Source organism: Microbacterium sp. MYb72 (assembly GCF_002979415.1).
GTDB classification, from domain to species: domain Bacteria; phylum Actinomycetota; class Actinomycetes; order Actinomycetales; family Microbacteriaceae; genus Microbacterium; species Microbacterium natoriense.
In genome coordinates this window covers 1-56945 of the sequence record NZ_PCOT01000014.1, presented here as the reverse complement: position 1 = coordinate 56945, position 56945 = coordinate 1, and the positions used below count along the sequence as shown (strand labels likewise).

Genomic DNA, 56945 nt, shown 5'->3' with positions numbered 1-56945 from the left:
AACCTGATCCCGCTGCTTCCGCTCGACGGCGGTCACATCGTCGTCGCGCTGTGGGACGGTATCAAGCGGGCCTGGGCGAAGCTCTTCCGCCGGCCCCCGCCCGCGCCGGTCGACGCGACGAAGCTCGTGCCGCTCACCGTGGTCGTGGCGACACTGCTCATCGCGATGGGCGCGCTTCTCCTGGTGGCCGACCTGTTCAACCCGGTGAACCTGCTCGGAGGCTGAGCCGTCGACGATCCCCGGTGCCGCTGCTCGGTCGCGGGACTCGTCAGGCCAGGGCGTGCGTGACGAGCCGATCGAGCGTGCGGATGCCGTCTCGCGACAGGATCGATTCGAGGTGCCCCTGCACGGAGGAGAAGTGCTCTCCGCGCAGCGAGTAGACGTCGCCGGACGCGGCATCCGCCGACACCTCGGCCCCATCCACACTCGTCGTGCCGGGATCCACTCGCGCGGTGAAGGTGTTGTAGAAGCCGATCGAGGCGTTCTCGCCGAACACGGGCACCGACTTCTGCAGCCCCTGGTGCGGTGTCGCGAGGGGAGTGAGAGCGATGCCGAGCCGATCGGCGAGGATCTGGTGGCTCAGGCACACGGCGAGCAGCGGAGCCCCGGCGTCGAGACGGCGCGCCACGACCTCCCGCATCCGCGAGATGCGGGAGCTGGACAGGTCCCTCGGGTCCCCGGGTCCAGGGCCCGCCACCACGAGGTCCGCCGCGTCGACTGCGGCATCCTGCACCTCGTTCCACGGGGCGATCGTGACGTCGAGGCCGAGGTGGCGCAGCTGATGGGCGAGCATCGTGGTGAAGCGGTCCTCGGCATCCACCACGAGGGCCGTGCGTCCCGTGAACGGACCGGTGAACTCCTCGCCCTGCGGGTTCAGCCAGAACTCCGCCAGTCGCGCATTGCGGGAGGAGAGCAGCTCGGCGACGGTCGGGTCCTCGGCGAGAGGGCGCGGCTCGGTCGGGGCGTCGGCATCGCTGCGCGCCTCGGCGACCCGGTCGCGATCGATGGCGCCGATCGCCCCCAGTACACCGGCGGCCTTGCCGTGAGTCTCGCTCACCTCGCCGTACGGGTCGGAGTGGCGCACGAGGGTGGCGCCGACCGGAACGCTGAGCGCACCGTCCTCGAGGTACACCGTGCGGATGAGGATGGGCGCGTCGAGGTCGTGACCGCCCTCGGCGTTCGGCGTGAACAGGGCGGCGACCCCGGAGTAGTAGCCGCGGGGCTTGCGCTCGTGACGGCGGATGACCGCGCAGGCGTTCTGCATGGGGGAGCCGGTCACCGTGGGGGCGAACATCGTCTCGCGGAGGATCTCGCGCGGGTCGAGGCGGCTGCGGCCGCGGAGCATGTACTCCGTGTGCGTGAGGCGCGACATCTCCTTGAGGTGCGGCCCGGTGATGCGGCCGCCGTCGGAGCAGACGGCGCTCATCATCTTCAGCTCCTCGTCGACGACCATGAAGAGCTCCTCCGTCTCCTTCGTGGAGGAGAGGAAGTCCACCAGGGTCTCCTTCGTGGCTCCGCCCGCGGGGTGGCGGAAGGTGCCGGAGATCGGGTTCATCGTGACGATGCCGTCGCGGGCGACCACGTGCGCCTCGGGGCTCGCTCCGACGGCGATGTGGCCCGGTGTGAAGACGGCGAAGGTCCAGTAGGCGCCGCGCTCGTGCGTGAGCAGGGCGCGGAACCAGGTGAGGGCGGCGGTGCGGTCGTCGACGTCGATGTTCGCGGTGAAGTCGCGGCGGATCACGAAGTTCGCGCCTTCTCCGCGGCCGATCTCGTCGGCGATCACGCGCTCGACGATCGCGGCGTACTCCTCGTCGGCGATGTCGAAGCCGTCGTCGCGGAGCGGGACGGAGGCCGACGGCAGTGCGGAGAGCACCTCGGGGGTCGGCAGGTGTAGGTGCTCGTCGACGACGATGCACCGCAGCGGAGCGCCGTCATCCTGAGCGACGAAGCCGCGTTCCCGCACCTGGCGGTAGGGCACCATCGCGAAGACCTCCCGTGCGGCGCGGTCGACGGTCAGCGGGATGTCGGCGAGCAGGTCGACGTCGACGACGTCGCCGGTGAGCAGCTCGACCGTGTCCGCTCCGTCGCGCGCGATCAGCACGAAGGATGCCGCCGGGTCTGCGCTGAGCTCGGCGAGGCGTGAGAGGGTCATCGATGTCTCCTGTGCGAGGTATCGGGCGCGGCTCAAACGAAAAGACCGCCCCTGAAGGCGGTCTGGATTCGTGGGAACGCGAACACACCGCCTAGGAGGCGGGCCACCAGGTGAGGTTCGCGAGCATGTGGTGAAAACTATCACAGGTGATCGGACCAGGGCGGGCCGATGACGTGGGGCTGTCATCCAGCCCCGGTGCGTGCGGGCGGCGTAGGCTTGAGGGGTGCCAGCAGTGAACCTGGGGATGCCGAAGCTCCCCGAAGTCCTCGCCCCCCGCCGCAAGTCCCGCCAGATCAAGGTGGGCAAGGTGCTCGTGGGTGGTGACGCTCCGGTGACCGTGCAGTCCATGACGACCACGAAGACCACCGACATCAACGGCACTCTCCAGCAGATCGCCGAGCTCACGGCATCCGGGTGCGAGATCGTCCGCGTGGCCGTGCCGCACCAGGACGACGCCGACGCGCTCAAGATCATCGCGATGAAGAGCCAGATCCCGGTGATCGCCGACATCCACTTCCAGCCGCGCTACATCTACACCGCGATCGACGCGGGGTGCGGCGCCGTCCGGGTGAACCCGGGCAACATCCGCGAGTTCGACGGCAACGTCGGCAAGATCGCGGAGGCGGCCAAGGCCGCCGGCGTGTCTCTCCGCATCGGGGTGAACGCGGGCTCGCTCGACAAGCGGATCCTCGCGAAGTACGGCAAGGCCACCGCAGAGGCTCTCGTGGAGAGCGCCGTCTGGGAGGCGTCGCTCTTCGAGGAGCACGACTTCCACGACTTCAAGATCTCCGTCAAGCACAACGACCCCGTGGTGATGGTCAAGGCGTACCGTCAGCTCGCCGAGCGGGGCGACTGGCCCCTGCACCTCGGCGTGACCGAGGCCGGTCCCGCGTTCCAGGGCACGATCAAGAGCGCCACCGCGTTCGGCATCCTGCTCGGCGAGGGCATCGGCGACACCATCCGCGTCTCCCTGTCGGCCCCGCCCGCCGAAGAGGTGAAGGTCGGCCACCAGATCCTGCAGTCGCTGAACCTCCGCGAGCGCAAGCTCGAGATCGTCTCCTGCCCGTCGTGCGGACGTGCGCAGGTCGACGTCTACACGCTCGCCGAGAACGTCACCGAGGGCCTCAAGGACATGACGGTCCCGCTGCGGGTCGCCGTCATGGGCTGCGTCGTCAACGGTCCGGGTGAAGCCCGTGAAGCAGACCTCGGCGTCGCCTCGGGCAACGGCAAGGGCCAGATCTTCGTCAAGGGAGAGGTCATCAAGACCGTGCCGGAGGCCGAGATCGTCGCCACGCTCATCGAAGAGGCGAACCGCATCGCCGCGGAGATGGGGCCCGACGCGCCGCTCGGCGCCGCTCAGGTCGTCACGGTCTGACCGAGAACCGCAAGGAGACGAAGATGTCGCAGCTGCCCGCACCCGTCCAGGCGATGATCGACGCGATCAACGCGGCCGACACCGACGCCTTCGTCGCGGCCTTCACCCCCGCAGGCTTCGTGAGCGACTGGGGCACCGTCAAGGCGGGTCCCGACGGCGTCCGCGGGTGGGCCGACAGCGACGCCATCGGCGCAGGGGCGCGCATGACCGTGCTCTCGTCCGAGACCGAGGGCGACACCACGCGCATCCGCTTCGGCTGGGCGAGTCGCGTCTTCAACGGCGAGTCGGACGGCATCTTCGTGGTCGACGGCGACAGGCTCGCCAGCTTCACCATCCCGCCCGGGCACTGAGCGTCCGCTCGTCCCTCGGCTGAATCCCTAGGAGAACCATGTCCACTGTCGTGTCATTCGCCGCAGGTGCGCTCACGGGCGACGGCATCGTCACCCGCGTCGAGCGCGGCGGAGCCGACGGCGCTGTGGTCGTGGTGGACGCGACGCCGTTCCACCCGGTCGACCACACCTGGCCGGACCAGCCGGGAGACGCCGGCGCGATCTCTCACGGCGGAGACACCGCGAGTGTGGCCGAGGCCGTCATGGCGGCGGCATCCGATGACGGCGCTTTCGCGGTGGGCGGCGACATCCCGGTCAAGCGCGGCGCGGAAGGATGGACCTGGCTCGTCGCGCATCGGCTCGACGGGGCAGCTCCGGACTGGCTGGTCGAGGGGGCTGAGGTCACGCTGGCGGCGGATGCCGGTCGACGCGCGGGGCTGAGCCGCGGACACACGGCATGCCACCTCGCTTCGCTGGCGCTGGACCTCGCGGTCGCGGACCTGTGGCGCAAGGACCCAGGGGCGGACGCCCTCGGGACGCCCGACTTCGAGGGGCGAGCGAATCAGTCGAGCCGGATCCACGAGGATGGCGCCGTCGACGAGTACCGGCTCGGCAAGAGCCTGCGCAGGGCAGGCTTCGACACGGAGACGTTCTCGGCGACCCTCGCCGATCGTGAAGCGAGCATCAATGCGCAGCTGGCGGCGTGGGTGGCAGCATCCGCTCCGAGCCGCATCGTGACCGACGGCCCGACGATTGTCGACCGCCGCACCTGGGTGTGCGAGCTCCCGGAAGGCACGGCGGAGATCCTCTGCGGAGGCACCCACGTCTCATCGCTGGCGGAGTTCGCCTCGATCTCGGTGACGCTCGACCTGAGCGATCCGCAGCTCCTCGTGATGACGACGACCGCCGTTCCTGCATCCTGACGCCGTAGCCCGACGGGGCAGGCGCTCGGCCGCGTCACATGTTCAGGCGTCGGCGGTCTCCGGCCTGTGCGCGGCATCCTCGAGGATCCGATCGACCCAGGGGTCTCGGGGCAGCGTCGCGACCTCGTCTCGGGTGAACCAGCCGGTCTCGACGAGCTCGTCGTCGACGAAGGAGATGTTCGCGCCCGCAGGCAGCCGGCACTCGTAGGCGATGCTGACGTAGCTCACGCGGTCGCCGTTCGCGTACTCGAAGACGAAATCGCTTCCGCCGTACGCGCCGACGATGCCGCCGACGACGGGAACGATGCCCAGCTCCTCCCGCACCTCCCTGGCCACGGCCTCCTGCGGTTCTTCTCCTGGCTCGATGCTCCCGCCCACTGTTCCCCAGCTCGGCGATCCGTGCTGTCGCGCGAGGAGGAAGCGCGAGCCGTCGCGGATCACCGCGGTCACGCCGGGCAGGAGAAGGAGGTCGTGTCCGACTCGGCTGCGGAGATCGCGCACATACGGGGAGATGGCCATGACGCCGAGCCTACGTCGGCAGGCCTCGTCTCGCGTGAGCTCAGCGGACGAACCCCGCGCGCACACGCCCTCCCGCGCGCTCGAGCTCGGTGTCGACACGGTCGGCGAAGCTCCTGTGGTCTCCTGAGAGCAGTGGAGCGCTCAGCATCTCCGTCCTTTCCTCGCTCAGGGCACGGAGTCGCCGAGGCAGCCACTTCCCCGTGGCGATCCACCGGCCCTCCGAGAGGAGCATGAGCTCGGCGATCCGCTCGAAGAGGGCGGATGCCGTCACCTGGCGCTCCAACGGATCGACGGCGTCGCGCAGGTCATCGACGAGGTCCGTGATCATGTAGCGACGGAGGGCGGACTCCTGGGCCGTCAGCGTCGGACCTTCATCCAGGATCGCGGTCCATGCGCGACGGAGTCCGTCGAGACGTCCGTCGTCGCGGACAGGGCGCCCTTCCGTGAGCATGTGCACGATGACGGGGCGGTGCTGCGCGACGCCGCGATGGGCCCAGGCGTCGAAGCCGTCGAGGGTGTACGCGAAGACCTCGACCGTCTCTCCCTCGAACTCGTATGTCGCCGCCCGGCTCGTCTGACCGGAGTCGTCGAAGAGCCCGTCGCCGAGCAGGAGCAGATCGATGTCGCTCGACGCGGTGCGCTCGCCGCGGGCGGTGCTCCCTCCGACGACGGCGATCGTCGCGTCGGGATAGTTCCGGGTGATGAAGCGCTCAGCGAGAGCGAGAAGGTCTTCCATGTCCGTCACAACGCGAACTCGACCTCTCCGCGGGCGATGTCCGCGCGCACGACGGTGAGGCGCACCGTGGAACCGGGGGTGGCGTCCGCGGGGAGCGGCGCCGTCGCCGTGACGGCCGGCTCGGCGATCTGCACCCTGCCCTTGGTTCCGTGTACGGCGATCACGGTCGCCTCGATCGTCGCGCCGACGAGCGGCGTCAGGAGGGCGGCCTCGACGCAGTTGATCGTCGCGGCGTCGAGCTTCGACGCACGCTGTCCGGACTCCTGCATGAGCGCGGGAAGCTCGGCGAGCGAGTCGCGCGCCCAGGACGGCGCCTCGGCGCCCCGTGAGATCGCGAGGCAGATGACGAGAGACCAGCGGTCGACCAGGCGTCGCAGCGGAGCGGTCGTGTGGGCGTAGGGGGCCCCGATCGCCGCCTGGGCAACGTCGTCGGGAACGGCGCCGTCGAAGGTGACGTAGCCCGCCCCGCGGAACAGCGAGGCCGCGGCTTCGAGGATCGGCAGGGTCAGCGGATCCGCACGGTCGAGCCCGCGCAGATAGTCGCCGTAGCGCCCCGTCGTCCAGGGGCGACCCAGTGCGGCCGTCTGATGGCGGAACTCGTCGAAGGACCTCTCGTCGGGCTGGGGCATCGTGCGCAGCACCCCGACCCTGGCATCGAGCATCAGGGATGCCGCGGCCATGCCGGTCATGAGCGACAGCTGCGCGTTCCAGTCCTCGACGGGAAGCGGCCGACGTCTCTCGATCGCGTACGCGCCGTCGGGGGCGCGCACCACCTCCTCATCGGGAAGGTTGAGGCTGGCGCCACCGCGCAGCCTCTCCTGTTCGATGCGCAGGGCGCCGATCTCGGGGAGCAGCGACGCGGGGCCGTCGTCTCCACGGTCCAGGGACGCCTGGGCGCTCACATAGTCCAGCTGTGCTCGCGAGCGGATGAGGGCGCGCTCCAGGCGGAACGCGCCGACGACGCCCGCCTCGTCCAACGAGAACGTCCACACGAGGGCGGGGCGATCGACATCGGGGAGCAGGGATGCCCGGTCCTCGCTCAGCACGCGCGGATGCAGCGGGATCGTGCCGTCCGCGGCGTACAGCGTCTGCCCGCGACGTCGGGCTTCCGCGTCCACAGCCCCGCCGGGGGCGACGAACGACGGGACATCGGCGATCGCGTATCGGACCGTGTAGCCCGAGCCGTCGCGCTCCAGATGGAACGCCTGATCGAGATCGCGGGACCCGGCGGGATCGAGCGTCGCGAAGGGGACGTCCCTCAGATCCAGGTCCGGCTCGGACACCGAGACGCGCTCGGCCTCGGCGAGGGCTTCGGGGGAGAAGTCCTTCGGCGCATCCGACTCCTCCCTGAGGCGTGCCAGCGCTGCGGCCAGCTCGGTCTGCGCGGCGGACGGGGCGACATGCGATCGACGCTGGGGCATGCCCCCACACTATGCCGCGGCGATTCCGACGCTTTCAGCGACGCGTCATCCGGCGCGATCCACCGGCCCCTGTGTCCGTGCGCCGCACTAGCGTGGTCTCATGACCACTGCTGCGAAAGCCCAGACCCTCATCGGCCTCTATGAAGCCCCCGAGATCCTTCGCGTCGTGAACGTGTGGGATGTCGTCTCCGCGCGCGCGGTCGCCGCGCTGCCCGAGACGAGAGCCATCGCCACCGCCGGCCACGGCGTTGCCGCGTCCTTCGGCTACGACGACGGCGCGACTCCCCGCGAGATCATGATCGACATGGTCGGCCGCATCGCGGCGGCCGTCGACGTCCCGGTCACCGCCGACCTCGACGACGGGTACGGCGATGCGGGGGAGACCACGCGTCTCGCGATCGCCGCCGGCGTCGTCGGCGCGAATGTGGAGGATCGTCTCCGGCCTCTCGACGAGTCGGTCGCGGCCGTCGCTGCCATCGTGAAGGCAGCGGAGGCCGAGGGTGTGCCGTTCGCTCTCAACGCCCGCACCGACGCCTTCGTGCGCGGGGGAGGTCGTCCGGTGGAGGAGAGCATCGCCGACGCGATCCACCGCGGGCGCGCCTATCTCGACGCCGGCGCCACCGCCGTCTTCGTCCCCGGAATCCTCGACGAGGCGGTGACCCGTCAGCTCGTCGATGGCATCGGAGAGCGCAAGGTCAGCGTGATCGGCCTCCCCGGCGCGCTCACCGCGGCCCAGTACGAGTCGTTGGGCGTCGCCCGCATCTCCTACGGCCCGCTGCCGCAGCGCGTGGCGCTGACGGCCGCGCAGGAGCTCGCGGCGAGCCTGTACGCGGGCGGCGTCATCCCCTCGGGTCTCCCTGCGCTCAACTGAGCCCGTGAAGGCGGGCGACCACGGGTCACTAGACTGGGCCCGTGGTCACTCGTCTCTCCAATTTCTTCCTCCGCACACTCCGTGAAGACCCGGCTGGCGCCGAGATCGCCAGCCACAAGCTGCTTATCCGCGCCGGATACATCCGACCGCAGGCGGCCGGCATCTTCGCGTGGCTGCCGCTCGGTCTGCGCGTGAAGGCCAGGATCGAGACCGTCGTCCGAGAGGAGATGGCCGCAGCGGGCGCCCAGGAGGTGCACTTCCCGGCGCTCATGCCGCGTGAGGCGTACCAGGCCACCGGCCGCTGGGAGGAGTACGGCGATCTGCTGTTCCGGCTCCAGGACCGCAAGGGCGGCGACTACCTGCTCGCCCCGACGCACGAGGAGGCCTTCACCCTGCTCGTGAAGGACCTCTACTCGTCCTACAAGGACCTGCCCCTCACGATCTACCAGATCCAGGACAAGTACCGCGATGAGGCGCGTCCGCGCGCCGGCCTGCTCCGCGGACGCGAGTTCACGATGAAGGACGCCTACTCCTTCGACTCGTCCGACGCCGGTCTCGACGTGAGCTACCAGGCCCAGCGCGACGCCTACGAGCGGATCTTCCAGCGCCTCGGCCTGGAGTACGTGATCGTGCAGGCGGACGCCGGTGCCATGGGCGGTTCCCGCAGCGAGGAGTTCCTCCACCCGACTCCCGTCGGCGAGGACACCTTCGTCCGCAGCGCCGGCGGCTATGCGGCGAACGTCGAGGCGTTCACGACGGCGGTTCCCGCCGCCGTGCCGTTCGACGCGGATGCGTCCCCCGTGATCTTCGACTCTCCGAACACCCCGACGATCGAGACGCTCGTCGCGCACGCCAATGCGAACCTCGACGGCGAGTACTCCGCCGCCGACACGCTGAAGAACGTCGTGCTCGCTCTCACCCACCTCGACGGCACCCGCGAGCTCGTGATCGTCGGCATCCCCGGCGACCGCGAGGTCGACGAGAAGCGCGCGGAGGTCGCCTTCGCACCCGCCGAGGTCGAGACCGCCACTGCGGACGACTTCGAGAACAACCCGCTGTTGGTCAAGGGCTACATCGGCCCCTGGTCGGAGACCGGCGCGATCCTCGGTGAGGAGTCGGCCACCGGCATCCGCTACCTGGTCGACCCGCGCGTCAGCGAGGGCACCAGCTGGATCACGGGCGCGAACATCGATCAGAAGCACGCGCACTCGGTCGTCGCGGGACGCGACTTCACCGCGGACGGCGTCGTGGAGATCGCGAACGTGCGCGCGGGCGACCCCGCTCCCGATGGCTCCGGCCCCGTGGAACTCGCCCGGGGCATGGAGATCGGTCACGTCTTCCAGCTCGGTCGCAAGTACGCGGAGGCGCTGGGGCTCAAGGTCCTCGACGAGAACGGCAAGCTCGTGACCGTCACCATGGGTTCCTACGGCATCGGCGTGACCCGCATCCTCGCGATCATCGCCGAGCTGAACAACGACGACAAGGGCCTCATCTGGCCGGCATCCGTCGCTCCCTTCGACGTGCAGGTCGTGGCGGCGGGCCGCGATCAGGTCGCCTTCGACGTGGCCGCCGACATCTCGGCGCAGCTGGAGTCCGCAGGACTCGACGTGCTCTACGACGACCGGCCCAAGGTCTCTCCCGGCGTGAAGTTCGGAGACGCCGAGCTGGTCGGCGTGCCGAAGATCGTCATCGTCGGTCGGGGCGCCGCAGACGGCCAGGTCGAGCTGTGGGACCGTGCCACCGGCGACCGCGACACGGTCTCCGTCGACGACGCGCTCGAGCGGCTGTCGCGCCGCTGATCACGACGAGAGCCGCGTCCGTTCTTGAGGGCGGCGCGGCTCTCTTCGCGTCTAGAGCGTGAGCTCGCAGCCGAGCGCGGTCTGCGCGTACGACACGATGTTCGCCCGGTAGGTGGCGGCGCCGTGCTCCAGCCCGATCAGCGGGTAGAGGTCGTAGGCGTCCTCGAGAGCGACGATGTTGCGCGCGATCACGGTGAGATCGGCCGTGGGTCGGAACACCCCGATCGCGGCGCCGACCTCGATCGTCGAGCGGTACAGCGACACCTGCCGTTCGACGATGGAACGGTGCAGCGGGCGATACTCCGGCTGCTCGCGGAGCAGGGGGATGCTCTCGTACGCCATGCGCAGGTGATCGCTGATCTCATCGGGCACGCCCGCGGTGATCAGCGCGACGAGCCGCTTCGCCGGATCGGGCTGCCCCTCGGCGATCATCCGCCTCTGCTCGTACATCTCCTCGAGGACGCCTTCGACGGTGGCGTACATCAGCTCGTCGAAGCTGGGGAAGTAGTAGAGCACGCTCCCCGTGCTCACCGCGGCCTCCGCGGCGACGGCCCGCACGTTCGTGCCGCCGATGCCGCTCCGGCGGGCGACCCTCCTGGTGGCGGAGATCAGCTCCGCGCGACGGACGGCGCGTCCTCGCTGCTCGGCCACGTCCTTCTCCTTCTCGCCCGACGTCACTCGTCGTCGGGAACGAGCGTGGTCAGTTCAGCATAGTGCTGGGGGCGGCGGCTCCTGAGGATGAAGCCGGTCACGATCCCCGCCAGGAACAGCACCGGCGTCGGGGCCAGCAGGGCGAGGTTGATCGGCCCAGTGAGGCCGGTCACGAGGTCGAAGTTGATCGCGATGAGCACCCAGCCGACGATGAGCCCGAGGGCGCCGAGGGCAGGGGCAACGATCACGCGCCACGCGCTGTGGTCCCTCCTGTCCTTGAGGAAGAAGCCCACCACGGCGATCGCGGCCACCGCCTGCGCGAAGACGAGACCCGCGACGCCGATCGAGTACACCGGCAGCGCGAAACCCAGGAAGGGATCGGCCCCGGTGACGAGAGTGACGAGCACGGCGACGAGGGAGACGATCGACATGACGAGACTCGCGTGGTGGGGGGCCTGAGTGGTGGGCTGCGTCTGAGCGAGCCATGACGGCAGCAGCCGCTCGCGGCCGAGCGAGAACAGGTAGCGGGAGCTGGCGTTGTGGAAGGCGAGGAGGCAGGCGAAGAAGCTCGTCACGATGAGGATTCGCATCGTGATTCCGGCCCAGGCGCCGAGGTACTGGTCGCCGGCGTGGAACACCATGTCCTGGAAGTCGTCTTGCAGCGCGAGCTCGAGCACGCCGTCCACGCCGAAGGCGACGGTGAGGATCCAGAACGTGAAGGCGTAGAACACCGCGAGGAAGGCGATGGAGATGTAGGTGGCGGCGGGAACGGTCCGAGCCGGATCCTTCGCCTCCTCGGTGTAGATCGCCGTGCTCTCGAACCCGAGGTAGGCGCCGAAGCCGAAGACGAACAGGGCACCGCTGCCCGCGGCGAAGAAGACGTTCTCGGGAGCGAATGAGGCGAACGAGATCGGCTCGGGCCCTCCCTGCGCGAGGACGGCGATCGCGAGGATCAGCAGGATCGCGACCTCCGCGGTGAGCAGCACGGCGAGGACCTTCGCGCCGACGTCGATCTTGCGATAGCCGAGCACGCCGACGATCAGCAGAGCCACGATCGCGTAGACGGTCCACGGCAGCTCGATGCCGAAGAGCGCAGCGAACGTCATCTCGCCGAAGAAGCCGACGAATCCGTAGAAGCAGATGCACAGCGCCGCGTACGAGAAGATCGTCACGAACACGATGCCGATCCCGATCGGCTTGCCGAGACCGCGCGCGCCGTAGACGTAGAACGCACCGGTGTTGCGCACGTAGCGCGACATCGCCGTGAATCCGAAAGCGAAGAGGATGAGGACGACGCCGCTCGCGAGCATCGCTCCTGGCCCTCCGATGCCGGCGAGGCGGAAGTCGGTCGCCGCTGCGCTCGCGACGACGGTCAGGGGAGCGGCGGCGGAGACGACGAAGAACACGATCGCCCACACGCCGAGACGCCTCTGTGCGAGTGTGGTGGTGGTCGTTGTGGGCACGGACGGAGGATTCGGGTGAGACATCTGCGGCTCCGGAATCTGACGGGTCGGGTGTGAGGATCGTATGCGATCTTCTGAACAGTGATTCAAAAGGGTTAACCTGTGTGTGTCAAGCAAAACAGGGAAATCGGTGACTAGAATCTGAACAATCGTTCATAGTTGATCGGAGCAGTGATGGAGTCATCCGCGGAGACGGCGCGCACGGAGCGCCCCGTCAGGGCACGCGACCTCGGCATCGGATTCGCCGGGAGGAGCGGCCCGCTCAACACGATCACCGACGTACCGGGACTCGCCGTCGGTCAGCGGACGCTGATCGAGGGGGAGGGCGCAGGCGCGGTGCGGACCGGCGTGACGGCGATCCTGCCGCGAGGGCGTTCCGGAGTCGGCGTGCCCTGCGCCGCGGCCGTCCACTCCTTCAACGGCAACGGAGAGCTCACCGGGCGCGCGTGGATCGACGAGTCCGGCGCGCTGTCCATGCCGATCGGGATCACGAGCTCGCACTCCGTGGGTGCGGTGCACAGCGGCATCGACCAGTGGGTGGCCGAGGTGGCGCCGCACGTCGCCGCGCAGTGGATGCTGCCGGTCGTGGGGGAGACGTGGGACGGCTATCTCAACGACATCAACGGCGGCCATGTCACGGCGTCGACCGCGCGGGAGGCGCTGGATGCCGCGTCCGAGGGGCCAGTGGCCGAGGGCAGCGTCGGCGGCGGCACCGGGATGAACTGCTACGGATTCAAGGGCGGGACGGGCACCTCATCCAGGGTCGTCCGGCACGGCGATGACGAGTACACCGTCGGCGTGCTGATCCAGGCCAACTTCGGCTCGCGCGACGAGCTGCGCCTGGACGGCATCCCGCTGGGGTCGCGCTCTGCCGCGCCGAACCCGATGGAGCGCGACGACTGGTTCCATCGGGAGCGGGAACGACTGCGCGCCCCCGGTGGGGCAGGATCGGCGATCGTCGTGATCGCCACGGATGCGCCCCTGCTGCCCGGTCAGTGCGGCGCGCTGGCACGGCGGGGAGCGATCGGTCTCGGACGCAGCGGCACAGCAGGAGGGCACTTCTCCGGCGACATCATGCTCGCGCTGTCCACGGCGAACGAGGGCGCCCTCACCTCCTCGTTCCCCTCGGACGACCGCGCAGAGTACGAGACCCTGCGCTTCATCCCGTGGGGGCGCATCGACCCGTTCCTCACCGCGGTCGCCGAGGCGGTCGACGAGGCGGTGTGGAACGCTCTGGTCGCGGCGGAGGACATGGTCGGCCGTGACGGACACGTCAGCCACGCGCTCCCGCACGAGGAGGTCAGGGCGGCGGTCGCCGAGGTGAACGCTCGCTGACCGGCGGCGTTGCGTCGGCTGTGCGGCGGTTCGCGTGACACGCTGGACGCATGACTGAGGAACCACTCCCCGAAGCGCTCAGCGCCGAGATCAACAGAGTGCTCGACGACGCCGGAGTGCGGTCCGACCGGCGACTGGTGATGCGGATGCTGCGTACGGCCATCCTCCTCGGAGAGGACGGCGCCGACCGCCTCGACCTCAAGATCGCCTCGGCTGCGCTCGCCGAGATGCGGGATGCGTTCCGCCTGTTCGCCCCCTACGGCGGAGTGCCGAAGGTCACGGTGTTCGGATCGGCCCGCACGAGGCAGGACGATCCGCTCTATCGCCAGGCGCGGGACGTGGCGTCGGCGCTCGCCGCCGACGGCTGGATGGTCGTCACCGGGGCGGGCCCGGGCATCATGCAGGCGGCGGCCGAAGGAGCGGGTCCTGCCCTCTCGCTGGGCGTCTCGATCCGTCTGCCCTTCGAGGAGAAGGCGAACGCGATCATCGAGGCCTCGGACCACGTGGTCGCGATGAAGTACTTCTTCACCCGAAAGCTCATGCTCATGAAGGAATCGCGCGGCTTCATCTGCCTGCCCGGCGGCTTCGGAACGCTGGACGAGATGTTCGAGCTGCTGACCCTTCAGCAGACGGGCAAGGCGGAGCCGATGCCGATCGTGCTGCTCGATGAGAAGGGCGGCACCTTCTGGACCGGACTCAAGCGGTTCATCGACGAGGATCTCGCTCCGACCGGAGTCATCTCCGAGGGCGACTTCGATCGTGTCGTCATCACCGACTCGATCGAGGCCGCGACGGCGGAGATCACCGGGTTCTGGCGCAACTACGACTCCCTGCGCTGGGTCGGCGGCACGCTCGTGCTCCGGCTGAGGAATGCGCCAACCGACGCCGAGATCGAGGATCTCAACGAGCGTTTCGCCGGGATGCTGATCTCAGGCCGCATCGAGCGCACCGCGCCTCGCCAGCCCGAGGTCGCCGATGACGACCTGCTCGATCTGCCGCGATTGTCCCTGCACCTCGATCAGTACCGCGTGGGGGAGCTGTTCCGCCTGATCCGCGCGATCAACGATCTGCCGTCTGCTCCCGCTCCCTGATCGCGGCGGCGAACGCCGCGAGGTCCACGGGGCGGCCGAGGATCCTCTCCGCGGCCCTGTGACCCGAGTAGAACGCGGCGCCCACGGTCGCGGGCTCCTCTCCCCACGTCGCCTCGCCGGCGAAGTGGAGGACGTCGTCGACCGGGCCGGCGAGAGCATCGTGGTCGTGGTGCGACGAACCGACGGCCAGGTGCGAGTAGGAGCCGTCCGAGAAGCGATCCTGCCCCCAGCGGGTGATCCAGTGCGCCGTCGGTGCGGGGACCCTCGTACCGTACAGCGCACGGAGGGCGGCGACGGAGTCGGCCACGACGTCCTCGTCCGACAGCTCCTGCATGCGCCGGCCGAACGGTCCGGCGGCGAACGTGAGGAGCGTCGGCAGACCGCTCACCGCGGAGACGTCGTACCAGGAATGCCAGTGCTCGCCCGCTTCGCCGAGCGCTCGGATGACGTAGCTGTCCTCGTTCCAGAACCGTTCGGGGAATTGGACGAACACCTTGTTGAACACGCCCATGCCCAAGCGCTCGATCGGGCCGGACACCTCATCGGGGAGCGGTGGGGTGAAGGCGATCCTCCCGGTCTTGAGCACTCCGAGCGGCACCGTGACGATGACACGATCGGCCGTGAAATCCTCGCCCTCCGCGGTGACGACGACGCCGCTCGCAGAGCGGGACACCCCGGTGACGGTGTGGTTCAGCCGCACGTCGAGCCCGGCGCCGATCCGGCGCGGGAGCTCGTCGTAGCCGCGTGGGAAGATGACCTCGTCGCCGTCGATCGCATCCTCGTCGAGTCCGTGCGCGTCGAGATCGCCGATCCAGGCGCCGCACTGCTCCTCGACGCGATGGCGGAAGAACTCGCGGATCTCATCGATGCGCTCCGCGTCGAGTCCTGAGCGGTCCAGCGCGCGCTCGGTCACGTCGAGGTAGGTGTCGCCGGGAGCGGACGATGCGATCTCCTCGACGAGCAGGCGATCGGCCTCGTCGACGTCGGCGATCCACTGCGCCGTGGCGGCGGCATCCATCGCCGCGCCGTCCCCGTCGAAGTTCTCGATCGGGCGACCGCCGACCTGGAAGCTGCCGACCGTGTACTCGAGGGTCGGGATGCCGAGGGCCTGCGTGAGATCCCACAGCGGCGACCCGTCGATCCCGTGTATCCACGAGGCGCCGAGGTCGACGGGGAAGCCGGACGCGCGGTCGGTGTTCATCCGTCCGCCGATCCGATCGCGTCCCTCGAGCACGACGACCCGCTGGCCGGCATCCGCCAGCATCCGTGCGCTCGTCATCCCCGACATGCCTGCACCCACAACGATGGTGTCGAACCTGGTCACGCGTTCCTCCTGCGTTCCGTCGCCGCAGCGGTGCGGCTCGCCGCGTTCCGGCGTCGCGCCCAGGCTATCGCTGCACGCCCGCCGCGTCGCCCTGACCGGCGGAGAGGGCGGGATGCCGCCCGCTTCCGGTATCCTGGACCGATGCCCGCGGTCGATTGCGCGAGGCGAGAGCTGAATAGAGAGGCCGTCATGGACATCGAACTGAGTCTGCTGCGTGGGATCGAGAAGGAGAAGGCGATTCCCTTCGACGAACTCGTGTCGATCATCGAACAGGCCATCCTGACGGCGTACAACAAGCACGTCGCCGGAGACGGCCCCGCGCCTGAGGGCGTCCGCGTCTCCCTCGACCGCAAGACCGGTCACGTCGACGTGCTCCAGGTCGTCACCGACGAAGAGGGCGCCGTCATCGGCGAGGAGGACGCGACTCCCGACGACTTCGGCCGCATCGCCGCCTTCGCCGCGAAGCAGGTCATCAGCCAGCGTCTGCGCGACATTGCAGACGACGCGGTGCTCGGCGAGTTCCGCGGCAAGGAGGGCGACATCGTCGCCGGCGTCATCCAGCAGGGGCCGAACCCGAGGATGATCCACGTCGACCTGGGCTCCGTCGAGGCCATCCTCCCGCCAGAGGAGCAGGTCCCCGGTGAGGAGTACACCCACGGCTCGCGCCTCCGCGTCTACGTGACCAGCGTGGCCAAGGGACTCAAGGGCCCGCAGATCACGGTCTCCCGCACGCACCCCGGTCTCGTGCGCAAGCTGTTCGCGCTCGAGGTGCCCGAGATCGCCGGCGGACTCGTGGAGATCGTCTCGCTCGCCCGTGAGGCCGGCCACCGCACCAAGATCGCGGTGAAGGCCAACGACCCGGCCATCAACGCCAAGGGCGCCTGCATCGGCGAACTCGGCCGTCGCGTCCGCGCGGTGACCGAGGAGCTCGCGGGGGAGAAGATCGACATCATCGACTACAACCCCGAGCTCGCGGCCTTCGTCGCGAACGCGCTGTCGCCGGCCAAGGTGACCAGCTCGTTCATCCTAGACGCCGGCACCAAGGCCGTCCGCGCGCTGGTCCCCGATTACCAGCTGTCGCTCGCGATCGGCAAGGAGGGGCAGAACGCCCGTCTGGCCGCGAAGCTGACCGGCGCCAAGATCGACATCCAGCCCGACAGCGTCCTGGACTGATCCGCTTCCCGGACTCGCCCCCTCGGGCGGTGAGTCCGGGTGAAACGCAGGTGTAAGATGGAACCCGTACGAACGTGCGTCGGCTGTCGCGCGCGTGCTCCCCGCTCCACTCTGCTCAGGGTGGTGTCCCAGAACGACATCCTCATCATCGATGAGAGTGCTGTGCTGCCGGGGCGTGGCGCGTGGGTGCATCCGACGCGGGAATGCATGGATGCCGCACTGCGGCGCCGCGCTTTCGGACGAGCACTGCGTGTGTCCACGATTCTGGACACGCAGACCATCGAAGATTATTCGCCAAGAAACAAAGGCTGAACAGCTATGGAAACAAAGTGAACGGCTCGAAATGAGACCCGTCCGCGACTAGTGGTCTGCCCTGTCTGGGTGGACCGAACCCGACAGGAGAATTGTGGCTGGTAAACCACGCGTACATGAGATCGCCGCCGAACTCGGCGTCGACAGCAAGATCGCACTTGCAAAGCTCAAGGAACTCGGAGAGTTCGTCAAGAGCCCCTCTTCGACCATCGAACCGCCGGTGGCGCGCAAGCTGCGCGCCGCGATCGAGTCCGATGCCTCGCTGAAGTCCTCGGCAGACGCCGCCCCGGCGTCGAAGCCCGCCGCAGCCAAGCCGGCAGCGGCCAAGCCCTCCGGACCCACCCCGGGTCCGAAGCCCGGCCCCAAGCCTGCTCCGGCCCCTGAGGTCGCTGCTCCGGCCGCTCCCGCGGTCGCCGAAGCTCCGGCAGAGGCCGCTCCGGCGGCTCCCGCGGCTTCCGAGGCCGCAGCCAAGCCCGGTCCCGCAGCTCCGAAGCCCGCCGATGGCGGAGCTCCGAAGCCCGGTGCGCCGCGCCCCGGAAACAACCCGTTCTCCTCCTCGCAGGGGATGGGTCAGCGTCCCGCGGGTCCGCGTCCTGGCAACAACCCGTTCGCTTCGGCGCAGGGCATGGGCCAGCGTCCGACGCCTGGCAACATCCCGCGTCCGCAGGCTCCGCGCCCCGGCGCGCCCCGCCCGGGCGCTCCGCGCCCAGGTTCCCCCCGTCCCGGCGCTCCGCGCGGTGGACAGGGCGGTCGTCCCGGCGCTCCGTTCCAGCAGCGTCCCGGTGGCCCCGGTCGTCCCGGCGGCGCCGGTGCACCCGGCGCCGGTCCCGGCGCACGTCCCGGCGGCGGCGGTTTCGCCGGTCGCCCGGGTGGCGGCGGTGGACGCGGTCGTGGTCCTGGCGGCGGTACCGCCGGTGCCTTCGGCAAGGGCGGCGGCAAGAGCAAGCAGCGCAAGTCGCGGCGGGCGAAGCGGCAAGAGTTCGAGATGCGGAGTGCTCCGGTCGTCGGTGGCGTCAACGTCACCCGCGGCAACGGAGAGGTCATCCGCATGCGCCGCGGCGCGTCGATCGCGGACTTCGCCGACAAGATCGAGACGCTGACCGGTTACACGGTGCAGCCCGGAACCCTGGTCACGATCCTCTTCAACCTCGGCGAGATGGCCACGGCCACCGAGTCGCTGGATGAGGCGACCTTCGAGGTCCTCGGCGCCGAGCTCGGCTACAAGATCCAGATGGTCTCGCCCGAGGACGAGGACAAGGAGCTCCTCGAGGGCTTCGGTCTCGACCTCGAGGCCGAGCTGGAGAACGAGAGCGAGGACGACCTCGAGATCCGTCCTCCCGTCGTCACCGTCATGGGTCACGTCGACCACGGTAAGACGCGACTGCTCGACGCGATCCGTCAGACCAACGTCATCGAGGGTGAGGCCGGCGGCATCACCCAGCACATCGGCGCCTACCAGGTCTGGACCGAGCACGAGGGCATCGAGCGCGCCATCACGTTCATCGACACCCCCGGTCACGAGGCGTTCACCGCCATGCGTGCCCGTGGTGCGCAGGTCACCGACCTCGCGATCCTCGTGGTCGCGGCCGACGACGGCATCATGCCGCAGACGGTGGAGGCCCTGAACCACGCCCAGGCGGCGAACGTGCCGATCGTGGTCGCGGTGAACAAGGTCGACAAGCCCGAGGCCAACCCGGCCAAGGTCCGTCAGCAGCTCACCGAGTACGGTCTCGTCGCAGAGGAGTACGGCGGCGACGTCATGTTCGTCGACGTCTCGGCCCGTGCGGGAACCGGCATCCAGGAGCTCCTGGACGCCGTGCTGCTCACCGCCGACGCCGGTCTCGACCTCACGGCCAACCCGAACAAGGGCGCTCGAGGCGTCGCCATCGAGGCGAAGCTCGACAAGGGTCGCGGTTCGGTCGCCACCGTGCTGATCCAGTCCGGAACCCTCCGGGTCGGCGACGCGATCGTCGCGGGCACCGCCTACGGACGCGTGCGCGCCATGGCCGACGAGAACGGCGAGCAGGTCCTCGAGGCCTACCCGTCGCGCCCGGTGCAGGTGCAGGGTCTGAACTCGGTGCCCCGTGCCGGTGACGTCTTCATCGTCACCGAGGAGGACCGCATGGCCCGCCAGATCGCTGAGAAGCGTGAAGCGGTCGAGCGCAACGCCCAGCTGGCCAAGGCCCGCAAGCGCATCTCGCTCGAGGACTTCACCCGTGCTCTCGAAGACGGCAAGGTCGAGTCGCTCAACCTCATCATCAAGGGTGACGTCTCCGGTGCCGTCGAGGCGCTGGAGGAGTCGCTCCTCAAGATCGAGGTCGACGACTCGGTGCAGCTGCGCATCATCCACCGCGGCGTCGGTGCGATCACCGAGTCGGATGTGAACCTGGCGACGATCGACAACGCGATCATCGTGGGCTTCAACGTCCGCCCCGACACGAAGGCGCGCGAGCGCGCCTCCCGTGAAGGCGTCGACATCCGGTTCTACTCGGTCATCTACAACGCGATCGACGAGATCGAGAGCTCCCTCAAGGGAATGCTCAAGCCGGAGTACGAAGAGGTCCAGTCGGGTGTCGCCGAGATCCGCGAGGTGTTCCGCTCCTCGAAGTTCGGCAACATCGCCGGTGTCATCGTGCGGTCGGGAACGATCACGCGAAACGCCAAGGCTCGCGTCATCCGCGACGGCGTCGTGCTCGCCGATGGCCTCGCCATCGAGTCGCTGCGCCGCTTCAAGGACGACGTCACCGAGGTCCGCACGGACTACGAGGCGGGTATCGGCCTGGGCAAGTACAACGACATCCAGATCGGCGACGAGATCGAGACCACAGAGATGGTCGAGAAGCCTCGCGGCTGATCGAGTTCGATATCTTCGGGCGAGGATGCTGAGCGCATCCTCGCCCGAAGGCTTCGTAGAGGGAGAGAACAATGGCTGGTGAAAGACAGGCTCGTCTTGCGGACCGCATCCGCGTGATCCTCGCCGAGCGGCTGGAGAAGGGGCTGCGCGATCCGCGCCTCGGCTTCGTCACGATCACCGACGTCCGCGTCAGCGGCGATCTTCAGCATGCATCCGTGTTCTACACCGTCCTTGGCACGGAGGAGGAGCGTCTCGCCAGCGGCGCCGCTCTCACCTCCGCCACGGGGATGCTGCGCAGCGAGGTGGGCAAGCAGCTCAGCACGCGCCTCGTGCCGACGCTCGAGTTCATCCCGGACGCCCTGCCGGAGAACGCGGACCACATCTCCGCGCTGCTCCGCCAGGCGCAGGAGCATGATGCAGAGGTCGCCAGGCTCGCGTCCTCGGCATCGCACGCCGGCGACGCGGACCCGTACGTCCACGCGGACGACGACGCCGATCGCTGATCCCCGTCCGGGGTTTTGCTACCCTCGGCTGTGCGAGGAGGTTCTCGCACATCCGGGGGGAACAGCATCAACGTTTCGAGCAGTCGCTTCGCAGCGCCGGACATCGAAGAGGTCCTCGCGGACCTTCGAGACGCGGCGCTGACCTGCGCACCACATGTAATGGCCCGCATCGCCGCTCAGCTGAACGGCGACCGTGAGGCGATCCGCGATGTCGTGCGCATCCTCGACCCTGCCGTGCGCACGGGGATGCGCCCGCTTCCTTCTCCGCTGCCGCTGGTCGCGTCGATCACGGCGCGATACGACGGCATCGAATGGAGCGAGCGCGACCGCGATCTCCTCCTCGCCCTCGCTCTGCGCCTGGACGATGCGCTGGCGCCGCTGCTCGCTTTCGACGGCCGGAGCGCCGAGGAGCTGATGCGGAGTGCGATCGGCGCGCACCTCGTCGTGCGCGCGGGGCGGATTCGACTAGTCGATCCTCTTCTCGAGGTCTGGCTGCGGGCGACCGCGGACCCGGTCGTCGAGGCCTCGGTGCACGAGAGGCTCGCCCGCATCTTCGGCGCGCCCGGCGCCGGAGTGGACGCGGACTGGCATCGCGCGCGCGCCTCGTCGTACGGCATCCCTGAGACCGCGCCGGAGCTGACCCGCATCGCACGGAGACTCTCCGAATCAGGACATCCCGATGGTGCACTGCTCCTCGCGGCGGAGGCTGCCGCGCACGCCACCGGATCGGATCTCGACGAGGCGCGTCAGGTCGCCGGCGCCGCCGCCATCGGCGCCGGATACGCCGCGGAGGCGGCGGCCTGGCTCGGCGCGCTGTTCCCGGCTGGAACGGAGCGCTTTCGCCTGCAGGGGCTCGGAGGACTCGTGGTCGCCGAGGCGTTCCTTCAGGGCGCGGTCCCCGAGGTGGACCCCGGTTCGCTCCGGCCACAGTCGGGTGACGACGAGGACTGGTACTCGTGGGCGCGAGCAGCCGCCTTCGCCGCCGTCCTCAGCGCGGAGCGCGGCGATCGACGCGGGATGCGGATCTGGCTGGAGGCGCTGCGTGAAGGCTGCGCGAGAGTCGGAGCCGAGAGCACGCTGCGCGACCCCGTCGTCACCCTCGCCTGGCTGATCGCCGGGGAGGACGAGATCGACGGCGAGGTCGGAGCCGGGCCGCTCACCGGAGGGATGCTCCGTGCCCTCCGCGCTTCGGTCGACGGGGACCTCGATCAGGCGCTGAGGTTCCTGGCGGCCGGCGGGTCCGGACTCGGGACCGAGGTCGACCCGTTCGTCGCCGGTTTCGAACATAGCCCGCTCGTCGCGGCGTACCGCGCCGTCGTCGAGGTGCTGCTGCTCGTCTGGCGGGGCGATCTCGGCCACGCCAGGGAGCGGCTTCGGGAGGCGGCGCTCGACCTCCCCGTCGCGATGCCCTTCGCCGGTCTCGGGGTGGTCCTCGCACGACGACTCGACCTCGCCGTGAGCGGACGCATCGGTCCGATCTCCGAAGCGCTGACAGCGTCGCTGCCGTCCGCTGTCCGCATCGACCGGCTCGTGGATCACGCCGTCGAGACGTTCCTCAGGGGAGAGGCCGACGAGGCGTCGTCGTTCTTGAGGCTCTGGGCGGACCGCGGCTCTCCCCGAGGACAGTTCTCCGTCCCCGAGCTCGACGAACTCGTCCGCGATGACGGAGCGCCCGCGTCCCCGTTGATCGAGCCGCCGGACGCCCGGCTGTCGCGTGAGCTCATGTCGCGCATCGCGGCGACGCCTGATGCGCGGTGGCGACGGGAGCGCGACGAGATCGTCCTCGCGACGAGGGCTCTCGCGTCCCCGTTCTCCCGTGCCAGGGTCGAGTCGATGCTCGGCACCCGTGCACTGGTCAGGGACGAGCCAGCCGTGGCCCGCGAGCATCTCCAGACGGCGCTGACCCTGTTCCAGACGGCCGGTGCCGAGGCGTGGGCCCGCGACGCCGAGGAACGCCTCTCGGCGGCGGAACGGGAGGATCGTGCGGCTGACGCGGAGGACAGCCTCGTCGGTGCGTGCCGCCGCGCCTGGGAGCCGGTGCTGACGTCCAGGGAACTGGAGGTCGCGATGCGCGCCGTGACGGGAGGATCCAACCGCGAGATCGGCGACGATCTCCGCGTCTCGGTGCGCACGGTCGAGGTGCACCTCGGTCGGGTGTTCGTGAAGCTCGGCGTGCGCAACAGGGTCGAGCTGACGGTGCTGGCTCATCGCGCCGGACGGTACTCCTAGCCGGTGGTCGGCATCGGGCTCACCGGGGGAGGGAGAGCAGCTCTCCATCGGCCTCGGCGAGACCGTCTGCGATGAGCGAGTCGATCGCCCTGTCGCGCTGCTGCGGATCGGGCCACTCGGGCAGGATCGCAGGGATCGGCACCGGACGAGGGGCCGATTCCCGCAGCATCCGCAGCACCGCGCCCCTGGCCTGACGATCCGAGCCCTCAAAGGCCGCCTGCCGGCGACGCCGGTCGCCCGTGTCTGGTCGGCCGGCCGCCACCCACGCGCACCGGTCGAGAAGCGGGCAGATCTCGCAGCGGGGCGTCCGCGCTGTGCACACCGTGGCGCCGAGCTCCATCGCGGCGGCGTTGAAGATCGCGGATTCGGCATCCGAAGCGGGCAGCAGCGACTCCATGAGATCGAGATCGCGACGCGACGGGGGCGCGGGCTGGGCCTGTCCCTGGATCGCGCGGGCGAGCACGCGTCGTGTGTTGGTGTCGACCACGGGATGCCGGTCGCCGTAGGCGAACACGGCGACGGCCCGCGCGGTGTAGTCGCCGATGCCGGACAGCGCGAGCAGCGCGTCCACATCGCGCGGGACCACCCCGTCGTGGCGCTCGGTGATCTCGATGGCCGCCCTGTGCAGCCACAGCGCCCGGCGCGGGTAGCCGAGGTTCGCCCACTGGTGCACGACCTCGGCGGGAGAGGCCGCGGCCAGAGCGACCGGCGTGGGCCAGCGGGTGAGCCACGCCTCCAGGTGCGGGATCACACGGTTCACCGGTGTCTGCTGCAGCATGAACTCGCTGACCAGCGTTCCCCACGCCCCGTACTCGTCGTGGAACTCCGGGCGCCGCCACGGGAGATCGCGTGCGGCTCCGCGATACCACTCGGGCAGACGCGGCAGTCCCGCGCTCGCGGGAGAGGTCATCGCGGGCATCTCGCCAGCCTAGGCGACCGACGCGCGCCGTGCGTCCGTCGAGAGGCGGAGCGCAGCGTCCCCGACGGCCGTCGGTAGGCTGGGAGGATGGTCTCGCCCGGCATCCTCCTCGTTGACAAGCCCGCTGGGCTGACCAGCCACGACGTCGTCGCACGCACCAGACGCGCTTTCGGAACGCGCAAGGTCGGTCACGCGGGCACGCTGGATCCGATGGCGACTGGCCTGCTCGTCATCGGCATCGAAGGGGCGACGCGTCTGCTGACGTACATCGTCGGGGCCGACAAGACGTACGCCGCGACGATCCGTCTCGGGCAGACGACCGGCACCGACGACGCCGATGGGGAGATCATCGTCCAGGCGCCGTCCGATGCATGGGCCGACGTCACGGAGGAGCGCATCGCCGACGGCATCCGTTCGCTCACCGGGCGGATCTCGCAGGTCCCGAGCTCGGTGTCCGCCATCAAGGTCGACGGCAGGCGCGCCTACGATCGCGTGCGCGCGGGTGAGGAGGTCGTGCTCGCCGCGAGAGAGGTGACGGTGTCCCGCTTCGACGTGCTGGCACGTCGCGACGGGGAGGGCGTCATCGACCTCGATGTGATCGTGGACTGCTCCTCCGGCACCTACATCCGCTCGCTCGCGAGGGACCTGGGATCGGGATTGGGTGTCGGCGGCCATCTGACAGCGCTCCGTCGCACGCGGGTCGGCGACTTCGACGTCGCGGATGCCGTCGGCATCGATGCCCTCGAGGGGACGCCCACTCTCACACCCGCGCAGGCGGCGGCACGGGTCCTGCAGCCGCTCGACGTCTCGGCGGAGGATGCGAGGGATCTGCGCCACGGCAAGAGGCTGCCGGGACAGGCGTCGCGACTCGACGGAGTTCTGGCCGCCGCGATCGATCACGACGGCGTTCTCGTCGGGGTCGTGGAGAAGCGCGGTGCAGACCTCAAGAGCGCGATGAACATGCCGGAGGTCGCACGATGATCCTGTGGCTGACCATCGTCCAGATCGTCGTCGCGGTCGGCGCCGGCGTGTTCTGCATCTCGGCCGGACTCGCGGGCCGCCGCCCCAGCGATTTCACGGTCGGAGCTCTCGCCGCCGTCGAGGCGCTGCTGATCGTGCAGGTCGTGGTCTCGATCGTGGCGCCGCTGGCGGGGAACCCGCCGACGGGAGATCTCCTCGAGTTCTGGGTGTATCTGGTGTCCGCCGTCCTCCTGCCGATCGGCGCCGTGCTGTGGGCCCTGATGGAGCGCAGCAGATGGAGCACGGTGATCCTCGGCGTCGCCGCGTTCGCCATCGCGATCATGGTCTGGCGCATGCACGCGATCTGGACGATCCAGGTCGTCTGAGCGCGAATCCCGACGCATCCACCCGCAACTAGGATGGATCGAGCTATGAGCACCACCGAACCCCCTTCTCGGATGACCGGCATCGGCCGTGTCCTCGTGATCGTCTACGCCGTCATGGCGCTGGCGGCGACCGGCCGCAGCTTCGTGCAGATCCTCCGCCGGTTCGACGAGGCCCCGTTGGCGTATTCACTGTCCGCACTGGCCGCCGTCGTCTACATCCTCGCGACGCTCGCCCTCGTGCTCGCCAAGAGGCGCGGGTGGTACACGGTCGCATGGATCGCGATCGTGTTCGAGTTGACGGGTGTCCTCGTCGTCGGTGCGCTCAGTCTGCTCATGCCGGATCTCTTCCAGCACGAGACTGTGTGGTCCCTCTTCGGGCGGGGGTATCTGTTCATCCCGCTCGTGCTCCCCGTCTTCGGCATCTGGTGGCTGCGCACGCATCGACCGGCGCCGGTCGCCCAGGAGGAGTCCGCCGAGGTGACCGCATGATCGTCTTCCGGGATCCGCTCGAGGTGCCGGCCGATTTCGGCCCCTCGGCCGTCGCGATCGGCAAGTTCGACGGCGTCCACGCCGGGCACCGCGCGGTCATCCGCCGTCTGAAGCAGCAGGCCGAGGCCTCGGGGGCGCGCGCGGTCGCGGTGACCTTCGACCGGAACCCGCTCGCCGTGCTGCGCCCCGACCTCTGCCCGGAGAACGTCGTCACGATCGAGCGCAAGCTCGAGCTCCTGAGCGAGCTGGAGATCGACGCGACCCTGATGCTGACCTTCGACGCGGAGCTCGCCGCCCGGAGCGCGGAGGACTTCGTCGCCGACATCCTGGTGTCGGCGCTGAAGGTCTCCACCGTGCTGGTCGGAGACGACTTCCGGTTCGGACGCGGAGGGGCCGGCACCCCGGCCCTGCTGGCCGAGCTGGGCCCGCGGTTCGGATTCACCGTGGAGGTCGTCGACGACGTCTTCCTCGAAGGATCGGACCGTCGCGTCTCCTCGACCTGGATCCGCGAGCTCCTCATGGCCGGTGACGTCGCCGCGGCCGCCGAGGTGCTCGGCCGTCACGTGGACGTGCGCGGCGAGGTCGTGCACGGGCTGAAGCGCGGACGTGAGCTCGGCTTCCCCACGGCCAACCTGTCGACGATCACCGACGCCTTCGTCCCGGCCGACGGCGTCTACGCCGGATGGCTGGTCGACCACGACACCGGCATCCGCCACCGGTCGGCGATCTCCGTCGGCACCAACCCGACCTTCGACGATGTCCTGGTGCGTCAGGTCGAGGCTCATGTCATGGGGGAGACGGAGCTCGACCTCTACGGACACGACGTCACCGTCGAGTTCGTGGAGCGCCTTCGCGGCATGGTCGCGTTCGAGGGCATCGAGAAGCTGAAGCAGCAGATGGCGGCCGACGTGGACGACGCGCAGCGGGTGCTCGACACCCGGGGCGCATGAATTCTCCGTGTCCTGCCGCGCCGACGTCGAGACGTATGGCGTAGACTGACGATCGGTTCCCGGTGATCCTCGCACGTCCTTCGTGCATCGACGGGAATCAGTACCACTGTTCGTACGGTCCTGGTAACGATTCGCCGACACCGGTGAGATCTCGCGCCACACGCGGACATCGAGACGGCTTCGGCGCACATCGGCACCGCGGCCCTCACGCTCAGGAGGAGCATGCCGACCACGGCGACCGCCGCCACGCGGCGAAGGAAGACGTCCCGTCGCGACGATGAGGCCCCCCTCATCCCGATCCTCGCGCGCAAGGTGCGCGAGATCGAGGCGAAGTCGCAGCGAGGGAAGCTCGGACCGACGAACCGCGTCAAGTTCCAGGTCATCGCCTTCCTGGTGCGCGAAGAGCGCGCCAGGGTCAAAGCGGATGCTGAGATCGGCGATGCCGCACGCTCCGAGCTGCTCAAGCGGCTCGACGGCGTCGCGACGATCCTCGCCAAGACCGCGGCGAGGGACACGTCGCTGATCCAGCTCCTCGAAGCGGACCAGGCCACGTCGCCGGTCGCCAAGCGCATGCGCAGGGACTGGCTGCTCGAGTCCGGCGCCGAGCTCGCTCCGGAGGAGCTCATCATCGCCGACGTCGCGCCCGTGCAGGCTCCGGTCGTCCCGGCCGCGATCGCGGAGCGTCAGGTGACCCCGCCGTCCGTCGAGTCGCGCCAGCTCGCGAACCCGTTCCTCGCTCCCGACCTCACGCCCCGTGTGACCACGACCCCGCGCCGCCGTCTGGACGGCTGGGAGCTGATGGGTCCGCTCTACAAGGCGTTCGAGACCGGTGCAGGCGGATCCGCCGCGTCCATGGACCTTCCCCCCGCGCCGGAGTTCGACCACCTGTCGCCCAAGGGCCTCGAGATCATGGTCCACCAGTCGCGGTTCCTCGAAGCCGTGCGCGCCGGGCACCGCAGCTTCCTGCTGGCCGACGAACCCGGACTCGGCAAGACCGCGCAGTCCATCCTCGCGGCCTCCGTCGCCGGTGCGTATCCGCTGCTCGCCGTGGTCCCGAACGTCGTCAAGATGAACTGGGCGCGGGAGGTCGAGCGGTGGACTCCGCAGCGTCGCGCGACCGTCATCCAGGGTGACGGCGCCGACATCGACGCCTTCGCGGACATCTTCATCGTCAACTACGAGATCCTCGACCGGCATCTCTCGTGGCTCGCGTCGATCGGCCTGCGCGGCATGGTCGTCGACGAGGCGCACTTCATCAAGAACCTCTCGTCGCAGCGTTCCCAGAACGTCCTCTCGCTCGCGTCGCGCGTGCGGGAGCGGACTCCCGGCGGCAACCCGCTGATGCTGGCCCTCACCGGAACCCCGCTGATCAACGACGTCGAGGACTTCGACGCGATCTGGCGCTTCCTGGGATGGACCACCGGCGAGAAGCCGGGACCCGAGCTGATGGAGAAGCTCGACGCGACCGGCTTCACGCCCGCCGACAAGTCGTTCTACCCCGAGGCCCGCGACGCCGTCATCTCCATGGGAATCGTGCGCCGCAAGAAGAAGGACGTCGCCGCCGACCTCCCCGACAAGCTCATCGCCGACCTCCCCGTCCAGCTGGACGACGAGTTCGGCCGCAGCATCCGCCAGGCGGAGCGCGAGCTCGGCGAACGGCTCGCCGTCCGCTACCGGCGGATCATCGAGGCCCGCGGAGATCGCGGTCTCGCGCCGGGAGAGATCGACGACGACATCGTCCGTCTCGTCGCGCAGAACGAGCTCGAGGAGTCCAAGGCGGCGGGAACGGGCGGGGACAACGTCTTCACGATGGTCCGCCGCATCGGCCAGGCGAAGGCTCAGCTCGCCGCGGACTACGCCGCGCAGCTGCAGCGCTCGGTGGGCAAGGTCGTGTTCTTCGCGAAGCACATCGACGTCATGGACCAGGCCGAGGCGCACTTCGCCGCCGCCGGCATCCGCGCCGTCTCGATCCGCGGCGACCAGACCACCGCCGCGCGTCAGCAGGCGATCGACGACTTCAACGGCGACCCCGCCGTCGGCATCGCGGTCTGCTCGCTCACCGCAGCGGGCGTCGGACTGAACCTCCAGGCGGCCTCGAACGTCGTGCTCGCCGAGCTGTCGTGGACGGCGGCGGAGCAGACGCAGGCGATCGACCGCGTGCACCGCATCGGGCAGGACGAGCCGGTCACCGCGTGGCGGATCATCGCCGCGCACACGATCGACACCAAGATCGCCGAGCTCATCGACCAGAAGCAGGGGCTCGCGGCCCGCGCGCTCGACGGCGAGGCCGTCGACGACGTGGCGGGGGAGCCCGTGCAGCTGGCGGCCCTCATGCACCTGCTGCGACAGGCCCTCGGCGCCGTCTGACGAATGGGCGTTAAGAACCTCGGTTCTTAACGCCCATTCGCGTCGTATTCGGCACGACTCTCGAACTTCTGCGGTTTCGTCTCGAATCGACCGTAAGATTCTCCGTTTTCACCGCCCGGAATGGCGCTCCATCGTTCTGGGGCGCTAGTGTCGTTCGCAGGCAACGTCGCCTTCCCCTCACTTACCCGAACAACCGAAGGCGGCAGCATGAAGATCGGCATCCTGACGAGCGGTGGCGACTGCCCCGGACTCAACGCGGTCATCCGCGCGATCGTGCTCAAGGGAACCCGTGCGTACGACCTCGAGTTCGTCGGCATCCGCGACGGCTGGCGAGGTGTCGTCGACGGCGACTTCTTCCCCCTGACCCGCCACGACGTGAAGGGTCTGTCGAAGGTCGGCGGCACCATCCTCGGGACCAGTCGGACCAATCCCTACGAGGGAGTCCGCGGCGGCGCGGAGAACATCGCCAAGACGCTGTACGGGCACAAGATCGACGGCATCATCGCGATCGGCGGCGAGGGCACGCTCGCCGCCGCCGACCGTCTCGCGAAGGACGGCATCAACGTCATCGGCGTGCCGAAGACGATCGACAACGACCTCCGTGCGACCGACTACTCGTTCGGCTTCGACACGGCCGTGAACATCGCCACCGACGCGATGGACCGCCTGCGGACCACGGGAGACTCGCATCGCCGCTGCATGGTCGCCGAGGTCATGGGACGCCACGTCGGCTGGATCGCCCTGCACGCCGGCATGGCGGCCGGCGCCCACGTCATCTGCATCCCCGAGGTCCCGATGTCGCTCGAGGAGATCTGCGAGCTCGTCACGAGCGCTCACGACCGCGGCCGTGCTCCGCTCGTCGTCGTGTCCGAGGGATTCAAGCTCCGCGACATGGACGAGGCCTACAGTGACAAGGGCCTCGACGCCTTCAACCGTCCGCGCCTGGGCGGGATCGGGGATCAGCTCGCCCCCGAGATCGAGCGCATCACCGGAATCGAGACCCGTGCCACGATCCTCGGGCACATCCAGCGCGGCGGTGCGCCGTCCGCCTTCGACCGCGTTCTCGCGACGCGCCTCGGCATGCACGCCGCGGATGCCGTCGTCGATGCCGCGTGGGGTCAGATGGTCGCCATGCAGGGCACCGAGATCGTGCGGGTTCCCTTCGCCGACGCTCTCGGCGAGCTGAACACGGTTCCCCAGGTCCGCTACGACGCCGCGGCCACGCTCTTCGGTTGAGCTTGGGCTGGGTTCTGCCTGTCCGGTTCCGGCAGGCTGCCTGAGGTCCGGAAGATCGCCCGAGTTCCGGATGAATCCGTCGTCGGCATCCGGATCTCGGGAGGGATGCCGGAACTCAGCGCGTCAACCGGCGAGGTGCAGCCCCTGGGCGATCGCCATCCGAACGACGTCGCGCACGTACTCCGCTCGGAAGAACACCTGCTGGTAGTCGAAGCGGAGCACGGTGTACCCGCGCAGCCTCAGACGGGCGTCGGCCTCGAGGTCCCGACGTCGTGCCGCGGCGCCGTGGTGGGCGAAACCGTCCAGCTGCACGATCAGCCGATCGCCGATCAGCGCGTCGACGGGGTGACCGTCGATCCAGACCTGTTGTCGCACGCTGACCCCGATCCCCTGCATGATCTCGACGAACTCGGTCTCGAGCCCTGAGTCCGAGAGCGCCGTCGCGCGCGAGGCGAGGCTCCTCTCGAGCCGCCCCCGCCAGGAGACGCGTTCGAGCACCTGAGGGGCGATCAGCCTCTTGTTGAGGGCGGAATCCCAGATCGCCAGCGCGGCTGAGGGCTCCAGGCACTGCGCGACATGGTGCAGAACGTTGACGAGCGGTTCGGCTGGCGCGCGCCGACGGACGGGAGCAGGACCGTTCGACCAGTGGATCCGGACGCCGTCGAGCGCCATCTTCCCCGATCCTGCGGGCGCCATGACGTGCACGCGTGGGTCGGCCGGCGGGGCCCACAGGCCGAGGCGCCGCGCTTCGCTGATACAGGTGAGGCGCCCTCCCGCAGTGATCGCTCTGACGAGGTCGCCGTCGCAATCGGGGAGAGCGATCCAGGATCGGCGTACACGCAGCATCACACCTCGCTCGACGGCCGAGGCGAGCGCGTGCTTGCCGAACCCTGCGGCGTAGAGCTCAGAGGTGTGTGCGATCGCGTCGTGGAGACGCAGCCAGTCTTCGAGGAGCATCCGCACATTCTGCGGGAGCGGAGGTGCGTCGCAGGGCCCATAGCGCCACCTGTGGACGGATCCGTGAATCGCCTCCATTGTGGAGGAGAAGTGCGATCCGGCCGAGGTGCGGCACCTCGCCCGAGATCCGGATCGATCCGGCGCGGGCTTCCGCGTTTCGGTCGGATGTGCGGATCTCGGACTGCCCGGATGCCGCGGGCCGCCGGCATCCGGCGTCCGGTGTCCGGTGTCCGGCGGCCGGCGTCCGGGGTGCTACTCCGCCAGGCCGAGCACGTCCAGGATCCAGGCCAGCTCGAACGCGCGCTCGCGCCAGGAGTTGTACCGGCCGCTCACGCCGCCGTGGCCGGCGACCATCTCGCACTTGAGAAGGACGTCGGCCGCTCCCGCCTCGCGCAGACGCGCCACCCACTTCGCGGGCTCGACGTACATCACCCGAGAGTCGTTCAGCGAGGTGACGGCGAGGATGCGCGGGTAGTCGACGCCGTCGCGGACGTTCTCGTAGGGCGTGTAGGACTTCATGTACTCGTACACGTCGGCGCCGTGCAGCGGGTCGCCCCACTCGTCCCACTCGATGACGGTGAGGGGAAGCGAGGGGTCGAGGATGGTCGTGAGGGCGTCGACGAACGGAACCCCGGCGAGGATGCCCGCGAACGACTCGGGGGCGAGGTTCGCGACGGCGCCCATGAGCAGACCGCCGGCGCTCGCACCCTCCGCCACCAGTCGATCGGGTGAGGTCACGCCGCTCGCGATCAGATGCTCGGCGCAGGCCACGAAGTCGGTGAACGTGTTGCGCTTGTGCAGGAGCTTGCCGTCTTCGTACCACTGGCGCCCCATCTCGCCGCCGCCGCGGACGTGGGCGATCGCGAAGATCACGCCGCGGTCGAGCTCGGAGAGGCGCGCGACCGAGAAGCCGGGGTCGATGGAGTGCTCGTAGGAGCCGTAACCGTAGAGGTGGACGGGGCGGAGCGCCGCGCCGGGGTCGCCGAAGGACCTCTTCCACACGAGCGAGATCGGCACGCGGGTGCCGTCGGATGCCGTGGCCCACGCCCGCTCCTGTCCGTAGTCGGCGGGGGAGTAGCCGCCGAGCACGGCGACCTGCTTGCGCAGCACGAGTTCGCGGGTCGCGAGGTCGAGCTCGTACACGGTTCCCGGCGTCACGAAGGACGTGTAGCCGAGGCGCAGGAACGGCGCGTGCCACTCGGGATTGCCGCTGACGCCCGCCGAGTAGAGGGGCTCGTCGAAGGCGATGTCCTCGACGGCATCCGTGCCGTAGTCGAGCAGCGCCACGCGCTCGAGGCCTTCGCTGCGGTACTCGACGGTCGCGAAGTCGCGGAACGCGTCCATCCCGAGCAGCCGCCTCCCCGGACGGTGCGGGAGCACGACATGGCGCGCGCCCTGCGGAGCGGATGCCGCGACCGAGACGAGCTCGAAGTCGAGGGCATCCTGATTGTGCAGGATGTAGAGCCGGTCCTCGCCGTCGACGACGGCGTGCTCGACCGAGTACTCGACGCCCTCGCTGCGGGGCCAGACGATGGTCGGCTCAGCGGTGAGGTCACCGGACAGGTCGACGAGGTACTCCTCGCTCGTGATGCTCGAGCCGACGGCGATCACGAGGTACTTCCGGCTGCGCGTGATGCCCGCTCCGAGCCAGAACTTCTCGTCGGGCTCGTGGAAGAGGCGCAGATCGTCGGCGACGTCCGTGCCGAGACGGTGCAGCCACAGGGTGTCGGGGCGCCAGGCCTCGTCTCGGGTCGTGTAGAGGACGCCCGTGCCGTCGGGGGTGAAGAACGCACCGCCGGTGTTCGGGATCTCATCGGGCAGCGTCTCGCCGGTGACGAGGTCGCGGACCCGCACCGTGTACAGCTCATCGCCCTCGAAGTCGGTCGACCAGAGCAGCTTCGTCGCGTCGTCGGTGGTGTCGAACGCACCGAGTGAGAAGAACTCGTGCCCCTCGGCTTCGACGTTCCCGTCGAGCAGGACGCTCTCGCCCGGCACGGGCACACCAGGCTCGAGCAGCGGAGGAGTCCAGTCGTCTGCCACTGCGGCGGTGCGGCAGTGGATGCCGTACTGCGCCCCCTCCTCGGTGCGGCTGTAGTACCACCAGTCGCCCCGGCGCGTCGGCACGGACAGATCGGTCTCCTGGACGCGGCCCTTGATCTCCTGGAACAGACGCTCGCGCAGCGGTTCGAGGTGGGCCGTCTCGGCATCCGTGTGGGCGTTCTCCGCCTCGAGATGAGCGATGACCTCGGCGGACTCCTTGTCGCGCATCCATTCGTAGGGATCCTCGAAGGTGTCACCGTGGTGGGTGCGGAGTGTCGAGCGGCGGGCGGCGATCGGGGCATCAGTCACCGTTCCACGCTAGCCCAGGTCGAGTTGACCGGCCCCTGTGCGGGTGGGAGGATTTACCGGGGCCGGTTAACGGAAGTCAAACCCACGATGAACTCTTCGTTCGTCACGTCGATCCCGTCGACACGAATCTTCTTCCTCAACGACCGAAAGCGAACGGTGGAAACCGCAGCCCTCATCGTCGTGCTCGTCATCGCACTTGCACTGTTCTTCGACTTCACCAACGGGTTTCACGACACGGCCAACGCGATGGCGACGCCCATCGCGACCGGAGCCCTCAAGCCCAAGACCGCGGTGCTCCTCGCCGCTGGGCTCAACCTGGTCGGCGCGTTCCTCTCGACCGAGGTGTCGCAGACCGTCTCGCACGGCATCATCCGTGAGGAGGGGCTGCAGGATCAGGCGAGCATCTTCCTGCCGATGATCTTCGCCGGTCTCATCGGCGCGATCACCTGGAACATGCTGACCTGGCTGCTCGGCCTTCCGTCGAGCTCCTCGCACGCGCTGTTCGGCGGCCTGATCGGCGCGACCCTCGTCGGGGTCGGCGTCGGCGGCATCGACTTCGGAGCCGTGCTCTCCAAGATCATCCTCCCCGCGCTGATCGCCCCCGTCACGGCGGGGCTCATCGCGTTCGCCGCCACCAAGATCGCGTACTCGATCACGCGACGCTACGACAACAAGCCCGACGGACGCGACGGCTTCCGCTGGGGGCAGATCTTCACGTCGTCCATGGTCGCGCTCGCGCACGGAACGAACGACGCGCAGAAGACCATGGGCGTCATCACCCTCGCGCTCATCACCGTCGGCTGGCAGAGCCGCGACCAGGCGGACCCCTACCTGTGGGTCATCATCGCCTGTGCCGTGACGATCGCGCTCGGAACCTATCTCGGTGGCTGGCGGATCATCCGCACCCTCGGCAAGGGGCTCACGGAGGTCAAGCCCGCGCAGGGCTTCTCGGCGGAGAGCTCGACCGCGGCGACGATCCTCGCGTCGAGCTACTTCGGCTTCGCGCTCTCGACCACCCAGGTCGCCTCCGGATCGGTGATCGGATCCGGCCTCGGCCGCCGAGGATCCACCGTCCGCTGGCGCACAGCGGGGCGCATCGCGATCGGCTGGCTGCTGACCCTTCCGGCCGCCGGCGCGGTCGGAGCCTTCGCCGCCCTGCTGATCACCTGGCTCGGTCCCTGGGGCATCGCGATCGACACCGTCCTCGCTCTCGGCGTGATCATCGGCCTCTTCCTGCGCTCGCGCAAGGACGCAGTGACGCACGCCAACGCGATGAGCGATGTGGCGGAGTCCGGTCTCGCCGTCGAGCTTCCCGACACCCCGCCGCCCACGCGGAGGCAGCAGCGCATCGAGCAGGCGAAGGCGGAGGCCAAGGCGCGTGCAGCCGCCCGCGAGAAGGCGAAGGCCGACGCGAAGAAGGCCGCCGACGACAGGAAGAAGTCGTCGAAGGCCAAGTCAGCGAAGAAGGATGCTGCGGCATCGACCGGTGAGGAGTCGAAGTGAACGTCGTCATCGACTGGAACGCCTTCATCCTGGTGTTCGCCGCCGCACTGATCGGAGCGTGTGCTGTCGTCGGGTTCTACGCGATGGGCCTCCGTCTGCTCGTCCGCGGCGGGCATGCTCCCGTGGTGAGCCCCGCCGAGTTCACCGACGCGATCACGGTGATCACGGAGAAGGACCTCAAGCGCGCGGCCAAGCAGGCCGCCAAGGCGGCCAAGAAGAGTCCGCTCACCGACGCGCAGAAGCGCCTCTCCCTGGTCGGCGCCTACGCCTGTTTCGTCGTCTGCGCTCTCGCGGTGATCGGCGGCATCGCGCTGATCGTCATCGGCGGGCACTGACCCGCCAGGAGGATCAGCTCAGCAGACCGGCGACGAGGTCGTCGATCACGTCGTCGGTCGAGGTGTCCGGATCGATCGGAGTGGTCAGTCTGTCCAGCAGAAGACCGTCGATCGCGTAGTGGAACAGGGCGATCTCGCGTCGGCCGCCGGGGAGTCCGGCCGCGCTGTTGAAGGCGACGTCGCCATCGAAGCCCGCGCGCTGCCACGCGCCGAGGACGGCGGCGACCTCGGGCCGCCGGCTGCTCTCCAGGCGCAGTTCGAACAGGGCGATCGTGACCTCGCGATCGCCGGTGAGGCGACGGACGATGTCGCGGACGTAGTCGGCGAACAGCGCCCTGCTCGGGGCCTCCGAGGCTCGTCGGTCGAGGTCCTGGGCGGTCGGGGCGAGACGCTCGCCGATGCGCTCGACGAGTCCGGCGACGAGGGCGTCTCTGCTCCGGAAGTAGTTGGACGTGGTGCCCGTCGGCGCGCCGGCCTCGAGGTCGACGGCGCGGTGGGTGAGACCCCGTGATCCCTCGCGAGCGAGCACGGTGAGGCCTGCATCCGCCAGAGACCGGCGGCGGGTGTCGTTCTTCGCCATGCGCTCACTGTAGCGCAACCACTACAGCTGATGTACTCTTCATTCACGACAGATGTTGTGATTGGAGTAGTGATGCGAGAACTGGTCTACTACGTGGCCGTGAGCCTCGACGGCTTCATCGCCGGGCCTGAGGGGGAGTTCGACGCCCTCCTCAGCGAGGGCGATCACATGGCGGCGATCAACGAGCGCTTCGGGGACACCGTCCCCACCGCCATCGCCGAGGCGCAGGGGATCTCCCGCGACGGCGGAATGTTCGACACGGTGCTGATGGGGTGGAACACCTACGCCGTGGGTCTGCCGTTCGGCGTCACGAGCCCGTACCGGCACCTGCGCCAGATCGTGTTCTCCCGCTCGAACACGGCGAGCGGGGAGAACCTCGAAGTGACGGCGGATGATCCTGTCCGCGTGGTCAGGGATCTCAAGCAGAAAAGCGGCGGCGCCATCTGGCTCTGCGGGGGAGGCGCTCTCGCGGCGACCCTCGCCGACGAGATCGATCGCCTCGTGCTGAAGCGGAACCCGCTGCTGTTCGGCAGCGGCATCCCGCTGTTCGGCTCGCGCCCCTACCGCCCGGAGCGGTTCGACGAGATCGGGACGACGGCGTTCGGGTCGGGTGTCGTGCTGTCCGAGTACGTCCGCGCGACCGTCGAGTGACGGCGGGCGGCGGGGCGTCTGTCCCGCCGCCTAGGCTGGAGCCATGTCCGAGCCCCAGGGAGCCGAGTACGCGTTCGGCAGACACCGGCCCGCATCGCACGTGCTCATCCACGTCAGCGATCCGCACTTCCTCGCGGGTGGTGCGCGGCTGGGCGGGCGCTACGACGTGGAGGCGAACTTCGGGCGAACCCTCGACGCGATCCGCGCGGTGCACCCCCATCCGGCGGCCATCGTCATCACGGGTGACCTCGCCGACCTGGGGGAGCCCGACGCCTACCGCCGGCTCCGCGACGCCGTCGAACCGGTGGCGGACGCGCTCGACACCACTGTCGTCTGGGTCGCGGGCAATCATGACGAGCGCCCCGCGCTGCGGGCCGGTCTCCTCGATCTGAGCCCCACCGAGGAGCCGGTCACCGGCGTCTGGGACCTCGACGGACTCCGGCTGATCGCTCTCGACACCAGCGTGCCCGGCTGGCATCACGGGGACCTCGACCGCGCGCAGCTCGACTGGCTGGCCGATCTGCTCAGCGAGCCCGCCCCGCACGGAACGCTGCTGGCCATGCACCATCCGCCGCTGCCGAGTCATCTGCCGCTGTTCGACATCCTCGAGCTGAGGCATCAGGACGAGCTCGCCGAGATCGTCCGCGGCAGCGACGTGCGCGGCATCCTCGCCGGCCACCTGCACTACTCCTCGCACGGGATGTTCGCGGGCGTTCCCGTGAGCGTGGCGTCGGCGACGTGCTACACGATGAACGTGGCCCTGCCCGCGGCGGAGGTCAACGGGATGGACGCCGCTCAGGCGTTCCAGCTGGTGCACGTGCACCCCGACACGATCACGCATGCGGTGGTCCCCGTGACCGATGCCTACACCGGCACGTACTTCTCGCCGGAGTGGCTGGAGCGGATGGCGCGCCTCTCGCCCGAGCAACGGCTCGAGGCGTTCTCCCGCAAACGCGGTCGCTGAACGGGCGCGGCCGCGGCGCAGGCGTAGACTTGTGGCATCCCCCATACTTCTCACTCGCCACGACCCACAAGGATGTGACATGGCTTCTGCCGCGCCCTCCCTCACCCGTACAGAGACCGATTCCCTCGGGAGCATGGAGATCCCCGCCGACGCGTACTGGGGCATCCACACCGCCCGCGCCGACGCGAACTTCCCGATCACGAAGCGCCCGATCTCGGTGTACCCCGATCTGGTGGTCGCCCTCGCGATGGTCAAGCAGGCCAGTGCCCGCGCGAACCGCGAGATCGGCGTCCTCGACCACGAGCGCGCAGACCTGATCGATCGTGCGGCGCAGCGGGTGATCGACGGCGAGTTCCACGACCAGTTCACGGTCGGAGTCATCCAGGGTGGTGCAGGCACCTCGACCAACATGAACGCGAACGAGGTCATCACCAACATCGCGCTCGAGATGGCCGGACGGGAGAAGGGCGACTACGCCTTCCTGTCGCCGATCGACCACACGAACCGCAGCCAGTCCACGAACGATGTGTACCCGACCGCCGTCAAGATCGGACTGTCGCTGACGCTGCGCTCCCTGCTCGAGGAGCTCGACCTCCTCCGTCGTTCCTTCCTCGGCAAGTCCCGCGAGTTCCACGACGTCCTCAAGGTGGGACGCACGCAACTCCAGGACGCCGTGCCGATGACGCTCGGTCAGGAGTTCCACGGCTTCGCCACCACGCTCGGCTACGACCACTCGCGCCTCACCGAGAACGCGTCGCTGATGTTCGAGATCAACATGGGCGCGACCGCCATCGGCACCGGCATCACCACCCACCCCGACTACGCGCCCGCCGTGCTCAAGCACCTGCGCGAGATCACCGAGCTCGACCTCGTGACCGCCGGTGACCTCGTCGAGGCCACCAGCGACACCGGTTCGTTCATGTCGTTCTCCTCGACGCTGAAGCGCAATGCGATGAAGCTCTCGAAGATCTGCAACGACCTGCGACTGCTGTCGTCGGGGCCGCAGGCGGGTCTCGGCGAGATCAACCTCCCCGCCATGCAGGCCGGGTCCAGCATCATGCCCGGCAAGGTCAACCCCGTCATCCCCGAGGTCGTCAACCAGGTGGCGTTCGCCGTCGCCGGCGCCGACATGACGGTCACGATGGCCGCGGAGGCGGGGCAGCTGCAGCTCAACGCCTTCGAGCCCGTCATCGCGCACTCGATCTTCCAGTCCATCACCTGGATGCGCCAGGCCATGTGGACGCTCCGCGTGAACTGCGTCGACGGCATCACGGCCAACCGCGACCGTCTCGGTGCGATGGTGGGAGCCTCGGTGGGCGTCATCACGGCCCTCACCCCGTTCATCGGCTACGCGGCGGCCGCAGCCCTCGCGAAGACGGCGCTGCTGACGAACCGCAACGTCGCAGACCTCGTCGTGGAGGCCGGGCTGATGTCGCGCGACGAGGTCGCGAAGCAGCTCTCCCCGGCGCGTCTGTCCGGGCTCGAGGCCGTGACGGCGGCGATCCCGATCGTCACCCCGGACGACCTCGTAGAGATCTGATCCCTTCTCAGAACAGCCCCGGCGCACCGCGCCGGGGCTGTTCTGCGTTTCGGGAGCGGGGTGCGCGCGGCAGGGGTTGCCGATCGAGAATCTATGCGCTTAGATAGCAGGACATGCGAGTTTAAGCGCATAGATTCTGAGCGAGCGATTCGAGGAGGAAGACGTGAAGTTCACGAGCGTGCTGGGGGGAGTGGCGGCTCTGACCGCTGCAACCCTGCTGCTGAGCGGATGCGGGCGTACGGATGACGCCGCATCCGGACCCGGCGAGACGACGACGATCGACGACGGACCCGCGACGGGCACGATCTCGATCTGGGCCATGGGGGCGGAGGGCGAGGCCCTTCCCGACTTCGTGAAGGCGTTCCAGAAGGAGAATCCCGATGTGAAGATCGACGTGACGCCGATCCCCTGGGATGCCGCGCACAACAAGATCCAGACCGCCATCGCCGGCGGCAACACTCCCGACATCGCAATGATGGGGACGACCTGGATGGCCGACTTCGCCGACGCCTTCGCGACGGTTCCGGAGCAGATCTCCACCGACGGCTTCTTCGAGGGGGCCCTGAGCACGACGAAGGTGGGCGACCGCGCCGCGGGAGTGCCCTGGTACGTGGACACGCGCGTGCTCTACTACCGCACCGACATCGCGGAGAAGGCGGGCTGGAGCGAGGCGCCCAAGACCTGGGAAGAGCTGTCGCAGATGGCCGCCGACATGCAGAGCAAGGGCGGCTCCACGTGGGGCATGCGCCTGCCGGCGGGCAACGACTCCTTCCAGGGCGCCATGTGGATGCCGTGGTCGGCCGGGGCCGAGCTCACCGACGGCAAGAACTGGACTCTCGACACCCCCGAGATGACGAAGGGGCTGGAGTACTACCAGAGCTTCTTCACGGACGGCATCGCCGACCCGAACGTCGACACCTCTCCCGGCGCGACCGAGGCCGAGTTCGTCGACGGCACCGCGCCGATGGTCGTCGAAGGGCCGTTCCTGCGCGGCCAGCTCGAAGCCGTCGGCGGCGAAGGCTTCGCCGACAAGTACACGACGGCGGTGCTTCCGGCTCTCGACGGCTCCGTGTCTTTCAGCGGCGGGGCGAACCTCGTCGTGTTCGACGGCAGCGACAACGCGTCATCCGCATGGAAGCTCGTCGACTGGTTGAGCCAGCCGAAGACGCAGGCCGCGTTCTTCGAGGCGACCGGTGACCTGCCCGCATCCACTGCGGCGTGGAAGGAGTCGGCCGTCGCCGGCGATGCCGGACTCGCGACGTTCGGCACGCAGCTGGAGACCGCCAAGGCGCCGCCGGTGACGACGAGCTGGGTCAAGGTCGCTGCCAAGGGCGACCAGGCGCTGGAGGCCCTCCGTCGTGGGACGGGCGACGTCGCCGACGTGCTGAAGACGCTGCAGGGCGAAGCGGACACCATCGGGCTGGACTGAGCCGATGTCCGCATCCACCGCCACCGCCGAGAGGGCCGTCCGCGGCCCTCGCGGCGAGGGGAAACGAAGCCTGGGCGCGGTGCGTCGCAGGCGTCAGGCCTTCGTCGCCTGGGGCTTCGCCCTCCCGTTCGTCGTCGTGTTCGCGATCTTCATGCTGTTCCCGATCGTCGGATCGTTCGCGATGTCGTTCACCGATTTCACGGCGCGCGACATCAGGTCCCCGTTCGCGGTGAACTTCGTGGGTCTCGAGCAGTTCTTCACCCTGTTCGCCGACTCCCGATTCCTCACCTCCCTCGGGGTCACCGGCATCTTCGTGCTCGTCGGCATCCCGATCACGATGATCGTGGCTCTCGCTCTCGCTCTCGCGCTCAACAACGGGCGCGGACGGATCGTCTCGTTCTTCCGCGTGGGCTTCTACGCGCCCGTGGTGACGAGCATCGTGGCGATCTCCGTGGTGTGGCGCTACATCCTGCAGCCGGACGGGCTGCTGAACTCGGCACTCGCGCTGGTCGGAATCGACGGCCCCAACTGGCTCAACGACCCCGCCTTCGCGCTGCCATCGCTCATCATGATGGCGGTGTGGCGCAACGTCGGCACGCTCATGGTGATCTTCCTCGCGGGGCTCCAGGCCGTGCCGGAAGACGTGAACGAGGCCGCCACGATGGACGGCGCCTCACCCTGGCGTCGTCTCATCTCGGTGACGCTGCCGCTGCTCCGGCCGACTCTGCTCCTCGGGGCCGTCCTCATCTCCGTCGGCTACCTCCAGTTCTTCGAGGAGGCCTTCGTGATGACCAAGGGCGGCCCGCTGGACTCGACGCTCTCCGTCGCCTTCTACACGTATCAGCAGTTCGGCTTCGGGGAGTACGGACTCGCGTCGGCGGCGAGCTACGTGCTCTTCCTCGCGATCGCCCTGATCAGCCTGCTGCAGTTCCGGCTGCTCCGTTCGAAGGACTGACGCCATGACGACCTCCACGCTCGCCCCCGCTGCGGATGCTGCGGCGCACCGCCGTCCGAAGCGGCGCCGTTCGACGGGCCGCAGCGGCCGCGCTCTCACCTACACCGTCCTGGCCGTCGGACTCGTGCTGTGGCTGATCCCCTTCGTCTGGATGGTGCTGGGCTCCGTCAAGACGCAGGGGGAGATCCTCCGCCGACCGCCTACCTGGTGGCCGGAGAACCCCACGGGCGAGAACTTCGCCGCCTGGTTCGGTCCGCTCGACTTTGGTCACTTCTTCGTGAACAGCCTCGTCGTCGCGGTGGTCACCGTGCTCGGCAACATGGTGTTCTGCTCGATGGTCGGGTACGCGCTCGCCAAGATGGAGTTCCCCGGCAAGAAGGCGCTGTTCGGGCTCGTCATGGTCACCCTCATGGTGCCCGGCGTCGTCACGTTCGTCCCGCTGTTCGTCATGGTCTCCGCGCTCGGTCTGGTGAACACGTTCCCCGGACTCATCCTGCCGTTCCTGACGGCGCCGATCGGGGTGTTCCTCATGCGCCAGTTCATGCTCGGCATCCCCGAGCCGCTGCTGGAGGCGGCTCGACTGGACGGTGCAGGGGAGTGGCGCATCTTCACGCGCATCGTCATGCCGCTGTGCGGGCCGCCGCTGGCGACCCTCGGCATCCTCACGTTCCTGTCCTCCTGGAACAACTTCCTCTGGCCCCTCGTCGCAGCGCAGACGCAGGAGATGTACACGCTCCCCGTCGCCCTGTCGCTCTACTCGACGGGACAGAACGCGACCGACTACGGCCTGCTGCTCGCCGGCTCGGTCCTCGTCATCACGCCGATCCTCCTCCTGTTCGTCTTCCTGCAGCGCTGGTTCATCCGCGGTGTCGCGACGACCGGGCTGAAGTAGGCGGCATCTCTCGTCATCTCCCCGTCCCACGGAAAGCAGGACACGCATGAACCCCCACCTCCGCACGTCGAGCGACGGCGTCGAGTACCGCGATCTCAACGGAAACGGGACGATGGATCCGTACGAGGATCCGCGTCTGTCTCCCGCTGAGCGCACCGAGGACCTGCTCGGACGTCTGTCCGTCGAGGAGAAGGCCGGGCTGATGTTCCAGACGGTCATCGAGATCGGGCCCGACGGCGAGGTGCTCGAGACCCCGGGCGCGATCTCCAAGTCGCCGACATCGGATGTCGTGCTCCGCAAGCACCTCAGCCACTTCAACGTGCACGCCATGCGGACGGCGCGCGACGGGGCGCGCTGGAACAACAACCTGCAGCGCCTCGCCGAGCAGACGCCGCACGGCATTCCGGTCACGATCAGCACCGACCCGCGGCACGCCTTCGTGGAGAACACGGGAGTCGCCTTCTCCGCCGGTCCGTTCTCGCAGTGGCCGGAGGCGATGGGGCTCGCCGCGATCGACGACATCGACCTGATCCGGCGCTTCGCCGACACGGCGCGTCAGGAGTACCTCGCCGTGGGGATCCGTGCGGCGCTGCATCCGCAGATCGACCTGCCCACCGAGGCGCGGTGGGGGCGTCAGGCGCAGACCTTCGGCTACGACGCCGACCGCGTCTCCGAGATCACCGCGGCGTATCTGCAGGGCTTCCAGGGCGAGAAGCTCGGCGCGCAGAGCGTGGCGTGCACCACGAAGCACTTCCCCGGCGGCGGGCCGCAGCTGGACGGGGAGGACGCGCACTTCCCGTACGGGCGCGAGCAGGTCTACCCCGGCGGACGCTTCGAGGAGCATCTGAAGCCGTTCGTCGAGGCCATCAGGCAGGGCACCGCCGGCATGATGCCGTACTACGGCATGCCCGTCGATCTTGTGCGCAACGGCGAGCGCATCGCCGAGGTCGGCTTCGGGTACAACCGTCAGATCATCACTGACCTCCTCCGCGAGGAGCTCGGCTACGACGGCGTCGTCGTCACCGACTGGGAGCTCGTCAACGACAACCACGTCGGAGATCAGGTGCTGCCGGCGCGGGCATGGGGCGTCGAGCATCTCACGCCGATCGAGCGCATGCGGATGCTCCTCGACGCGGGCGCCGACCAGTTCGGAGGGGAGGAGTGCGTGGAACTGCTCCTCGAGCTCGTCGCGTCCGGTGCGGTTCCGGAGGCGCGGCTCGACGAGTCGGTGCGGCGGATCCTGCTCGTGAAGTTCCAGCTGGGCCTGTTCGACGACCCGTTCGTCGATGAGGACGAGGCCGAACGCATCGTCGGCTCGGCCGCCTTCCGCGCGGAGGGCTTCCGGGCGCAGGCGGAGTCGGTCACCGTGCTCGAGAACCGCGACGGGGTGCTTCCGCTCTTCGGCGGCGCGCGCCTCCGTGTGTATGCGGAGGGAGTGCGCGAGAGTGCGCTGGACGAGTACGCGGGCTCGGTGCCGCGTCCGGAGGACGCGGATCTCGCGATCGTGAGGATCGGAGCACCGTTCGAGCCGCGCGACGACCTCTTCCTCGAACGATGGTTCCATCAGGGGTCCCTGGAGTTCCCTCCCGGACTGGTCGTGCGCCTGCAGCGCATCGCCGCGCACTGTCCGCTCGTGGTGATCGTGAACCTCGACCGCCCCGGCATCCTCACCCCGCTCGTGCCCTTCGCGTCCGCGCTGGTCGTCGACTTCGGCAGCTCGGACGAGGCGGTGCTCGCGGCGCTCTCCGGGAGGGTCGCGCTCCGCGGAACCCTGCCCGTGGAGATACCCCGGTCGATGGAGGCCGTGCGCCGATCGAGGGCCGATGTTCCCGGGGACACCGCTGATCCGCTGTACCCGCTGCGCAGCGGACTCACCCTGAGCTGACGGCGGCCGGAGTCTGCGGCCGTCAGTAGAATCGCCCAGAGAGCGAGGTGTCCATGGCGTCCAGCCGCCCCACCGTCTACGACGTCGCCGAACGCGCGGGCGTCTCCATCGCGACGGTGTCCTTCGCATTCCGCAGGCCTGAGAAGGTCCGCCCGGAGACGAGGGATGCCGTGCTGGAGGCGGCGCGGGAGATCGGCTACGTGCCGAGCGGTTCCGCCCGCAACCTCGCCAGGGGCCGCACGGGTGTCCTCGGTCTCCACCTGTTCGATCTGCTCCTCGACGGCCCGCAGGACGGCGCTCTGCCGCAGCAGCCGGGTGCCCACGAGAAGCGCGTCGACATCGAGACGCTGGATCTCGACGCGGGGCTCGTGCCCTGGGATGCCGTGGAGGATGCGCGCCTCAGCGAGCCCCAGACGTTCCCGCTCTACGTCGACGAGGTGCAGCGCGGCTTCGTGCTGGAGTGCAAGCGCAACGGCCGCGCCGTGCTGCTCAGCACGGGCGGGACGGGACTGTCCGACGTCGCCGACACCGCGGGACGGGTGGACGGGCTCGCGGTGCTGCCGGGGAAGTCGGCGATGGCCTCTCTCGCCTCGGTGGCGTCGAACCTCCCCGTCGTGGTGCTCAGCAGCGAGACCGGCGACGGCCACCACGTTCTCGTGGACAACGTCGGCGGCGAACGACTACTCATCGATCACCTCGTCGACGTGCACGGCGCGTCGACGCTGGGGTGGATCGGCGCGCGCCTCTCGCACGACTACGCGGAGCGCGGGGACGCGTTCTTCCGGATCCTGTCCGAACGCGGAGACGCCGTGACGGGGGAGCAGCTCGACGAGGTCGACCTCGACATCGCGCCGGACTTCGCCGACGTCGTCGCCCGTGCTCGCGCGGGCACGCTGCCGGATGCTCTCGTCTGCGCGAGCGACCAGGTCGCCATCGCCCTCATGGACGTGCTGCGCGCCGAGGGCGTCGAGGCGCCTCGCGATGTGCTCATCGTCGGATTCGACGGCATCCTCGCGGCTCGCACGACGACGCCGACGCTCACGACGATCCGTCAGCCGATGGAACTGATGGGCAGGATCGCCGCGCACCTTCTGCTGACGGACCCCGGCGACGGCTCGATGGCGCCGAGGACCGTGCGCCTCGGCGTCGGGCTCCAGCGCGGTGAGAGCTGCGGCTGCGCCGGCTGACGGCGACCGCGGTCAGTCGATCATGCGGCAGTGCGTGGTGAGCTCGCCGATGCCGTCGATGCCGACCGTGACCGTGGAGCGGTCGCGCAGGAAGATCTGCGGGTCACGCGAGTAGCCGGCGCCGCCCGGGCTTCCGGTGGAGATCAGCGTGCCGGGCAGCAACGTGAGCGACTGCGACAGGTGCGCGATGAGCTTCGCGACCGACCGCACCATCTGCCCCGTGGTGGCGTCCTGCACGGTGTGGCCGTCGACGACGGCCCAGATGTGGAGATCCTGCGGGTCGGGGATCTCGTCGGCGGTGACCGCGAACGGACCCGTCGGGGTGAACCCGTCGAAGGACTTGCAGCGAGACCACTGCGCCTCGGCGAACTGGACGTTGCGAGCCGTGATGTCGTTGACGACCGTGTAGCCCCAGACGTGGCTCAGGGCCTCGGCCTCGGCGACGTCCTTCGCCGGCGTGCCGATGAGCACGCCGAGCTCCGCCTCGTAGTCGACCGCTTCGCTGAGCGCGCGCGGCCAGGTCGTCGTCTCTCCGTGACCGGTGAGCGAGTTGGGCCACAGAGTGAAGACGGTGGGGGCGGCATCGGTCTTCAGACCGAGCTCGCTGGAGTGCGCGGCGTAGTTGAGCCCGACGGCCAGCACGGCCGGCGGCGCGAGGACGGCGGATGCGAACGCCCACTCGTCGAGCGGGTGGCGCGGCGCCGCCGCCTCCGACAGCGCGGAGCGCAGGGCGTCCAGAGTCTCGTCGCCTCCCTCGATCAGCTGCTGCAGGGTGGCAGGAGGGTCGGACAGGAGATCAGAGACGAGGATGGCGTCGGTGCCCTCCACGACCGCGAGATGAGCGGCGGGGGAGTCGGCACGGCGCAGATGAGCGAACCGCATACCTCTACGGTAGCCGCCATGCCGCTGCGCCGCCTGGAGGAAGTCGCCATGACGGGAGGATCCTGATTGTGGCCAATATGCTGTGCCTATGAGTTCCGGAGGACCGTTCCAGCCATCGCCGTACACTCCGCCGCCCGCCGGGCAGCCTCAGCCGGCGCCGCAGCCCGGTCCGCCGGCGGCGCCCGCTCCGCAGTACGCACCCCCGCCGCAGCCGCCCTACGGCGCACCCGCACCGCACTATGCGCCGCCGGCGCAGTCGCCTCAGCCGCCCTACGGCGCTCCTGCACCGCAGTACGGTGCTCAGCAGTACGCCCGGTCGGACTACACGCCGGCGGCCTTCGCCCAGCAGCCGGTCTACGGATCGGTGCTCGCCCAGCCCACTCCCTACGCGCCTCCCGCTCCCGTCGCGCCGTCACCGGCTCGGGGGCTCCCGTCGCTCCCGGCACCGCGGCGCGGCGGCCGCATCGCCCTCTACTCCCTGTTCGGCCTCCTCGGCTTCCTGCTGATGGCGCTGATCGGCTACTTCGCGATGTTCCTCGGCACCTGGGCATCCGTCATCGGGCTCGTCCTGGCGCTCATCCCGCTCACGATCGTGTTCTTCGTCGTGCGCATGATCGACAGGTGGGAGCCTGAGCCCAAGCTCCTGGTGTTCTTCGCGATCGCCTGGGGCGCGATCGCCGCCATCGGGCTCACGCTGCTCGTGGACTTCGGTCTCAGCGCTTTCTTCGGCCCGCGCAGCGACGCGGCCGCTGCGGTCGTGCAGGCGCCCGTCGTGGAGGAGTTCTGGAAGGGCGTCGGCGTCTTCCTCATCTTCCTCATCGCCAGGCGGAGCTTCGACGGGCCGGTCGACGGCGTGGTCTACGGCGCGCTGGTCGGCGCCGGGTTCGCGTTCACCGAGAACATCCAGTACTTCGCGATCAGCCTCATCGAGGGCGGAGGTCCCCAGCTGACGATGACCTTCGTGGTGCGCGCTCTGATGTCGCCGTTCGCCCACGCGATGTTCACCTCGCTCACCGGCCTCGCGATCGGCTTGGCGGCGCGTCGTCACGCGTCAGCGGGAGCGGCCCTCGGGTTCGGGGTTCTCGGCTGGATCGGCGCGATGCTCCTACACGCGCTGTGGAACGGCACCGCCACCTTCTCCGACTTCTTCCTGCTGTACTTCACGCTGCAGGTGCCGCTGTTCGTCGGCTTCATCTTCGGGATCGTCGCGCTCCGTCGGGAGGAGGCGCGCCTGACGCGGTCGCGTCTGGGCGAGTACGCGGCGGCCGGGTGGTTCACCCCCGAGGAGGTGAACATGCTGGCGACCCCCGGTGGCCGCAAGGTCGGCATGAGCTGGGCTGCGCAGCTCCGGGGCGACAGGCGTCCGCTGATGCGCGAGTTCATCAAGGACGCGACGACGCTGGCATCGGTGCGTCAGCGTGCGATCACCGGGCGGGATCCGCTCGCCGCGCAGGACGAACAGGCGCTCCTCGTGCGAACCCGTGCCACCAGGGCAGCACTGCTGGCGTACTGAGCGGAGACGGTCATGAGCGCGTTCCTCCTCATCCACGGCGCCGGTGACGTCGGCTGGTCCTGGCACCTCGTGGGGGCCGAGCTCCGCGCGCGCGGCCACGAGGTGTTCGCGCCCGATCTGCCTGGGGGCGACGGGACCCAGGGGTTCGCGGACTACGCTGACGCCGTCGTCGCGGAGGTGGGGGAGCTGCACGATCTGGTCGTGGTGGGGCACTCGATGGGAGCCTTCACCGCTCCCATCCTCGCCGAGCGGCTGTCGGCCGACGTTCTCGTGCTCCTCGCCGGCATGATCCCTTCACCGGGGGAGTCGCCCGACGAATGGTGGACGCGCACCGGCTGCGGCGACGCGGTCGCCGCAGCCGCGGAGCGCGACGGGGGCCTCACGGGCAACGAGGATCCCTTCGTGAGCTTCTATCATGACGTGCCGCGCGAACTCGCCGAGGAGGCGATGAGCAAGGAGCGCGCGCATCCGTCTTCTGCCGCGATGGCGGCGCCCTGGCCGCTGGCCGAGTGGCCCCGCGTGAGCACGAAGTACATCGTCTGCACCGAGGATCGCTTCTTCCCGCCGGAGTTCCTCAGGGCGCTCGCACTCGAGCGGCTCGGTGTCGTCGCGGATGACATCACGGGGAGCCACTGCGTTCCGCTCAGCCGCCCCGTCGAGCTCGCGGTGATGCTCGAGGGGTACGCCGCAGAAGCCCGTTCCGGTCGGGAGTGAGCGGGCCGAGGCTCCGGTCGCAGTGGTACGTCGTAGCAAGACTCAGCGCCCGGTGCTGCGGCGATGCCTGCATGTCTACCGGGCGCTGAGTTGATCTGTAAACAGGGTGCACCCGGTGCTCTCGGGTGTCAAGAGGTTTCTTCGCGCCCCCTTCGGGGTCAGATCTCCTCGACGATCACATCGAGGGCCACACCCTCGCACGCGATCCGGGGGAGAGCGGCGAGCCGGCTGCCGCGCACCGAGTCGCCCGTCGCGCACCGCGGATCGGTCGAGACCACCACGCGTCCGACACCGTTGGTGAGGGTCACCTGGTGGCCGAGTGCCATGAAGCGCGGTGTGAGCTCCTTCTCGACGGCGGCCACGAGCAGATCGAGGCCGGCCACGCCGATGCGCTCCCCGTCGATGTCTGCGGGGACGGCGATCGTGATGGTGTACTCGTCGCTGCAGAGGTAGTCCACGTACGGGCCGGCGACATGCGACTCTCCCGTGGTCATCGGCACGCGATACCACTCCAGGGCGCTGTAGTCGATGTCCTCCTTGTTCACCGTCTGGGAGGCGAGCACCAGCTGACGGCGGTCGGCGCCCTGCCACCACGCGAGGTGGCTGCGCGCGTCGGCGAGGAGATCGATCGCGGCGATGAAACCCGCTCCGTACACGGGAACGCCGGGCAGCTCGAGGGATGCGAGGGCGTGCGGCTCGACGAGCGCATCGATCCTCGCGCTGGTGAGCGGGCTGGTGGCGCGAACGTCCGCCACCTGTGCTGCGAACCGGGGAGCCCAGGCGCGCAGCGCGCGGATGGGCTCGGAGAAGTATCCCCGGACGATCTCGGCCGCGGCCTCGACCGCTGTGGTCTCGGTTCCTGTGGTCATCGCGTCCTCCTGTGCACGTCGATGTCGGTCATCTGTCAGCCGGCTGCAGCCTGCAGCTGGATGAGTGCGTCGATGGTCTCGGAGACCATGAGCTCGGTCCTGGCGCCCGCGGCATCCGGATCCGCGGCCTCGACCGCGTCGATGACGGCGGCGAGATGCCGGGCCTGTCGCAGTCTGTCATCGCTCTCCGACGCGACAAGGCGGAGGTACGGCGAGAGCTCTGCCTGCAGCTTCATCTGCTCCCTGGTCAGACGCGCGGACTGGCTCAGCGCCACGATCTCGATCTGGACGTCGTCGAGGAGACGGCGCTGCTGATCGCCGTCCAGCTCGCTCAGCCGCTCGATGCGCCGCCGCACCTGCTGCGTCTCCGTGGGATCGGCTCGGCGTGCCGCGAGACGCACGCAGGCCCCGGTGATCGCCGCGTAGTGCGCGCCGAGATCGCGCAGGGCCACGCGTGAGGTCGACCGGACGGCCTCACGGGCGAAGGAGAGCGGGTCCGCGTGCTCCGCGACGAAGCTGCCGCCGTTGCGTCCGCGCCGTGTCGTGACGAGCCCGCGCCCGCGCAGGGCGAGGAGCGCCTCGCGGACCGTGACAGGAGCGACTCCGAGGCTCTTGGCGAGATCCGCCTCGGTGGGAAGCCGTTCGCCGGCCCGCAGATGGCCGCGGGTGATCGCGTCGACGAGCCTGCGCTCGACGAGCTCGGCGCGGCCCTCGTCTCCGATCGGCTGGAAGAGCGCCCCCTGCAGGCGGTGAGGATGCTGCTGCACGCGGCTCTCCGGCGCCGTCGCAGCGGAATCGGCGGCGGCCTCTGTGGGCGCTGCAATCGGTTCCATCTTCAGATTCTCCACCCTTGTCGGTGAACGCGACAAAATCGGTACTTGAAATATTACCTCTGTGTTTATATGTTTAGGAAACCTTCCGAGTTCGACGTTGATCCGAGGAGCGCGAGATGATCGCCACAGCCCCCGTCGCCGACGCAGTCGCCGATCCCCCCAAGACCGATGGCGCCGTGACTCTGCACGGCGTCACGAAGTCGTTCGGCGAGTTCACCGCCGTCCGCGACCTGGAGCTCGAGGTCGCATCGGGGGAGTTCCTCTCGATGCTCGGTCCCTCCGGCTCCGGCAAGACGACGGTGCTCCGCATGATCGCCGGGTTCGAGGATGCGACGAGCGGCGTCATCCGCCTGTCCGGGGTCGACGTCACCCGCACGCCGCCGCACGCGCGGCAGGTGAACACGGTCTTCCAGGACTACGCGCTGTTCCCGCACCTCACCATCGCGGAGAACGTGGGCTACGGGCTCAAGGTGAGGGGAGAGGGCAAGGCCACGCGCACCGAGCGCGTGCGTCGTGCGCTCGAGCAGGTTCGTCTCGACCATGTCGCCGGCCGACTCCCTCATCAGCTCTCCGGAGGACAGCGGCAGCGCATCGCCCTCGCCCGTGCGCTGATCCTGCGCCCGCAGGTGCTCCTGCTCGATGAGCCTCTCGGAGCGCTCGACAAGCAGCTCCGCGAGCAGATGCAGATCGAGCTCAAGCAGATCCAGCGCGAAGTGGGCATCACGTTCATCTTCGTGACGCACGACCAGGAAGAGGCGCTCACCCTCAGCGACCGCGTCGCCGTCTTCAACAACGGACGGATCGAGCAGATCGGGACAGCACGCGACGTGTACGAGTTCCCTCAGACGGAGTTCGTCGCGCGTTTCCTCGGTCTCTCCAACCTCATCGGGGGCGACCTCGCGGAAGAGCTCACGCGCGACAGCCGCACGATGAGCATCCGGCCGGAGCGCGTTCGGCTGCTCGGCGCCGACGACGCGCACGACGAGGGCGAGGTCTCGCTGACGGGGGTCGTCCGCGAGGTCGTCTACACAGGGCCGGCGACGCGATTCCTCGTCTCGACGGACGCCGGAGCCGACATCATCGCCGAACGCCCGAACGCACACCACCCCGCGGCGGGAGCCGCCTTCGGCCGCGGGGACCACGTCCGCGTCGCGTGGACACCTGACCATGCGGCGCGGCTCCCCTGAAACACCCGTACACCCACCTGCAGCACTGATCACAAAGGAGCGATCCATGCGTAAGAAGATCCTGACCGTGTCGGCGATGACCGCCGTCGCCGTGCTCTCCCTGTCCGCCTGTTCCGGAACGACCGATGCCCCCGCGGAGGGGGGAGGCCAGCTCGAGATCGACGTCCCCGACATCCCGATGCAGAAGGAGCTCGGCGACTATGAGGGAGAGGTCAACATCGTCGCCTGGAGCGGTTTCGTCGAGTCCGACTGGAGCGACGCGTTCACCGAGGAGACGGGGTGCGTCGTGAACCGCCGCGTCGCCGGCACCAGCGACGAGATGGTGCAGCTCATGCGCACGGGGGACTACGACCTGGTGTCGGCCTCGGGCGACGCGAGCCTCCGCCTCATCGCCGGCGGCGATGTGCAGCCGCTCAACCTCGAGCTGATCCCGAACTTCGGCGACGACATCGTCGAGGGGATGAAGGGGCAGCTCTACGACACGATCAATGGCAAGTCCTACGGCATCCCGATCGGCCGCGGCGCGAACATCCTGCAGTACAACAGCGAGGTCGTCACCGAGGAGCCCACCAGCTGGGACGTGGCCTGGGAGAAGGACAGTCCGTATGCGGGCAAGATCATCGCCTACGACGCGCCGATCTACATCGCCGACGCCGCGGTCTACCTCATGGCGCACGAACCGGAGCTCGGCATCAAGAACCCGTACGCCCTGGATGAGGAGCAGCTCGCCGCCGCGGTCGACCTGCTGAAGCAGCAGAACGGCATCGTCTCGGAGTACTGGGCCGATCCTGCGGCTCAGATCACCTCGTTCGCCGGCGGCACCACGGTGCTGGGCACGTCGTGGGAGGTGCTGCGCAAGCTCACCGAGGACGACAGGTTCAAGAGCGTGCTGCCGGAGGAAGGGTCGACCGGATGGTCGGACGCGTGGATGCTCGCTGCCGAGGCGAAGAGCCCGAACTGCGCGTACGCGTGGATGGACTACGCGTCCTCGCCCGAGGTCAACGGCGCGATCGCGATGAACTTCGGCATGGCGCCGGCGAACGCGGCGTTCTGCGACACGAGCGACGAGGCGAAGGCGCATTGCGAGTACTACAACGCCACGAACGAGGAGTACTTCAAGAAGGTCTGGTTCTGGACGACCCCGATCGAGCAGTGCATCGACGGGCGGACCGACGTGACCTGCACCAACTTCCAGCAGTGGACCGACGCCTGGCTGACGGTCAAGAACTGATCCACCGGGGGCGGAGCCTGCTCGGGCTCCGCCCCACCGCACTCGACTTCTCGAGACAGGACTGACCATGAAGCGACGCGCACGGATCGCGGGGCTGCTCGCCCTGCCGATGACCTGGCTCATCGGCGTCTACATCTTCTCCCTCGTGATGCTGCTGGTGACCGCCTTCTGGGTGACCGATCCCTTCACCTCGAAGGTGAAACCGGGGTTCACGCTCCGCAACTTCGAACAGCTCATCGCGAATCCGGCCTACCTCTCCACGTCTTTGCGCACTCTCGGGATCGCCCTCGCCGTCACCGCGGTGTGCATCCTCATCTCCATCCCGCTCGGGATCTTCATGGCGAAGGTGGCTTCGCCATGGCTGCGCGGTGTGCTCGCGGCGTCGATCACTCTGCCGCTGTGGGCGGGCTATCTCGTGAAGGTCCTCGCCATGAGGATCACGTTCACGGAGGACGGGTTCTTCAACTGGCTGGTCGGCCCCGTCGGCGGGCGCGGGCCTGGATTCAGCGCCTTCACCGTGATCCTCACCCTCACCTATCTCTGGCTGCCCTACATGGCCGTGCCCGTGTACACCGCGATCCGACAGCTGCCTCCGAATCTCTTCGACGCGTCGGCCGACCTCGGCGCAGGGTCGTGGCGCACGATCAGGACGGTCGTCCTGCCGCTCATCAAGCCGGCCGTCATCGCCGGCTCGGTCTTCACGTTCTCGCTGAGTCTCGGCGACTATCTCGTCGCCAAGTTCGTCGGGGGGTCGACGCAGATGATCGGAAGCGTGATCGCATCCAACATCAACCTCAACCCGCCCATCGCCGCGGCGTTCTCCCTCGTGCCCATCGCCTTCGTGGTGATCTACCTGGTCGGTGTCCAGCGCACCGGCGCACTGGAAAGGATGTGAGGCAGCCATGCTGAGACTGTCCAGGACCTCCAAGACGATCCTCGGGATCCTCGTCGCCGCGATCCTCGTGTTCATGTACGTGCCGCTGCTGCTCGTGGTGCTGAACTCCTTCAACGGGGCGCGGATCGCGAGTTGGCCGGTGAGCTCCTTCTCCCTGGAGTGGTGGGGCAAGGCGTTCGCGAGCGAACCCGTGCGCGGGGCTCTCCTGAACTCGATCCTGGTCGCGGCGGGAGCCACCGCGATCGCCCTCGTCCTCGGAACGCTCGTCGCCTTCGCGCTGCAGCGGTACTCGTTCTTCGGCCAGCGTGCGGTCAACCTGCTCGTCGTTCTGCCGATCGCGCTGCCCGGCATCGTCACCGGAGTGGCCCTGAGCAACACCTACAACCAGATCCTCGAGCCCATCGGCATCCAGGTCGGCTTCTTCGGGATGATCATCGCCCACGGCACGTTCTGCATCGTGATGGTGTTCAACAACGTGCTCGCCCGCCTGCGCCGGCTGAACCCCGGCATCGAAGAGGCGTCGAGAGACCTGGGGGCGACGCCGTGGCAGACCTTCCGTCTGGTCACCTTCCCGCAGTTCCGCAGTGCCTTCATCGCCGGCGGCATCCTCGCCTTCGCGCTGAGCTTCGACGAGGTGTACGTCACGATCTTCACCGCCCCGCCCGGGGTGGACACCCTTCCGCTGTGGATCATGAACCAGATGGCGAGGCCCAACGAGGCGAACGTCGTGAACGTGGTCGCCACCGTCGTCATCCTCGCCTCGTTCATCCCGGTGTGGGTGTCGCAGCGCCTCGGGAGGGACCTCGCCGACAGGGACTGAGACCTCGTTCGGCGGTCGCCGGAGTGTTCGCTGTGAGCAGGTGCGCTCGCGTTGACCGGGGGTCGGGGCTCGGGTTGGATGGAGTCATGACTGATCGTACGAAGCCTGAGTTCGACGCACCCGCCGGCCCCGCTCCCGCTGAGCTCGTCATCCGCGACATCATCGTGGGCGACGGCGCCGAGGCGAAGCCCGGCGACACCGTGACCGTCCACTACGCCGGCGTCGAGTTCGACTCCGGCGAGGAGTTCGACTCCTCGTGGGGTCGCGGCGAGACCATCCAGTTCCCGCTGCGCGGGCTCATCCAGGGCTGGCAGGACGGCATCCCGGGCATGAAGGTCGGCGGACGCCGTGAGCTGGTCATCCCTCCGCACCTGGCCTACGGCCCGGTCGGCGGCGGGCACTTCCTCTCCGGCAAGACCCTGATCTTCATCATCGATCTGGTCGCCGTCGGCTGATCCGCACTTCTGCGCAAGGCGCCTCGCTCCCTCGGGGGCGGGGCGCCTTCGTCATTCCGGAGAAGAATCTTCATTCACGGGAATACATGTCCGTGAATGCAAGTTGCACCACTCTGACGCCGCGCACGCGGCCGGACTTTTCGTCAGATCCTCAGAGGAGACACCATGACCAGCATCGACATCCCCGGCTACCGCTCCGGCACCTGGGTGCTCGACCCCGCGCACAGCGAGGTCACCTTCAGCGTCCGTCACATGATGATCTCGAAGGTGCGCGGCACGTTCGGCATCAAGTCCGCGACGCTCGTCGCTCCGGAGAACCCGCTCGAGGCCAAGGTCACCGCCAGCGTCGACGTCTCCTCGATCGACACGAAGGATGAGGGCCGCGACACCCACCTCCGCTCCGCGGACTTCTTCGACACCGAGAACTTCCCGACCATGGAGTTCGTGTCGACCGGCACCCGTGTGGAGGACGGCGACTTCTTCGTGGACGGCGACCTCACCATCCGCGGCGTCTCGAAGCCCGTGAGCTTCGCGTTCGACTTCGGCGGCTTCGGCTCCGACCCGTGGGGTTCGTACAAGGCAGGCGCCTCCGCGACCACCGTCATCAACCGCGAGGACTTCGGCCTCACCTGGAACGCCGCTCTCGAGACCGGTGGGGTGCTCGTCGGCAAGGACATCACGATCAACCTCGACCTGCAGGGCGTCCTGCAGCAGGACTGATCGCACCCGCATCCCCGACGGCGGGCGTCGATACTCTCGGCGCCCGCCGTCGGCGTATCCGGAGTCCGGGGTGTGTCGGATGCCTGCAGGCCGGCTCTGGGCCGCCGGCCGTCGGCGGTCAACCGTCGGCCGGGGGAGAGAGACGCGAACCGACGGCTCGCAGCGACACCGCCGCCCATGTGCGGAAGGGCCTCCAGGCCTCGGAGATGCGCGCGAGCTCGTCATCGCTCGGCGTGTGGTCGAGGCCGTAGAGGCTCTGGACGGCGGCCCGCGAGTGGTCCTCTTGAGTCGAGAGGACATCGGTCAGCCCGCACGCGCGGATAACGATGAGCGCGCTGTAGAAGGGGCCGATACCAGGCAGCCGCTGCACGTCGGCCATGGCCTCAGCGGGGTCCATGGCGGTGAGGCGCGCCACGTCGAGCAGGCTCTCCTGCGCCGCGCGGGCGATCGCGTGCAGCCGCGGGATGCGGTCGGCAGGCAGCCCCGGCACCGCATCGAGGGCGAGCAGCTGATGCGGCAGGGGAAGGGCGGCTTCGGTGCGGCCGGCGAGTTCGAACGCGGCGCCGTGCGCGAGTGAGAGCCGCTGGCGGAGGCCGATGCCCTGGCGTCGCGAGCGCCGCGCCGAGAGCGTCGCCCAGACCGCCGCCTCGTACGGACTGTGGAAGTTCGACGGACGGAAGCCGGGAGCCTCGGCGTGCACCCGCGTGAGGACCGGATCCGCTGCGCAGACCGCGGACCACGCGTCTCCGTCCTGATCGGCGGACACGACGCGCGCGACCTGAGCGGAGATCGCTCCGAGGTCTCCGTCGCCGTGCACCGTGAGCGCGAGCGCGCCCTCGGTCTGGCGCACCTCGACGCCGACCTGCGTGTCGAGCGCGTCCGTGCAGAAAGCCAGGCGCATCACGCCGTCGAAGGACGATTCGTCGCGGTGCCCGAAACCCATGAGTGCGACCTCGCGGAGGTCATAAGGCCCCGTGAGCGGCAGCGTGGCCGTGCGGATGGAGGTGCTCATACCCACACTCTGCACCCGACCTCCGACATCGCTGCGGTCTGCCGTCAGAACCCAGGGCTCAGGGTTCGGGGCTCTCCGCGTCGTAGGCGCGGAACCGCGGATTCCTCCGGGCCAGCAGCGCTACGAGGGCGATCACGATGAACCCGCCCAGCAGCGGCGGGAACCACAGCGCCGTGAAGGTGGCGAGGGTGCCGACGGCCAGCACGAGTCCCGCCCCGAG

General features: G+C 69.0%; 52 protein-coding genes (1 of these 52 running past the window's edge). 37 read left to right on the top strand and 15 right to left on the bottom strand.

Annotated features, from left to right (window positions below; genetic code table 11):
• Positions 1-225 carry the final stretch of an RIP metalloprotease gene (locus CQ047_RS09665; protein ID WP_105674653.1) on the top strand. The gene continues 1092 nt to the left of window position 1, outside the view, so the window shows 225 of its 1317 coding nt (coding positions 1093-1317); its start codon lies beyond the left edge, outside the window; the stop codon is at positions 223-225.
• 43 nt (positions 226-268) lie between these two features.
• Here CQ047_RS09665 and CQ047_RS09660 read toward each other — a convergent pair whose 3' ends face one another.
• Positions 269-2152 carry a chorismate-binding protein gene (locus CQ047_RS09660; RefSeq protein WP_105674651.1) on the bottom strand — a complete coding sequence of 628 codons (1884 nt, stop codon included), beginning with the start codon at positions 2150-2152 and terminating at the stop codon, positions 269-271.
• Between the two features lie 223 nt (positions 2153-2375).
• On the opposite strand from CQ047_RS09660, the gene ispG reads away from it, so the two are divergent.
• The 3 genes from ispG to CQ047_RS09645 are packed head-to-tail and all read left to right on the top strand — an operon-like array spanning position 2376 to position 4779.
• A complete protein-coding gene (gene ispG / locus CQ047_RS09655) occupies positions 2376-3527 on the top strand; it encodes a flavodoxin-dependent (E)-4-hydroxy-3-methylbut-2-enyl-diphosphate synthase (RefSeq protein WP_181155891.1) in 1152 nt (383 codons plus the stop codon).
• 23 nt (positions 3528-3550) lie between these two features.
• Positions 3551-3877: a hypothetical protein gene (locus CQ047_RS09650; protein ID WP_105674647.1), complete on the top strand. Its 327-nt coding sequence runs from the start codon at positions 3551-3553 to the stop codon at positions 3875-3877.
• A 38-nt stretch (positions 3878-3915) separates the two neighbouring features.
• Entirely contained in the window at positions 3916-4779 is an 864-nt protein-coding gene (locus tag CQ047_RS09645) for a hypothetical protein (RefSeq protein ID WP_105674645.1), read from the top strand.
• Between the two features lie 42 nt (positions 4780-4821).
• Here CQ047_RS09645 and CQ047_RS09640 read toward each other — a convergent pair whose 3' ends face one another.
• Genes CQ047_RS09640 through CQ047_RS09630 form a run of 3 tightly spaced genes read right to left on the bottom strand, consistent with a single transcriptional unit; the run spans position 4822 to position 7455 of the window.
• Positions 4822-5298 (bottom strand): NUDIX domain-containing protein, encoded by a 477-nt coding sequence (locus tag CQ047_RS09640; RefSeq protein WP_105674643.1) that lies wholly within the window; start codon positions 5296-5298, stop codon positions 4822-4824.
• A gap of 40 nt (positions 5299-5338) precedes the next feature.
• Positions 5339-6034 carry a nucleotidyltransferase domain-containing protein gene (locus CQ047_RS09635; RefSeq protein WP_146114310.1) on the bottom strand — a complete coding sequence of 232 codons (696 nt, stop codon included), beginning with the start codon at positions 6032-6034 and terminating at the stop codon, positions 5339-5341.
• A 5-nt stretch (positions 6035-6039) separates the two neighbouring features.
• Positions 6040-7455, bottom strand: a complete 1416-nt coding sequence (locus tag CQ047_RS09630) for an RNB domain-containing ribonuclease (RefSeq protein WP_105674639.1) — start codon at positions 7453-7455, stop codon at positions 6040-6042.
• A gap of 100 nt (positions 7456-7555) precedes the next feature.
• Here CQ047_RS09630 and CQ047_RS09625 point away from each other — a divergent pair, with 100 nt between their 5' ends.
• Positions 7556-8326, top strand: a complete 771-nt coding sequence (locus CQ047_RS09625) for an isocitrate lyase/phosphoenolpyruvate mutase family protein (RefSeq protein WP_105674637.1) — start codon at positions 7556-7558, stop codon at positions 8324-8326.
• Between the two features lie 41 nt (positions 8327-8367).
• Positions 8368-10125 carry a proline--tRNA ligase gene (locus CQ047_RS09620; protein WP_105674635.1) on the top strand — a complete coding sequence of 586 codons (1758 nt, stop codon included), beginning with the start codon at positions 8368-8370 and terminating at the stop codon, positions 10123-10125.
• Between the two features lie 51 nt (positions 10126-10176).
• Here the strand turns inward: CQ047_RS09620 and CQ047_RS09615 are convergent, their stop codons facing one another.
• Together CQ047_RS09615 and CQ047_RS09610 are read right to left on the bottom strand one after the other, a co-directional pair.
• The gene (locus CQ047_RS09615) at positions 10177-10776 is read right to left on the bottom strand and encodes a TetR family transcriptional regulator (protein WP_105674722.1); all 600 of its coding nucleotides are present in this window, start codon (positions 10774-10776) and stop codon (positions 10177-10179) included.
• A 23-nt stretch (positions 10777-10799) separates the two neighbouring features.
• Positions 10800-12239 carry an APC family permease gene (locus CQ047_RS09610; protein WP_223586620.1) on the bottom strand — a complete coding sequence of 480 codons (1440 nt, stop codon included), beginning with the start codon at positions 12237-12239 and terminating at the stop codon, positions 10800-10802.
• Positions 12240-12413: 174 nt separating this feature from the next.
• Between CQ047_RS09610 and CQ047_RS09605 the strand changes: the two genes are divergently transcribed.
• Together CQ047_RS09605 and CQ047_RS09600 are read left to right on the top strand one after the other, a co-directional pair.
• A complete protein-coding gene (locus CQ047_RS09605) occupies positions 12414-13574 on the top strand; it encodes a P1 family peptidase (protein ID WP_105674631.1) in 1161 nt (386 codons plus the stop codon).
• Between the two features lie 50 nt (positions 13575-13624).
• A complete protein-coding gene (locus tag CQ047_RS09600; RefSeq protein WP_105674629.1) occupies positions 13625-14665 on the top strand; it encodes a TIGR00730 family Rossman fold protein in 1041 nt (346 codons plus the stop codon).
• Here CQ047_RS09600 and CQ047_RS09595 read toward each other — a convergent pair.
• Positions 14634-15989, bottom strand: coding sequence for an NAD(P)/FAD-dependent oxidoreductase (locus tag CQ047_RS09595; protein WP_105674627.1), 1356 nt, complete (start codon positions 15987-15989; stop codon positions 14634-14636). The two genes, CQ047_RS09600 and CQ047_RS09595, sit on opposite strands and share 32 nt — an antisense overlap.
• A gap of 189 nt (positions 15990-16178) precedes the next feature.
• Here CQ047_RS09595 and nusA point away from each other — a divergent pair, with 189 nt between their 5' ends.
• The 5 genes from nusA (at position 16179) to CQ047_RS09570 (ending at position 23060) form a co-directional block, all read left to right on the top strand.
• Positions 16179-17162: a transcription termination factor NusA gene (gene nusA, locus CQ047_RS09590; RefSeq protein WP_105674625.1), complete on the top strand. Its 984-nt coding sequence runs from the start codon at positions 16179-16181 to the stop codon at positions 17160-17162.
• A 57-nt stretch (positions 17163-17219) separates the two neighbouring features.
• Positions 17220-17474, top strand: coding sequence for a YlxR family protein (locus CQ047_RS09585; protein WP_105674623.1), 255 nt, complete (start codon positions 17220-17222; stop codon positions 17472-17474).
• Between the two features lie 94 nt (positions 17475-17568).
• Entirely contained in the window at positions 17569-20328 is a 2760-nt protein-coding gene (gene infB / locus CQ047_RS09580; protein WP_105674621.1) for a translation initiation factor IF-2, read from the top strand.
• 71 nt (positions 20329-20399) lie between these two features.
• Positions 20400-20831 carry a 30S ribosome-binding factor RbfA gene (rbfA, locus tag CQ047_RS09575; protein WP_105674619.1) on the top strand — a complete coding sequence of 144 codons (432 nt, stop codon included), beginning with the start codon at positions 20400-20402 and terminating at the stop codon, positions 20829-20831.
• 159 nt (positions 20832-20990) lie between these two features.
• Complete coding sequence (locus CQ047_RS09570) at positions 20991-23060, top strand: LuxR C-terminal-related transcriptional regulator (protein WP_105674617.1); 2070 nt, start codon at positions 20991-20993, stop codon at positions 23058-23060.
• A gap of 19 nt (positions 23061-23079) precedes the next feature.
• Here CQ047_RS09570 and CQ047_RS09565 read toward each other — a convergent pair whose 3' ends face one another.
• The gene (locus CQ047_RS09565) at positions 23080-23979 is read right to left on the bottom strand and encodes an A/G-specific adenine glycosylase (RefSeq protein ID WP_374954058.1); all 900 of its coding nucleotides are present in this window, start codon (positions 23977-23979) and stop codon (positions 23080-23082) included.
• 87 nt (positions 23980-24066) lie between these two features.
• Here CQ047_RS09565 and truB point away from each other — a divergent pair, with 87 nt between their 5' ends.
• From truB to CQ047_RS09535, 6 genes are all read left to right on the top strand, one after another.
• Positions 24067-24960, top strand: a complete 894-nt coding sequence (truB, locus tag CQ047_RS09560; protein WP_105674615.1) for a tRNA pseudouridine(55) synthase TruB — start codon at positions 24067-24069, stop codon at positions 24958-24960.
• On the top strand, positions 24957-25325 hold the full coding sequence (locus CQ047_RS09555) for a hypothetical protein (protein ID WP_105674613.1): 369 nt from the start codon (positions 24957-24959) through the stop codon (positions 25323-25325). Before truB ends, CQ047_RS09555 begins: the two co-directional genes overlap by 4 nt.
• A gap of 45 nt (positions 25326-25370) precedes the next feature.
• Positions 25371-25814, top strand: a complete 444-nt coding sequence (locus CQ047_RS09550) for a hypothetical protein (protein WP_374197877.1) — start codon at positions 25371-25373, stop codon at positions 25812-25814.
• Positions 25811-26764: a bifunctional riboflavin kinase/FAD synthetase gene (locus CQ047_RS09545; RefSeq protein ID WP_105674609.1), complete on the top strand. Its 954-nt coding sequence runs from the start codon at positions 25811-25813 to the stop codon at positions 26762-26764. The genes CQ047_RS09550 and CQ047_RS09545 overlap by 4 nt, the downstream gene beginning before the upstream one ends.
• A gap of 222 nt (positions 26765-26986) precedes the next feature.
• Positions 26987-29131: a DEAD/DEAH box helicase gene (locus tag CQ047_RS09540; RefSeq protein ID WP_105674607.1), complete on the top strand. Its 2145-nt coding sequence runs from the start codon at positions 26987-26989 to the stop codon at positions 29129-29131.
• 207 nt (positions 29132-29338) lie between these two features.
• A complete protein-coding gene (locus tag CQ047_RS09535; RefSeq protein ID WP_105674605.1) occupies positions 29339-30367 on the top strand; it encodes an ATP-dependent 6-phosphofructokinase in 1029 nt (342 codons plus the stop codon).
• 123 nt (positions 30368-30490) lie between these two features.
• Here CQ047_RS09535 and CQ047_RS09530 read toward each other — a convergent pair whose 3' ends face one another.
• Both CQ047_RS09530 and CQ047_RS09525 read right to left on the bottom strand, forming a co-directional pair.
• The gene (locus tag CQ047_RS09530) at positions 30491-31324 is read right to left on the bottom strand and encodes an endonuclease domain-containing protein (RefSeq protein WP_105674603.1); all 834 of its coding nucleotides are present in this window, start codon (positions 31322-31324) and stop codon (positions 30491-30493) included.
• Between the two features lie 252 nt (positions 31325-31576).
• Positions 31577-33673, bottom strand: coding sequence for a S9 family peptidase (locus CQ047_RS09525; RefSeq protein ID WP_105674601.1), 2097 nt, complete (start codon positions 33671-33673; stop codon positions 31577-31579).
• 156 nt (positions 33674-33829) lie between these two features.
• On the opposite strand from CQ047_RS09525, the gene CQ047_RS09520 reads away from it, so the two are divergent.
• Both CQ047_RS09520 and CQ047_RS09515 read left to right on the top strand, forming a co-directional pair.
• The gene (locus tag CQ047_RS09520; RefSeq protein ID WP_105674718.1) at positions 33830-35176 is read left to right on the top strand and encodes an inorganic phosphate transporter; all 1347 of its coding nucleotides are present in this window, start codon (positions 33830-33832) and stop codon (positions 35174-35176) included.
• Positions 35173-35511: a peptidase gene (locus CQ047_RS09515; protein WP_105674599.1), complete on the top strand. Its 339-nt coding sequence runs from the start codon at positions 35173-35175 to the stop codon at positions 35509-35511. Before CQ047_RS09520 ends, CQ047_RS09515 begins: the two co-directional genes overlap by 4 nt.
• A gap of 13 nt (positions 35512-35524) precedes the next feature.
• Here the strand turns inward: CQ047_RS09515 and CQ047_RS09510 are convergent, their stop codons facing one another.
• Positions 35525-36091, bottom strand: coding sequence for a TetR/AcrR family transcriptional regulator (locus tag CQ047_RS09510; protein WP_105674597.1), 567 nt, complete (start codon positions 36089-36091; stop codon positions 35525-35527).
• Between the two features lie 72 nt (positions 36092-36163).
• On the opposite strand from CQ047_RS09510, the gene CQ047_RS09505 reads away from it, so the two are divergent.
• The 8 genes from CQ047_RS09505 (at position 36164) to CQ047_RS09470 (ending at position 45594) form a co-directional block, all read left to right on the top strand.
• Positions 36164-36742: a dihydrofolate reductase family protein gene (locus CQ047_RS09505; RefSeq protein ID WP_105674595.1), complete on the top strand. Its 579-nt coding sequence runs from the start codon at positions 36164-36166 to the stop codon at positions 36740-36742.
• Between the two features lie 43 nt (positions 36743-36785).
• Positions 36786-37706, top strand: coding sequence for a metallophosphoesterase (locus tag CQ047_RS09500; RefSeq protein ID WP_105674593.1), 921 nt, complete (start codon positions 36786-36788; stop codon positions 37704-37706).
• 79 nt (positions 37707-37785) lie between these two features.
• Positions 37786-39246 (top strand): aspartate ammonia-lyase, encoded by a 1461-nt coding sequence (locus CQ047_RS09495; RefSeq protein ID WP_105674591.1) that lies wholly within the window; start codon positions 37786-37788, stop codon positions 39244-39246.
• Between the two features lie 163 nt (positions 39247-39409).
• Positions 39410-40675: an extracellular solute-binding protein gene (locus CQ047_RS09490; protein ID WP_105674589.1), complete on the top strand. Its 1266-nt coding sequence runs from the start codon at positions 39410-39412 to the stop codon at positions 40673-40675.
• Positions 40676-40679: 4 nt separating this feature from the next.
• The gene (locus tag CQ047_RS09485; protein WP_105674587.1) at positions 40680-41630 is read left to right on the top strand and encodes a carbohydrate ABC transporter permease; all 951 of its coding nucleotides are present in this window, start codon (positions 40680-40682) and stop codon (positions 41628-41630) included.
• A 4-nt stretch (positions 41631-41634) separates the two neighbouring features.
• Positions 41635-42522, top strand: coding sequence for a carbohydrate ABC transporter permease (locus tag CQ047_RS09480; protein WP_105674584.1), 888 nt, complete (start codon positions 41635-41637; stop codon positions 42520-42522).
• 46 nt (positions 42523-42568) lie between these two features.
• A complete protein-coding gene (locus CQ047_RS09475; protein ID WP_105674582.1) occupies positions 42569-44407 on the top strand; it encodes a glycoside hydrolase family 3 protein in 1839 nt (612 codons plus the stop codon).
• A gap of 53 nt (positions 44408-44460) precedes the next feature.
• Positions 44461-45594: a LacI family DNA-binding transcriptional regulator gene (locus tag CQ047_RS09470; RefSeq protein ID WP_105674579.1), complete on the top strand. Its 1134-nt coding sequence runs from the start codon at positions 44461-44463 to the stop codon at positions 45592-45594.
• A 12-nt stretch (positions 45595-45606) separates the two neighbouring features.
• On the opposite strand, the gene CQ047_RS09465 is transcribed toward CQ047_RS09470, so the two are convergent.
• Complete coding sequence (locus tag CQ047_RS09465; RefSeq protein ID WP_105674577.1) at positions 45607-46476, bottom strand: fumarylacetoacetate hydrolase family protein; 870 nt, start codon at positions 46474-46476, stop codon at positions 45607-45609.
• A gap of 88 nt (positions 46477-46564) precedes the next feature.
• On the opposite strand from CQ047_RS09465, the gene CQ047_RS09460 reads away from it, so the two are divergent.
• Both CQ047_RS09460 and CQ047_RS09455 read left to right on the top strand, forming a co-directional pair.
• Positions 46565-47989, top strand: a complete 1425-nt coding sequence (locus CQ047_RS09460) for a PrsW family intramembrane metalloprotease (RefSeq protein WP_258132573.1) — start codon at positions 46565-46567, stop codon at positions 47987-47989.
• 12 nt (positions 47990-48001) lie between these two features.
• Positions 48002-48703, top strand: coding sequence for an alpha/beta hydrolase (locus tag CQ047_RS09455; RefSeq protein WP_105674575.1), 702 nt, complete (start codon positions 48002-48004; stop codon positions 48701-48703).
• 158 nt (positions 48704-48861) lie between these two features.
• Here CQ047_RS09455 and CQ047_RS09450 read toward each other — a convergent pair whose 3' ends face one another.
• Complete coding sequence (locus CQ047_RS09450; protein WP_105674573.1) at positions 48862-49572, bottom strand: cache domain-containing protein; 711 nt, start codon at positions 49570-49572, stop codon at positions 48862-48864.
• A gap of 35 nt (positions 49573-49607) precedes the next feature.
• The gene (locus CQ047_RS09445; protein WP_105674571.1) at positions 49608-50405 is read right to left on the bottom strand and encodes a FadR/GntR family transcriptional regulator; all 798 of its coding nucleotides are present in this window, start codon (positions 50403-50405) and stop codon (positions 49608-49610) included.
• A gap of 116 nt (positions 50406-50521) precedes the next feature.
• Between CQ047_RS09445 and CQ047_RS09440 the strand changes: the two genes are divergently transcribed.
• The 6 genes from CQ047_RS09440 to CQ047_RS09415 all read left to right on the top strand — a co-directional run bounded on the left by CQ047_RS09440 (position 50522) and on the right by CQ047_RS09415 (position 55713).
• Positions 50522-51592: an ABC transporter ATP-binding protein gene (locus CQ047_RS09440; protein WP_105674569.1), complete on the top strand. Its 1071-nt coding sequence runs from the start codon at positions 50522-50524 to the stop codon at positions 51590-51592.
• A gap of 46 nt (positions 51593-51638) precedes the next feature.
• The gene (locus CQ047_RS09435) at positions 51639-52823 is read left to right on the top strand and encodes an extracellular solute-binding protein (protein ID WP_105674567.1); all 1185 of its coding nucleotides are present in this window, start codon (positions 51639-51641) and stop codon (positions 52821-52823) included.
• A gap of 67 nt (positions 52824-52890) precedes the next feature.
• The gene (locus tag CQ047_RS09430; RefSeq protein WP_105674565.1) at positions 52891-53718 is read left to right on the top strand and encodes an ABC transporter permease; all 828 of its coding nucleotides are present in this window, start codon (positions 52891-52893) and stop codon (positions 53716-53718) included.
• Between the two features lie 7 nt (positions 53719-53725).
• On the top strand, positions 53726-54538 hold the full coding sequence (locus CQ047_RS09425) for an ABC transporter permease (protein WP_105674563.1): 813 nt from the start codon (positions 53726-53728) through the stop codon (positions 54536-54538).
• An 86-nt stretch (positions 54539-54624) separates the two neighbouring features.
• Complete coding sequence (locus tag CQ047_RS09420; protein ID WP_105674561.1) at positions 54625-54993, top strand: FKBP-type peptidyl-prolyl cis-trans isomerase; 369 nt, start codon at positions 54625-54627, stop codon at positions 54991-54993.
• 165 nt (positions 54994-55158) lie between these two features.
• A complete protein-coding gene (locus tag CQ047_RS09415) occupies positions 55159-55713 on the top strand; it encodes a YceI family protein (RefSeq protein ID WP_105674559.1) in 555 nt (184 codons plus the stop codon).
• A 118-nt stretch (positions 55714-55831) separates the two neighbouring features.
• On the opposite strand, the gene CQ047_RS09410 is transcribed toward CQ047_RS09415, so the two are convergent.
• A complete protein-coding gene (locus tag CQ047_RS09410) occupies positions 55832-56725 on the bottom strand; it encodes a DNA-3-methyladenine glycosylase (protein ID WP_105674557.1) in 894 nt (297 codons plus the stop codon).
• Positions 56726-56945: the final 220 nt, after the last annotated feature.

Excerpts from the sequence above, each read along its gene's own strand:
- CQ047_RS09410 (WP_105674557.1), bottom strand. The coding sequence starts at position 56,725 with ATGAGCACCTCCATCCGCACGGCCACGCTGCCGCTCACGGGGCCTTAT.
- CQ047_RS09465 (WP_105674577.1), bottom strand. The coding sequence starts at position 46,476 with ATGCGGTTCGCTCATCTGCGCCGTGCCGACTCCCCCGCCGCTCATCTC.
- CQ047_RS09650 (WP_105674647.1), top strand. The coding sequence starts at position 3,551 with ATGTCGCAGCTGCCCGCACCCGTCCAGGCGATGATCGACGCGATCAAC.
- CQ047_RS09540 (WP_105674607.1), top strand. The coding sequence starts at position 26,987 with ATGCCGACCACGGCGACCGCCGCCACGCGGCGAAGGAAGACGTCCCGT.
- rbfA (WP_105674619.1), top strand. The coding sequence starts at position 20,400 with ATGGCTGGTGAAAGACAGGCTCGTCTTGCGGACCGCATCCGCGTGATC.
- CQ047_RS09445 (WP_105674571.1), bottom strand. The coding sequence starts at position 50,405 with ATGGAACCGATTGCAGCGCCCACAGAGGCCGCCGCCGATTCCGCTGCG.
- CQ047_RS09415 (WP_105674559.1), top strand. The coding sequence starts at position 55,159 with ATGACCAGCATCGACATCCCCGGCTACCGCTCCGGCACCTGGGTGCTC.
- CQ047_RS09550 (WP_374197877.1), top strand. The coding sequence starts at position 25,371 with ATGAGCACCACCGAACCCCCTTCTCGGATGACCGGCATCGGCCGTGTC.
- CQ047_RS09430 (WP_105674565.1), top strand. The coding sequence starts at position 52,891 with ATGAAGCGACGCGCACGGATCGCGGGGCTGCTCGCCCTGCCGATGACC.
- CQ047_RS09625 (WP_105674637.1), top strand. The coding sequence starts at position 7,556 with ATGACCACTGCTGCGAAAGCCCAGACCCTCATCGGCCTCTATGAAGCC.
- CQ047_RS09570 (WP_105674617.1), top strand. The coding sequence starts at position 20,991 with ATGGCCCGCATCGCCGCTCAGCTGAACGGCGACCGTGAGGCGATCCGC.
- CQ047_RS09565 (WP_374954058.1), bottom strand. The coding sequence starts at position 23,979 with ATGCCCGCGATGACCTCTCCCGCGAGCGCGGGACTGCCGCGTCTGCCC.
- CQ047_RS09530 (WP_105674603.1), bottom strand. The coding sequence starts at position 31,324 with ATGCTCCTCGAAGACTGGCTGCGTCTCCACGACGCGATCGCACACACC.
- CQ047_RS09485 (WP_105674587.1), top strand. The coding sequence starts at position 40,680 with ATGTCCGCATCCACCGCCACCGCCGAGAGGGCCGTCCGCGGCCCTCGC.
- CQ047_RS09505 (WP_105674595.1), top strand. The coding sequence starts at position 36,164 with ATGCGAGAACTGGTCTACTACGTGGCCGTGAGCCTCGACGGCTTCATC.
- CQ047_RS09455 (WP_105674575.1), top strand. The coding sequence starts at position 48,002 with ATGAGCGCGTTCCTCCTCATCCACGGCGCCGGTGACGTCGGCTGGTCC.
- CQ047_RS09555 (WP_105674613.1), top strand. The coding sequence starts at position 24,957 with ATGATCCTGTGGCTGACCATCGTCCAGATCGTCGTCGCGGTCGGCGCC.
- CQ047_RS09495 (WP_105674591.1), top strand. The coding sequence starts at position 37,786 with ATGGCTTCTGCCGCGCCCTCCCTCACCCGTACAGAGACCGATTCCCTC.
- CQ047_RS09635 (WP_146114310.1), bottom strand. The coding sequence starts at position 6,034 with ATGGAAGACCTTCTCGCTCTCGCTGAGCGCTTCATCACCCGGAACTAT.
- CQ047_RS09535 (WP_105674605.1), top strand. The coding sequence starts at position 29,339 with ATGAAGATCGGCATCCTGACGAGCGGTGGCGACTGCCCCGGACTCAAC.
- CQ047_RS09480 (WP_105674584.1), top strand. The coding sequence starts at position 41,635 with ATGACGACCTCCACGCTCGCCCCCGCTGCGGATGCTGCGGCGCACCGC.
- CQ047_RS09420 (WP_105674561.1), top strand. The coding sequence starts at position 54,625 with ATGACTGATCGTACGAAGCCTGAGTTCGACGCACCCGCCGGCCCCGCT.
- CQ047_RS09600 (WP_105674629.1), top strand. The coding sequence starts at position 13,625 with ATGACTGAGGAACCACTCCCCGAAGCGCTCAGCGCCGAGATCAACAGA.
- CQ047_RS09440 (WP_105674569.1), top strand. The coding sequence starts at position 50,522 with ATGATCGCCACAGCCCCCGTCGCCGACGCAGTCGCCGATCCCCCCAAG.
- CQ047_RS09585 (WP_105674623.1), top strand. The coding sequence starts at position 17,220 with ATGGAACCCGTACGAACGTGCGTCGGCTGTCGCGCGCGTGCTCCCCGC.
- CQ047_RS09450 (WP_105674573.1), bottom strand. The coding sequence starts at position 49,572 with ATGACCACAGGAACCGAGACCACAGCGGTCGAGGCCGCGGCCGAGATC.
- CQ047_RS09545 (WP_105674609.1), top strand. The coding sequence starts at position 25,811 with ATGATCGTCTTCCGGGATCCGCTCGAGGTGCCGGCCGATTTCGGCCCC.
- CQ047_RS09510 (WP_105674597.1), bottom strand. The coding sequence starts at position 36,091 with ATGGCGAAGAACGACACCCGCCGCCGGTCTCTGGCGGATGCAGGCCTC.
- CQ047_RS09475 (WP_105674582.1), top strand. The coding sequence starts at position 42,569 with ATGAACCCCCACCTCCGCACGTCGAGCGACGGCGTCGAGTACCGCGAT.
- CQ047_RS09500 (WP_105674593.1), top strand. The coding sequence starts at position 36,786 with ATGTCCGAGCCCCAGGGAGCCGAGTACGCGTTCGGCAGACACCGGCCC.
- CQ047_RS09645 (WP_105674645.1), top strand. The coding sequence starts at position 3,916 with ATGTCCACTGTCGTGTCATTCGCCGCAGGTGCGCTCACGGGCGACGGC.
- CQ047_RS09460 (WP_258132573.1), top strand. The coding sequence starts at position 46,565 with ATGAGTTCCGGAGGACCGTTCCAGCCATCGCCGTACACTCCGCCGCCC.
- CQ047_RS09435 (WP_105674567.1), top strand. The coding sequence starts at position 51,639 with ATGCGTAAGAAGATCCTGACCGTGTCGGCGATGACCGCCGTCGCCGTG.
- CQ047_RS09630 (WP_105674639.1), bottom strand. The coding sequence starts at position 7,455 with ATGCCCCAGCGTCGATCGCATGTCGCCCCGTCCGCCGCGCAGACCGAG.
- CQ047_RS09605 (WP_105674631.1), top strand. The coding sequence starts at position 12,414 with ATGGAGTCATCCGCGGAGACGGCGCGCACGGAGCGCCCCGTCAGGGCA.
- truB (WP_105674615.1), top strand. The coding sequence starts at position 24,067 with ATGGTCTCGCCCGGCATCCTCCTCGTTGACAAGCCCGCTGGGCTGACC.
- CQ047_RS09425 (WP_105674563.1), top strand. The coding sequence starts at position 53,726 with ATGCTGAGACTGTCCAGGACCTCCAAGACGATCCTCGGGATCCTCGTC.
- CQ047_RS09660 (WP_105674651.1), bottom strand. The coding sequence starts at position 2,152 with ATGACCCTCTCACGCCTCGCCGAGCTCAGCGCAGACCCGGCGGCATCC.
- nusA (WP_105674625.1), top strand. The coding sequence starts at position 16,179 with ATGGACATCGAACTGAGTCTGCTGCGTGGGATCGAGAAGGAGAAGGCG.
- CQ047_RS09640 (WP_105674643.1), bottom strand. The coding sequence starts at position 5,298 with ATGGCCATCTCCCCGTATGTGCGCGATCTCCGCAGCCGAGTCGGACAC.
- CQ047_RS09470 (WP_105674579.1), top strand. The coding sequence starts at position 44,461 with ATGGCGTCCAGCCGCCCCACCGTCTACGACGTCGCCGAACGCGCGGGC.